The following is a 57,231-nucleotide window of genomic DNA, read 5'->3' as shown; positions in this document are numbered from 1 at the left end:
TTTCTGCATCACTCATTTTAACTAGAGACAAGCTGTCTTTTTGATTAGTTATTGACTGTGTCATTTTAATTAGCTTATAGGCTGACTGTAAGTCACATAAAAGCATATCCATTTTCTTGGCTGCACTTTCATATTCTGACTCAGTTTTTCTTATTTTTAACTCAAGAACTTTACGCTCTGATAAGTCTATTTTTTCTTTTTTTAAATTAGCTACGTACTCTTTACGATCTAATTCATCTAAACTATGCTCAAGAGTAGTTACTTTATTTTGTAACTTTGTACATTGAGATGACTGGGTGTTAGAGTAAAGTAATATTTCATTAGTGATGGATAGCAATCCACCAATAAATGCGGGACCTGTAATAAAGTGACGACAGCGTAGACAGTTTTGCGTCCCTAGATAACCAGATGGAGCCGGTACACGCAATGATGTACCACTACCATTAAGTTCTCCGCCATCTTCACAACGAGTGGCGGCATATGGGCAGATACCATAATCCCTGAAAATGAAGTTTCCTGCAGGAATAGAGTTTGTTAATGAATTTAGTAAATCTTCATTATTTGATACCAGTTCATTTTTTACTTTCTCTATCTTATTTTGTTCTATTAAACTTTGAGTAGCGTCAACCCTCGTTTTTAATGCCTCTTTCTCGCCCTCCTCTAATCGTTTTCTAATGTCACCTTGCGTAATTTTGCAGTAATAAATAGACATTACAATTGACGAGTGCCCAACAACTTTCATAACTATTTCAATAGGCATCCCCATTTCCATTATATAAGCCGTTATAAGACTCACTCGCATAGAGTGAGGAGTATACTTAGACTTATATTGATTTAATGTTGTTTCCTTCCCTGATAGCGTTGCGAGCTCTAAGTTTGATGGTTGAACATTATAAAGTGCGGCCGCTAACCTTGGTGTTAGCGCATTACCAACACTTTGTGGCTCAACATCCTGATAAGCCCTAAATAAAAAACAATTTATTCCTTTAGCCTTAAGTTGCAACTCATTTAAATTTGTTCTTTTACAACTAGACCAGTTTGTAGGACTATCTATAGGATTATATTTTTGCTGCCATTTACGAAGTCTTATCAACCAGTAAATAAGATCTTCAGGTATCCACGGAATTGAATAACCTTGGCCATTATTACTTGTTTTGTTTGTAGTGATAAACATCCCTGCGTTATCGTCAGGCATTCTTTTTATAAAAGCTTGGTTTTTTGTTAACCCTGAAAAAATAGATTTATTTTTTTCCCAAATTATTTTTCCATTTTGATCAACATTAGCTATTACATCATCAGCTTCACCTGAGTCATTATATGCAATCTGACGACCCCGTAATGGAACTTTTGTCAAAGTAAACGTATGCAGCCAATTGATCGGAGACCACATATAAAGCTGCTCTCCAACCTTTTTTATTACGCAATCAGGATCACTTTTATCTACTTCCCACGCTGATACTTTCAGCCAGTCAGCATCAAACTTTTGCAAATGCTTTAGGTCTCTAAAATTTTTTGCTTTCGCAGGGATTATCCACTCTTGGGCCTTTTTAACAAAATAGTACTGTAAGCAAGGTTTAGTTGATTCAGCTCGCTGAGGAGACATCACACTGGATGAATTTGATAGAAGCGATAAAGGGTTTCTAGCATCCATTACTCGAATGATCTCTCCAGTTTCCTCATCCTCACTAGTTAGATCATTGGTAATCACAAAGTCCAAAAACTCATTTACTGCAATTATTAAATTACGCCGCATATTATCGGTATTCAACTTTTCTAATTCTTGCTTTAAAGGTCTGATATTAACTTTTTGCTTAGTAAGAAATGCTTCTGGAGTTAAGCTTTTATCATGTTTTTCTATATAGATTCGAACGAATCGACAAAGCAATGAGTTTTTAGAGCCTCCCCCTAATGCTTGGGTCATAAATTCTTCTATTTTTACCGCCCAAGCTATATATGGTTTTGCAATAAATTTTAAATTGTAAGGTTCTTTTTTACCTAAAAATTTAAACCAATTTTCCCATTCACTTTCCCACACCCCCTGCGGATCATTTGGTATTTGAGGGTCACCTTGTTTTTTAACAAATGCCCTGTATTCCTTTTGTGATTTAAGAGCTAATGGCTTAATAATACTCTTTAACTTGTTATAGGAATAAAAATCAGGGACATCAAATGTATCTTTATAGCTCACCCACTCATCCTTAAAAACCCTCTCTGGATGTGCAATAAGACCTGGTATGCTTTTGTAATTTTCTAAATGTAGCCTTGAGTTAGTGATACCGTTTTTTTTGCATATTGCTTTGTATTCACCCAATGTTTTTATTGATACAGGTATATTTAATGGAAGGCTCGAGTTACCTTTAAGTTTGCTCATTTAATCTCTCTCATCTTATTACGAATATCTTCTGAGGTTGGTTGTATATATATCAAGCAGGATAGAGAGCTCTTATGATGCATTGCTTTTTGAATTTCAACTTGGCTTAAACCAAGTTGTCGTGCGCGATAACCATATGCATGCCTGTGCCCATGCTCTGTAGTTCCAAGCTCTTTTTTAACTTCCAGCCCAATTTTTTTAACAGCTCTTTTATGAATGCGCTGAAAGTTTTTTATCGTTTCAGGCGCTCCTGAGGAGTTGGTAAATGCAAATGGGTGAGAATCTGTTTTTGCAGGCTCTACACGTTGATATTTTAGGTAGTTAACCCAAGATATTAAAAACTCTTTTGCTTTTTCCGGTGGATTAAATATCACTTCAAAATAACCGTCTTTATTTGTAAGTAAAGGTGATTTCCAACCCGCATATAGCCTTTCTGATAATCGGTATGTATTTCTTGGTTTATAAAAAGTGCTTTCGAGTAGGTATTCTCGCCTAGTTGCGAAACTACTGTCAGGTGAGCGGCCTATTTCTGGATGATAGACCCTAACTAGTGCTTCATCTTGATATATTGGATGTAAAGTTATATCTGAAACATAAAGGTGAAATAGCTCACTTTTACGTAATCCACCATAATTTAATAACATGGTCATGGCTTGAGATTTATAGTCTGGTATTGAGCCTTTTACCATTCCAATATAAAGAAGCTTTTCAAAGTGCTCATCGGGGAATTTCATCGCTTTTTCATTATTTATTTTAGGCTCTAATAACCGATCAATGAATCTTACTCTCTTCGCATTAAAGGCAGCGTCATTTTGATTAGATAAATGGTTTAGGAACACATTTGCATGCTTATGATAATATGCGCACCAATTTAATCTTTCTTCATAACTTGTTGCTTTTCTGAAGGGGTTTATCCTTGATGAGTCAAACCCTTCCTGTAAAGCTAAAAAATCAGAGTAATGCGTTATATGAAATAATATATTATTTGCATCTCTAGGCTTTCTTGCCTTCCAATACAATCCAAGTTCATCATCCATTTTATCGTAATCGATTGTTCCTACTAATAGTGCTTTAGTAAAACCTTTTAATAATAAAGTTGAGTTTTCAAAGTTAGGTACGGCATTAATATATGTGAGTAGAAGCTTTAAAGAAAATATAGAGCGCTCTTTCCATGACTCGCTTTTAGAGCTGTACCAAGCAAGATACCTTATATGTGATATCACGACACCTTTCTCTGTATAAAGAGCAGGTAGCTCACAAATACTACCAGTCTCTTTGTCATGATACTTTACGTTTATTTTTTGGATGTATGCCATACTTTTTATTATATATTTGGGTAGGGTTATAATATCAGTATAACAAGCGTCTATTACGCCAAATAGACCGCCGAGTGCGCTATCTACGTAAGCGCATCCCCGATTTAAAAATTGTTGATTACTCACCCGTGCAAGACGGTAAAGTTTTTTTTGGTGCTTGGGTTGAAATAGAAAACGAGGCTGGGGAGTGTAAGAAGTTTAGAATTGTCGGTCCCGATGAAATTTATGATCGCAACGATTACATTTCTATTGACTCACCGATGGCGCGAGCACTATTAAAAAAACAAGTAGACGATGATTTTGAGGTCATGACCCCTCAAGGTGCTAAGCAATGGTATGTAAATAATATTTCCTACCAAAAATAAAACGGCTTATTCTTGATTCAGATCATATTAACTTTTTATTGTTTATATTATCTGAGTACGCTATAACTAAAGTAACTCAAGTTATGATGTATTAATTTGAGAGTAGTTAATTAAGGTCGTCACTATGTCAAACATTACAGCGCGCATATTACAAAATGCCCTATTGTTTACACTCTTTATGAGTGTAAGTTTGACATTGCATGCAACACCCAAAAATACGCAAATTGATGCTGGTTTTACACCTGCAGAATTTATTGTTTGCGATTCTCCTGACCAAGCAAACCTCGACACCGATATAGACTCTCATGTCGGTGTTATTGCGCTTAGAGAAATTCAACCACTTCCTTTAGCGTTTTACTTTCATTATGAAAGCAGCCTTTTAGTCACACCTTACAGCCATGCACACCCGCGAGCGCCACCCGTTATTTAGTTTAATAACTTGCTTTTAAACATTATTAAATTTTATAACTAATTAGGTGGATATTATGTCTAACTTTAAAGAACTCCGTACCCAAGATATTTCTCATGGCACTATTGCGAATACATTTACTAATGAAGCTGTCATTGATTTAACTTCACCTGCTACACAAGTGGTGACTAGTTTTACTGATACAAGCCCGATGCGTGCATCGTTTGATACAACAATTGAACAAGCGTCAAAACAGTTAACGACTCAACGCTCTGATTTTATTTTGGTAACTGATGAGCAGCAAAAGCTAATAGGTATAGTGGCGAGTGCTGATTTACAAAGCTCAAAAATCATGATTTTAGCACAGCGTTTAGGCTTGCCTCGTAGTGAAATTAGCTTGCGCTATTTAATGACACCGCTAAGTAATTTAATGGGTGTAAGTATGAAAAGCTTAAGCTACTCATGCATTGGTGATGCACTGCAAACTATGGAACATCATGGCGCTATGTTTTTATTAGTCACTGCGGCTAATAATGAAATAAGTGGTTTAATTTCAGCACGCGATATAGCACGTAAGCTGCAAATTCCTGTTCATATTAGTCCAATAGCGCACACATTTAGTGAAGTACTCGAAAGTATAGAGCACCCTCACTAAATCAGCTTTTTATTAGTATAGTTCCAACCCCAGTAATGGCATCTTAAAGCAAGTAAAATAGCTTGCTTTAAGAGCTTTTTATTACCTTCCCCTGTGATATTATTCAAGACATTGACGCATCAGTTAACTTCTTAGCTGGTCTTATTTTTTGTATTAAAAGGTTTTTGCATGAGCGATATCTCTGCACGTTTAGCAACTGAGCTAAATGCACAACAGCAACAAGTGGTTGCTGCAACAAAGTTACTTGATGAAGGTGCAACCGTCCCCTTTATTGCCCGTTACAGAAAAGAAGTGACCGGTGGATTAGATGACACCCAACTACGCCTTCTAGAACAACGTTTGTCTTATTTACGTGAACTTGAAGAGCGTCGTGGCTTTATTCTATCGACGATAGAATCTCAAAATAAGCTTACCGGGGAATTAGCAGCTGATATAAAAGCAGCGCAAAGTAAAACCGAGCTTGAAGATTTATACTTGCCTTATAAGGCAAAGCGTCGCACTAAAGGTCAAATCGCTATTGAGGCCGGTTTAGAACCTCTTGCTAATGCGTTATTTAACGACCCAATGCTCGACCCAGAAGCTGAAGCCGCTCACTATATTAATGCCGATAAAGCCATTATTGATACAAAAGCAGCCCTTGATGGTGCCAAATTTATTCTAATGGAGCGTTTTGCTGAAGACGCTAAATTACTCGCTAAGTTTAGAAGCCATATTAGTCAAAATGGAGCAATTGAGAGTAAGTTAATTGATGGGCAAGAACAAGCAGGTGCTAAATACAGAGACTACTTTGAACATCAAGAGCCGTTAAAAAAAGTGCCCTCGCACCGTGCATTAGCCATGCTAAGAGCACGTAATGAAGGCATTTTACAGTTAACGATTAACCCTGAGCCAAGTGCTGAAAATCCAGCCCAGTTATGTGCCCAAATGATCAGTGATCATTACCGCCTAGATATTAAAAACAAACCTGCTAGTGCATGGTTATTAACTGTGGTGCAGTGGGCATGGAAAATTAAGCTTGGGCTACACTTAGAAAATGAGTTTTTAGCCGCAATGCGTGAAAAAGCCGAAACCGGTGCCATTGACGTATTTGCTAAAAATTTAAAAGATTTATTAATGGCAGCGCCTGCAGGCCCTCGCACGACACTTGGTTTAGATCCCGGCTTGCGTACCGGCTGTAAAATTGCGGTAGTCGATAGCACAGGAAAACTGCTCGCTACACAAACAATCTTCCCACATGCACCACAAAATCATTGGGATAAATCACTGCGCACGCTCGAGCAATTATGTCGCCAACATAAAGTTGAGCTTATTGCGATTGGTAACGGCACTGCTTCTCGCGAATCAGATAAACTAGTTGGTGAGCTTATCAAGGCAAATACGGAGCTTAAACTGAATAAAATCATGGTCAGTGAAGCCGGCGCTTCGGTGTATTCTGCGTCTGAATTTGCCGCTAATGAGTTCCCAGATTTAGATGTATCTTTACGCGGTGCAGTATCTATTGCACGTCGCCTACAAGATCCATTAGCTGAACTAGTTAAAATAGAGCCTAAGTCTATCGGTGTAGGCCAATATCAACACGATGTATCACAAAGCCAACTTGGGCAAAGCCTAATTTCTGTAGTAGAAGACTGTGTAAACAGTGTGGGGGTTGATTTAAATATGGCCTCAGTGCCTTTGCTTGCACGTGTTTCTGGCTTAAACAAAACGTTGGCTCAAAACATTGTAAACTACCGTGACACGAATGGGTCATTTACAAAACGTAGTCAGTTGAAAAAAGTAGAACGCTTAGGGCCAAAAGCATTCGAACAAGCGGCTGGGTTTTTACGCATTAATAATGGCAGCGATCCGCTAGATAACTCATCAGTTCACCCTGAAGCATACCCTATCGTTAAGCGTATTTGTGAACATAACCAAGTAGACGTAAATAACTTAATTGGTAACAGTGAATTTTTAAGTAAACTCGCTGCAAACGACTATATTGACGATAAATTTGGCTTACCAACCGTGACTGACATTATTAGCGAGCTTGATAAACCAGGTCGCGATCCACGTCCTGAATTCAAAACCGCGGAGTTTAAAGCCGGTGTTGAAAAAATTAGTGACCTCAAGCCTGGTATGATTTTAGAAGGTGTGGTTTCTAACGTTGCTAATTTTGGTGCATTTGTTGATGTGGGTGTTCATCAAGATGGACTCGTGCATATTTCAGCTATTACTAACAAGTTTATTTCAGACCCACGCGAAGTGGTTAAAGCAGGTGACATTGTTAAAGTAAAAGTGGTTGAAGTCGATGCTGCTCGTAAACGCATTAGTTTTACTATGCGCCTGGATGACGACATAGACACCAGCAATAAAGCGACACCGCAAAAGCCTCGCAGCAATAATACTAACCAAGCACGAGCGCCTAAGCCTAAACGCGATACAGGCAATGCGATGATGGGGAATGCCTTTGCTGACGCCTTTGCTAACGCAAAAGTGAAAAAGTAATTTAAACGATATATTTAAAAATAAAAAACCGCCTAGGCGGTTTTTTTATGCATTTTAAATAAGCTAAATTTGCGCTGAAAATTCGCTCTGGATCGCGGGGGATGTCGCCAGTTGATAAAAGCTAGCAATGCGTCCTGCACGCGCTTCAACTTCAATATCACGTGATTGTTCTTCGCTTTTAGCGGTTTTTACTTCTGAACTTTCACTATTAGAAAACGACGCACTGACTCTGCTTTTATCTTCGCTGCTGTCTTCGTCATCAGCTGAAGCTAACTCAGCTTGTGCGGCAGCCATTTTCTGTGTGGCGTCTGCCGCAATCGCTCTGTCGGCACCTGAGGGTTCTGCTGGTGCTAGTGCAGCAGAACGTACCGTTTGCATTTTATCGATGGTTGCTTGCGGATCGCCATTGATAACCCCAACATCTATCGGTACTTCACCACCTACGGCATAATTAGTGCCATCGGGGCCTCTTTGGTATTCGTAACTGGGTGAACCGGCATATTGTCCACCAACAGCGGCATGCGCTTGCTCGTGGGTTCGCACTTCGGTATCACGAGCTTTGAGCTCTTTAATTTGTTGCTGTTCTTGCTCAAGTTTAAGCTCTTCTTGCTCACTAACTTCTTCGGCAGCTTGCTGTTTTTCTTGCTCGGCATCATCTTGATCACTATCAGCATTGCCTTCGCGTTGTTCAATAGTTTTGTTGTCTGCAATTTTGCCGCTTGCAGTATAAGTTGAACTATCGCTGTTACCAGGTAGTTTGGCTTTTTCTGCATCACTTTGAGCTTTGTTTTCAGTACTACCGGCGGTGTTTGCAGCGGCTGGGGGAATGACTTCACGTAACTGATTGTCACGCCGAGCAGTCTCCGTATAAACATTTGCAGTGTTTATATTGATAGACGGAAACGGCGTGACGATATTCATGAGGAATTACACTTTAATATCAACTAAAGTGCCTAGTACATCATCTGCAGTTTGAATTGATTGCATGTTAGCCTTGGCATTAAACTCTTCAACTTTTAAGTTTACTAATGCATCATCAATTCGTGCAGGTTGAGATACCGGCGCGGTTACGGCTTCTTCAGGGCGAGCAGCCGTTAATTGACGTTGCTGCGCTAATTGAGAATCATCTTGCTGCTCTATGCTGGCACGGTTAATCTCAGCGCTGGCCTTTTCAATACCTTGGCTGGCTCTATTAAACCCTTCAACACCGCTATTAAATACAGATCCAATCGGCATAATAATAAACCTCAACCAAATAAATATTGTTTAATTATCGCTCAAAAATCACGCAAAATAAAGCTTTAAACCGCTGTATTCATGGCTTTGCTTCAAAGCATTGATTTAACGGCAGATAAAAATTCGTTTTTATGAGAAATAAATGGCGCATGGGATGCTTTGTCTATCACTTCGTACTCAAAGCCAGAATTAAGTGCGACCATTTTTTCAATTGCTCGATAAGGAACGAGAGAGTCTAAACGCCCAAAAATTCCACTAATCGCGACGGGACAGTGAGAAAATAATTCACGTAAGTCTTCACTTTGCAGTATATCTAACCCCGCACTTAATGCTTGATTACTCGGCGGCGGTGACTGACTCAATAGTTGTTTTAGCTGTTTTACATCATCTCGCGCCGACTCACTGCCCATCGCTTGAATCGCCAAAAAGCGCTCTATCGTTTTTGAACGCTCTTGCAATAGCTGTTCTTTAAACTGTGTGAGCACTTTAGGTTTAATACCTTCCCAGGGCAATTGCTCTACAAAAAAAGGAGTGGAGGCAACTAAAATAACTTTTGACACTTTTTCTGGCCAATGTTTGGCAATATAAATGGCAAACAAACCGCCTAAAGACCATCCCATCAAAACAGATTGTGGTTTTAATTGCTGACTCACCAGCTGAGCTGCATCATGTAAAGTATACGGATCCAAAGAGACATCATGATCACCGTAACCAGGTAAGTCTAAACAATGTACCTTACCAGAATATAAAAATTCTAATTCTGGTTTTATTAACTGCCACACGCCTTGGTTCATTCCCCAACCATGCAACAACACACATTCATTTTGCATATTTGCCTAACCTTAACCAAACTTAAATCTATGATAGCGTTTTAGGGGGAGTTTGTAATGAGGAGAATCAGCGAATGAAACTTAGCCTAACTGATTGGCTTTTTCCCTCGTATTGCGTGTTGTGCCAGAATCAGATACACAGCTCACTGGGACTATGTCAGTTTTGTTTAGATGACCTGCCTTTGCTAGATTTGGCTGAGTATGACAATTTATTTTACCGCCCAGATATTGTAGAAATGTTTCCTAACTGCAGCTTTGAGAAACTATTTGCCTGCGCTTTTTATCAACCCCCTTTTGATTTATGGCTAAAACAACTCAAATTTAATAATCAAATTCATTACAAAAAAGCACTACAGCAAGTCATCAAAAAACAACTTACTATTTTTACTAATAAACAGCATTTAGCTACTGCTGTATTTATTATTTTACCTTTGCACAAGTCGCGTTTTTTTAGTCGAGGATTTAATCAGGTTACCCAAGTATGGCAGCCTTGTTTGTCATCCTTTAATGTCTTGAATAATGTTTTAATACGCAATAAAAACACCTCGGCACAGTCACAACTGAGCAAAACAAAGCGGATAAAAAATTTACAGCAGGCTTTTTCATGTACTGCCAATTTAGAGGGTAAAACGGTGGTCATTATTGATGATATTATGACCACAGGTGCAACACTCAATGCAGCTACCTTGTCGCTAAAAGAAGCGGGCGCTAAACAAGTCTGGGCATTTACGACCTGTTTAACGCCACTTTAGATTTAGTTACCACTGACACGAAAGGTATGCCCGAAAAATAAAGCGTTACTTAATAATCGGCTGGTGCCATACCAGTAACCTCTAAATACAGGGTTGTCTGTCATCGCAATCACACTACCTCGACCATAAGAGTGAGCCATTAGCGCAGCACCACCGGCCACTTGCTCTACATTAACTGCATCAGTAAAACCAGCAAGTAACGGCTGTTGTGTATAGGTGAGTATATTTACAAACGGCGCTTGCGAGGCTTCAAGTAACCAGGTACTGTTTTTAAATACTGGCAGAGTGTCACGCTTAAATGAAAACGTCAGTGGGTGCGTAGTATCTACATCAGTATTAAATATAGCGCCTGCAATACGCTGGCGACCCGCTAGATGGTCTTTGTCTGCATATTTTAAACCTTGAGTATCAAATGCGCTGGCAACATCTTTACGTGATAAGTAGTTTGCTTTTAATAATTGCTGATCAGCTAAGAACTTTGCCCCACCTTTATGACCCCAAATAACGCCGCCTTTTCTCACCCAGCTTTTAATCGCCACTTTGTCGGTATCAGATAACGTCGAATAATCGCCATGCGCCAAAACAATATGGCTGTAATTACTGAGCTCTAAAGACGCTAAACGATTCATTTCAACAATGGTTGGCGCTACGCCTACAAAGCGATCTAGGTAATACCACACTTCACCTGCTTCATATTGGCTAACCCCTTTACCGCCAACTAATAACACCTTAGGCGCAGAAACAACCGCCATAGAGCGCGAGCCTAAGTCGGCACCTTTACTGGTTAAGCCTGTGGTAATTGGCTTAATTTCAATATCAAATTGGCTTTGTGCTTGGTTTAGCTTTGCCACCCAATCAGTCTCTGTTTGCAGTCCTGCAGGGATAATAATACTGCCAGCATCAAAATTTATCTCATTACTCGTTGATGTTGCGGTTAATGGCTTTAATGCAACACGCGCTTTAATGCCTTGCTGTAATAAACTATTGAGCATTTTTGGGGCAAGCATGTCGTCCCAAGCAAATCCATAGGCGTAGTTTTTAGTTAGCGGCGTTAAAACAGGCTGTTTTGCTTTTTGCCAAGCCGTAGTATCAACCTCTAATCCCCAGCGGCTGTTTACTTTAGCAAATGGTAAATTAAACGCATGCGCTAATGTCCAACCTGATACATCGTAAAAAGTGTTATCGGCAAAGTTTTGCTGTTCACTAAAAATAGCTTTAACTAATCGGTATTGTGGTTGCGCAAGCGGCACAAAATAGCTATTAGCGGTAAAGTTTTTACCTTCAGCTTTTAGTCCCTCTTTAACTGGATAAGCATTAATTTGGTGCTGTTTAAGTATGCTTAAAAAATCGTTAATACGTGTTTTGTCTTCCCCACCTTGAACAATATAACCTTGATAGTCTTCATCTTTGGCAAGCTCAACCGCTTTGTTATAAAAGTTAGCCTGATACTCAAGTAAAGCTTGGCGGTTATCAATCGCCGCTTTAAACGTTGATAAGCTCGTTAAAAGTTGGTTTTTAATCGTAAACGCAAAAGTTAGCGGGCCATTGATCGTTTCTTGAATATGGCCACGAGAACTTGCTTGTTCAAATAAAATACCGACACCACCATTTACATCAGGGTAAGTTGAACCTTTGCCATAATAAAAGTCATCAAAGCTTTCTTCTGTAAAATACAGTGCATTGTTTTCATCTAAAGTTTTTGCATGATAATTTGCAATTGCTTTTGTTAAGCTCACATTTTCTTCAGGGGTAATGGGGTGTTTACGACTTGGGATCCCTGGTTGAAAAAAGTAGCTACTGTTTGGTCCCATTTCATGAAAGTCAGTTAAAATATTAGGTTTCCAATAATGAAACTTGGCTATACGCGCTCGCGACTCAGGGTGCTGCAGTAAAAGCCAATCACGATTTAAATCAAACCAGTAATGATTGGTACGGCTACTTGGCCAGCTCTCTACATGCTCACGCGTTTGCGGATCTGACGATAAGTTCATTCCACGATTACTATTAGCCCAATTAGCAAAACGTGCTAAGCCGTCTGGGTTAAGCGACGGGTCGAGTAAAATCACCGTGTTGTTAAGTAGCTCATTTATTTCATCACCTTGCGCGGCTGCTAAATAATAAGCCACTAGCAAGGCAGCATTACTCCCTGACGATTCGTTACCATGAACACTGTAACCCATCCACACAACACTTGGCTGCTCCGCTGTTTTATTGTTTGAATTATTTAGGCGAGCTAAGTGTGCTTGGCGAGTTTGCTCTATATTTTTTAGTTTGTTCGCTGCGGTAATAGTGAGCATAACTAGTGGGCGCTGCTCGTGGGTACGACCTATTACTTCAAAATTAATTCGATCACTTTTTTGAGCTAAAATTTCCATGTAGCGAACAAGTTGGTCATGCCTTACATGCCATTCACCCACTTGATAACCAAGTACTTTTTCAGGTGTTGGAATGCTGGGATCAAATTCAACCTGTTGCTCAAAAAAATACGACAAGGGCTTTGCCACACTTGAAAAACTGGCTAGTATCACCATTACTGTTAATATAAACTGCATATAAATCACTCTAAAAATGCTTGTTAATTGCACGCTACCATTGCTTAAAATAGATGCCAACTTTTTTCGCTCAACACTAGCCGCAACACGATGAGCGGAGTATGATATGCAGTATCCGAGTAATTTAGTCAAGTATAGACGGTTTTATGATTTCAATTTCCGAAACAGCGCAAGCGCATTTTGCTAAGCTATTAGCAGATCAATCTCAACAAACGAATATTCGTGTGTTTGTTGTTAATCCTGGTACATCACAAGCTGAATGTGGTGTTTCTTATTGTCCAGAAGACGCGGTAGAAGAGAGCGATATTCGCCTAAACTTTAACGGTTTTGACGCTGTTGTTGATGCCGAAAGCGCGCCTTTTTTAGCCGAAGCTGAAATTGATTTTGTTACTGACAAAATGGGCACTCAGCTAACTCTAAAAGCGCCTAACGCTAAAGCACGTAAGCTAGGTGAAGACGCAAGCCTAAATGAACGCGTTCAACACATGCTAGAAACAGAAGTTAACCCACAACTTGCAAATCATGGCGGCCAAGTAAGCTTAGTAGAGATCACCGCTGCAGGTGTTGCTGTGCTTCAATTTGGTGGTGGTTGTAATGGTTGTTCTATGATTGATGTCACACTAAAAGAAGGCATTGAAAAAGAAATGATTGCTAAGTTTGATGAGATCACCGGTGTGGCTGACATAACCGATCACGAAGCTGGCGAGCACTCTTATTACTAAGTATTAACCCACTATGCTAAAGCCACTTATTTACCGCTTAGGGAGTGACCCTAAGTTGAGTTTAAAACGCTTTTTTCGCGGCCTAGCACTGTTTGTGCTGGCCGTGATATTTATCACTTTGGGTTATTACAGCCATTATAGTTTACAAGTCATTGGCTTAGTAATTTTAGCACCGGCATTATTTTTAGCATTCTGGGGCTACGCGGGTATTTTTGCCAATCGTTTTTCGCAAGTATTGAAAAACATCCCCGCCAAAAATAACGACCCCGATCTGTGGAAATAACGGTTTAATCAAGTAATTGATTATTGGCTTTTAGCTGCTGATATTTAATGATAAGTGTTACACCACGCATTAGCATAAAACAGCTCATTGCTAACCATAAGCCATTATTTTGCCACGACTGAAACAACCAAAATACCCCAAAAAACCCTATCGTTGCCGATAACAGCATGCTATTTCGCATTGCTTTTGCACGAGTTAAACCAACGAATATGCCATCAAACAAAAAACAACTCATTGCTAAAATTGGCAGCACAATTACCCACGGTAAGTAATATGTAGCCTTTTCAATAACCTCAGGTACATTAGTCAACAGCTTTATAATAGAGCTGCCAAATAATATAAAAAATACACTATACAAAATGCCAAACAACATGCCCCAAAATACGCTTATTTTTACCCATAGCCTTATCTTTTCAACACTTTGTTGACCTTTCGCTTGGCCTACTTTTGCCTCGCTAGCATAAGCAATCCCATCAAGCGCAAAGCTGACCAACATTAAAAAGTTGAGTAGTACCGCATTGGCGGCCAATGTAGTTTCACCTATACGTGCAGCATAAAAGGTCATAAAGCTAAAACATAACTGCAACACTAAAGAGCGAATAAAAATATCGCGATTTAAACTTAATAACCCTGCCATTTTTTCTATGCTAAACCAATTTGCAACCGCTAAACTTATGCTCTGTTTTTTAGCCAGTTGAACCACTAACAGCAAAGCAAAAATTAAAGCCGTGTAATCCGCTATTAATGATGCCCAAGCCGCCCCTGCAACCGCCCAATCAAGATAAACTACAAAATAAATGTCGAGTACAATATTGGTAATATTAGTGACTAACAATAAATAAAGTGGCCCTCGCCCATAATGAACGCCGAGCATCCAGCCTAATAAAACTAAGTTACATAGTGCTGCTGGGGCGCTAAAAATACGAATACTAAAATACCGATAGGCCTCATTGAGCACATCACTATTGGCAGCAGATAAATACGCAATGGCGTGTTTTATAAGGGGGGATAATAAAATCAGAATTAGAGCTACACTGCTGGCCAATAACAAACTGCGTTTGAGTAAAGCTGCCAGTTGGGTCAAATTATTTTTACCATAAGCTTGTGCCACCAGCCCAGTGGTGCTCATTCTTAAAAAACCAGCAAGCCAAAATAAAATGGAGATCACGGTAGAACCTAAGGCAATTCCCGCTAAATAATGCGCACTCCCCAGGTGACCAATCACTGCCGTATCAACAATTCCTAACAACGGCACAGTAATATTTGATAATATCATTGGACCGGCTAACAACAACAAGCTTTTATGGTGTGCTTTATTATGTATAAGAAATTGTTTCATTTAGTATTATTTTTCCTGATTTGTGGTTCTTTACGTGCGCAAGCAGTTGTTATTCTACAGTATCATCACGTCAGTGAAACCCTTCCCGCGGTGACCAGTGTAAGCGCCAACACTTTTACTAAACACTTAAATTATTTAAAAGAGCATAACTTTAACGTTATTCCACTAAATGAGCTGATTAGCGCATTAAAACAAGGTAAAGCTTTAGACGATAAAACGCTCGCGATTACTTTTGATGATGGATACAACAATAACTACGAACAAGCTGCGCCTATTCTTGAGAAATTTGGCTATCCGTACACTATTTTTGTAAACCCTAAACTCATTGATGAAAAAGCGAGCTACGTTATGGGGTGGGATAAGCTCAGAGAACTGGCAAAAAAAGGCGCCCTTATTGCCAATCATAGTGCCGAGCATAACTATCTGCATAAAAAGCGCGAAAATGAAACGCAAAGCCAATGGCGTGAACGCACTAAAAACGACATTCTTAGTTCACAGCAGCGTATAAAAGAAGAAATAGGCCACGATTATAAATACCTTGCCTATCCCTACGGAGAGTTTAACAATCAGCTACAAGCTATCGTTACTGAACTAGGCTTTATTGGTATTGGTCAGCACTCTGGTGCAGTTAATCAACATTCTAATTTTAGCCGTTTACCACGTTTTCCCGCATCTGGTTTTTATAGCAAATTAGATACGTTAATTACCAAACTCAATTCAACTGCTTTTACTATTAATAAACTAACCTATAAAGATAGTGTAACCACACAAAATCCACCGTCGTTAACTATAAATCTAGAGACTGATGACTTTCATAAAAGCCAATTTGCCTGTTATGTATCAAGCGTTGGGCAAGCTAATTTAAATTGGTTAAACGATAATACGGTTGAGGTGACCTCGCCAAAGCAGCTTAATAAAGGCCGCTCTCGCTTTAACTGCACCGCCCCATCAATAAAAAAAGCAGGCAGTTATTATTGGTTTTCACAGCCTTGGGTGATCAATTAAATTCTATTTTTTAATCACTTGATTTAATAACCGCTGGGTCATTTTATCCAGCGGTACGACCTCATTTGCAGCCCCGATATCAATAGCAACCTTGGGCATTCCCCATACTACAGACGAAAACTCATCTTGTGCCAATGTATAAGCCCCTTGTTGTTTTAACGCCAGTAAACCTTTCGCGCCATCACTTCCCATACCGGTTAATAGTGTGGCAACAATATACTTAGCACCAATCTCAAGCGCTTCAAGCGTAATGGGTGAACCTTTTTGTGTGAGTGTAGAAATCATCACAACCGGCATAGGACGTAAGCGCATCAGGTTTTTTAAAAAACTAATGCCGTCCATTTTTGGCATTTCAACATCCAACGTTAGTACATCCGGATTATATTTTTTGATCATCTATCGAGCTTCGTATGGGTCTTGTGCACCCCCTACCACCACAATATCTTTTGCCTGTTGCAGTATCTCTGTCAGCAATTGTCTGATCGGTGCCGAGTCATCAATTATTAATACTTTAATCATAGCCATCCTTAAAACAGCTCTATATCAGTGGCTTTTGTTTGTTGTTCAAGATTATGTAAGTAACGCACTTCACGTTTTTCAATCGTATTATTGTGTAAGTTACGTAGCTTTTTAACTTGTACTTTTCAATTATGAGGATTAAAAAATATTTTTCGTGGCCAAGGCCCGCCCATATCATGCGCCACTAAATTTAGCGCTCCTTCTACTATATATGCATTGGCAAAACTGGTATTGCCAATACCAATATCTGTCATGGCGCTAATTATTTTGCCTCCCCCAAACAGTTTTACTTTTAAGTTTGCCCGGGATGCACCATTTTTAAGCACTTCATAATTAAATATTCCATAGCCCAATTACCGTAACGACAACTTAAACTATGCGCTTGCTCAATTCGCTCACCTTTTTGAATTGGTAGCCTAAAGTGATTAATCCCGCCTATGCCTAGCTTATCGTCGTAAACACAGGCAGCAATACACGATCCTAGTACGGTGGTGATTAGCTCATCATTTTTAGAAACATAAAACTCACCTGGTAATACCTTAGCGACCACACGATCTCGCGAGGCGTCCCAATAGCGTTTAATATGCTCAAAACCCGCTAATACTGACTTAAATTGCGTGTGCATGGGCTACTTTTTGATACATGGTTTTCCCTAAGTTTTTAAATAAAACATGCTCTTTACCCATGGTTTCTGAATGCCCTAAAAATAAATAACCTTGGTCATTGAGAATATCGGCATAACGGTTAAAAAGCTGTTCCTTTGTCTCTTTATCAAAGTAAATCACTACATTTCGGCACAAAATCAAGTCAAACGGGCCTTTCATTGGCCAGTCTTGTAATAAGTTTAAACGCTTAAATGAAATACATTGCTGTAGCTTAGGTTTAGCCTTATAACTTTGCCCATCTTTACTGGTTAAAAACCAGGGTTTTAGTAAAGCATCATCAAGACCATTTACGTTCGCTGCGGTATAAATACCACTTTGCGCCTTCGCCAGTACATTAGAGTCAAGATCAGTGGCTAACATCTTCACATCCCAATCACTTGGAAAAGCTCTTTGCAGCGTCATTGCTAAACTATAGGGCTCTTCACCGGTAGAGCAGCCTGCAGACCAAATTCGAACGCGCTTAGTCTGTTTATTTTCTTAAACAGGGTTGGTATTAACTTATCTTTTATAAACTCAAAATGATGCATTTCACGAAAAAAAGAGGTTAGATTAGTGGTAATGGCATTGATAAATGTATCAAACTCCTGATCTTTATGATTTTTTAAGTAATCGAGGTAGCTTAAAAAGTTTGTTAATTTTCGCTCACGAATTCGTCTTGCCAAGCGTGAGTAGACCATCTCTCGCTTATGCTCTCCTAGTACAATACCGCAGGCGTTATAAACTAAATGAGCCACTTCCTTAAAATCACTACCCGTTAATAAAAACTCTTTCATTATTTGCTCTCATTTAAAAGTAAAGCGAGATTCACGCATACATTGCAGGTGGACCTAACTAAAGTGAGTTTAAAACTCCTCCCACTCTTCAGCCGAGTCTACAAAATTTTCACCTTTGCTTTTATTACTAACGAAGCTATTTTGTTGCTGATAAGATATTTCAGGTGTGCGAATAACAGGCGATACCACTGTCACATCTTGCTGCCCTAATGAGAAAAAGTGCAGTAAACATAAAACCCCTTTAAAATCGTAAAACCTTTAAAAGCTAGTTTTTGTAGTATTCGGCTATTTCAATAAATTCTGTGGTTAATTTTGTAGTATTAACCAAAGGCACATCACCTTGTTTAAATTCAGGCTTAAAAATAGCTCTTAGTGCGCCACTGCCATCAACAAGGGCAACAGATGCACTATGATCCACCGCATAGTCTGATTCATTACTATCACTAATTGCGTAAATTAATCCAAGCTCGCGGACAAATGGAAATAAGTCTTTATGCTCACCTGACACAGCTAAAAAATCTGGATTAAAGTAATCTATGTACTCTTTACGTTTTTGGGCAATATCACGTTTAGGATCAACAGATATAAACCATACTTGTAGTGGGTACTCAGCCTGCAAATTTTTATAGACATTGTTGAGCTTAGCTAGCGTCATTGGGCAAATATCAGGGCAACTTGTGTAACCTAAAAAGACTAAATTCCATTGACCTAAAAACTGCTGTTTGGTTACTGAATTCCCTTGTTGATCATTCAACGAGAAATCAGATAACGGCTTTGCGGTTTCATAAACTAACGCATCAAGATCTTGTAAATTATTTTTATCACTACAGGCTGATAAAAAGAGTACTGAAAAAACAACTAAACCACACCATAACTGCTTCATATAACTAGCCATTTATCTATAAATAAGATGATAAATAGTATCATCAAATGAATAATCGAAAAACGAAATAAATCCATCGCAGTGTCTTCTTTGGCAGCAAACTTTAAGTTAATTGCTTTGTATATAAATACAATATTGAGAAGACATGCCCCGCTTAGATAAATAAGCCCTGACATGCCAATCAAATAAGGAAACACACATACAATGGCGAGTAATACCGAATATGCAAGCACGCATGTTTTACAAAAATCGATACCATGGGTGACCGGTAACATGGGGATTTTAGCCCGCTCATAATCACTTTTACGCGCGATGGCGAGCGCCCAAAAATGAGGTGGGGTCCAGGTAAATATAATCATCACCAGCAACCAAGGGGCTGCCGCCATTTGATTTGTTTCAGACACCCAACCGAGTAATGGAGGCATTGCACCGGCTAATCCCCCTATAACTATATTTTGTGGTGTGGCACGTTTTAAAAATGACGTATAAATAAACGCATAACCAACAAGTGCAAATAAGGTCAGTATGGCTGTGAGCGTATTTGCCCACAACATCAGCATAATAAACCCAGCAACCCCAATCACAGTGGCAAAGCTCAGTGCATGTAATTTACTTAAACGCCCTTTAGCAACAGGGCGATGGCGGGTGCGTGCCATTTTGCTATCAATTTCACTATCAACAACATGATTAATGACTGCGGCGGCCGCAGAGAGTAATCCAATCCCTAATAAACTGATGAACTGAACCCCAACACCTCTGCCAACATCAGGGGCTAGCGCTAAGCCAACCCATGCTGTTAACACTAGCATAGCCACTACTTTAAATTTACTTATTGCCAAATAATCTTGGATTAAGTGGTAACTTTTAGTCAATAACGATGCGCTGTAAACGGGCTGCATTGCTTTTTTATTAATTGTAAGTGCCATAATCATTCCCCTCTAAGTACTTACTTTTAGGTAATAACATAACCTAACCATAGTTAGTAACAGTATGGCAGCCATTAAGTTATGCGCCAGTGCCACGCCTAACGGAAAATGAAAATGCACCACGGCTAACCCTAAAGCTATCTGGCAAAATAACACCACTAACACACTCACCGTACAGCTTTTAATTTTTTGCGAATAGGCATGACTGTATATACGCCACATCACCAAGGCTAAAACAATGCAAGTCACTAAGGCCCATATTCGATGCAGTAAATGAATAGACATACGCGCCTGTTGCGACAACACACCAAATTCATAATTACTGTGCTCAAGGGGGAGCTGAAAGACACTACTGAATGAAAAAGGCTGAGCGTAACTACACAGCGGTAAGCCATTACAATGTGGAGCCGCATAATTAGCCGCTAACCAACCTCCGAGGGCGATTTGTAAAATCAGTACCGTTAATGCCACGAGGCTTAATTTAAAGTGAGGTTTTGCGCCCGCATCACCACCTGTAATAGGTTGGCTGGTCAGACGCAAATACAATAGCGTTAATAACGCTAAAATACTAAATCCTCCGAGCAAATGCCCCATAACTATAAGCGGCTGTAGGTTCATAGTAACCGTCCACATACCTAATGCGGCCTGAAAAATAACAAGCAGCAGCAATATCATAGGCAACCTTACAGGCGTGGTTGGGTACTGACGCTTTAGAAAAGCTAAAATAAACAACACTAAAATTAATACCCCAAGCGTGCCTGCAAAGTAGCGATGGATCATTTCTTTCCATGCTTTTGCTTTTTCAAATATCATATCGGGATAACTTTGAATCGCTTGTGCAATCTCTGCTTCGTGTTTAGGCACGGTTAAAAAGCCATAACAACCAGGCCAATCGGGACAACCAAGCCCAGCGTCACTTAAACGCGTGTATGCGCCCAGAGCCACCACAATTAATGCGAATAAACTCGTTGCTAATACCAAATTTTTATAGTTTTTATACATAGCATCCTCTACTTAGCTCGAACGAGAGTAATTGAGTAATTTTTTTAGATCTTTTAATAACCCTTTTTGGATCAAACGGTTTTCTTGTGGTTGAGAACTAAATGGATACTCCAGTACAATTAGCCCCATATGATCGATTAAATACAAACTGGCAGGCTTTAACTGCTGTTGCTCATCAATAACATGCCAACGCGTTGTAACTAGCTCAGGCTGTCCCATAATAGCCATATCAACTTTGTGTTGGTTTTTGCCAAGGGCAATATATAAATTGTCTAAAGCGGCTAATTGCTCTGTGCAAGACGCTTTGCATTGTGCTGAATAATTTAAAGCGATGGTCCATTGCTTAGGGTTATGCTGCGCCCAATTGTCTAGCTTAATTTCACGCTCTAAAAATTCACCATGGTTAGTAATTGCTGTAGGTAGCCAATCAAGTTTTAACGCGCTGTAAGCCAGCACTAAGGGAATAGCGCAGCACACAGCAAAGAGTAACAGGGGTTTATTTTTCATTATCTATCCTCTTCCTGCTTGCAAAAATAGCGACCACCACACAGGCAACCGCAATTAAAAACCACTGTACTGAGTAGGCATAATGTTTTTCTGGACTCATAACAACGGCTTCATAATGAGGGGCAGCAATTTCATCAGCTTGACCTTGGCGGTAAGCCATAAAATTCACTAAAGGGCGATTAGATTGGCTACTCAATGCTTGTAAATCAATGATTTGAATTCGTTTGGCTAAATCCGACTGAGTATTGTTATTGGCTAAGGTAAAGCCACTTAAATTATCTTCTTTAATTTGTGCCGTTAACGTAAATTTACCACTGGGTATTGTTACGTTTGGTAGGATTTCTCTTGAACGTTCTGCTTTTACCCAGCCTAAGTTCACTAACAAAAAGCGTGATTCATCAGACAGTTTTAATAATGCCAGTAAGTCGTAACCAACCTGACCATTATAGATTTGGTTATCAAGCAACCAATAATTATTAGTGTCAAAATAACCATTTAACGAAACCAATACACCGGTTTTGTTCCACTCTTTTGGCAGCTGTTGTAACTCTGCCCAGCTCATTACGCCATGTTGTTGTATATTTTCAATGGCACTAAGCTGCTGTTGCTTTTGTTCTGCTCGCTGTAATTGCCAAAACCCTAGTCGCACACAAACCAATACCACAATAACAACCAAGCAAATTGTTATTATTGAGCTAAGCTTTTGTTTGTTAAATACAACTAACTGCATAAGGGTAAAATCCAGTGATTATTAAAATTATTATTGTTCTACTGTTATTATTTATATTATTTAATTTATTTCGTGCTTTATTAATTATGGTGTCAGGGAAAACCAATGGACGCCCTATGTCTCACTTTTTAGGGCGTCGGGTGCTATTTTCTGTTGTGGTATTAATGATGGTGATTGCCGCACTAAAACTTGGTTTTATTACGGCAAATCAGTCCCCCTTAATCACTAAAGCACATACACAAATACAAACAAACACAGCCAAACAACATCAACAAAATGCCAGTACCAAGCTGCAGCTTGAAAGGCAAAGTGCTTATCTTTAGTGAAATGTCCTTTCATAATGCGTAAAAACACCACCAATAAAATAATTGTTCCTAAGGTGACGTGCATGCCGTGAAAGCCGGTTAACAAAAAGAAGGTATTGCCATAAATGCCCGCATCAAGGGTTAAGTTAAGATCGTTATAAGCATATATATACTCTTCTACCTGCAGCCCTAAAAAGCACACTCCGAGTAAAATGGTCGCTCCCAAGCATACTTTGAGTGGGGTACGTTTATTATTTTCCATCGCCACATGGGCAAAATGTAAAGTTACCGACGAGGCAAGCAAAATAAGGGTGTTGATAAGCGGCAACCCTTGCCAGCCCATTGCTTGGGTCGTGGTGCCTCCTGGGGTATTTAGCAATGGCCACATGGCTTCAAACGTCGGCCACAATACTTCATTTGTCATGGCGTTGTTATCCGCACCTCCAAGCCAAGGCACAGAAAACATGCGAGCATAAAAAAGCGCCCCAAAAAATGCCATGAAGAACATCACTTCTGAAAAAATAAACCAGCTCATACCTTGCCTAAAAGAACGGTCCATTTGTGCAGAATAAAGCCCTTGATCAGACTCGTGTATGACATTTTTAAACCAGCTAAACAGCATGTAAAGTAGTACAGCTATACCTACGTATAACAAGTAAACGCCATTACCACCCTCTTTGCCCATATCCATTACGGTTAAGGCTGCGCCTACCGCAATAAAAAATAACGCAACTGCACCTACTATTGGCCATGGACTTTGCTCTGGTACATAATAATGTTCATATTTTTGATTCATTTTATTTGCTCCTAGTTTTTCACTAGTTTTATAAGCTAGTTATTACTGGCTACTAGCCGCTCGCTAATATCAAATACGGTATAAGACAGGGTTAACTCTTCTACATCACTGGGTAATTCAGTATCTACATAAAACAATAATGTAAACTCCAGCTCTTCACCTGCCTTTAACGGTTGCTGATCAAAGCAAAAACACGCTATTTTGTGTAAATACTTGGCCGCTTTTCCTGGTGCTACCGACGGTATAGCCTGCATTACTTTATCTTCATTGCTGTTATTTTTAGCGCTAAACTTAACTTCACGCATGGCCCCAGGCTTTACATCTACACTGTACTCTTTAGATTTAACTTCAAAAGGCGCACCACTTTGCGCATGCGTAGTGAAACTAACGCTGACTTCTCTATTTTCAGTGACCAAGGTACTTTGCTGTGCCTGCTCTAACGAGGGCTTACCATTAAGCCCCGTTATATCGCAAAACACGTCATACAAAGGGACCATGGCAAATGCAAATGCAAACATTGCAATGCAAATCACCACCAGCTTTTTTAATAACGGCAAGTGAGTCATTATTTAATATCCGGCGGCGTTGAGAACGTATGATAAGGCGCAGGTGAATCAACTTCCCATTCAAGCCCGTCAGCTCCATCCCAAACTTTTGCAGGCACTTTGTCGCCCCCTTTTGCACATTTATACACAACCACCACAAATAATAATTGCGATAAACCAAAGGCAAACCCACCTATACTAATAATGGCGTTAAAATCAGCAAACTGTAGCGCATAATCTGGAATACGGCGTGGCATACCGGCTAACCCCACAAAATGCATTGGGAAAAACAGCACATTTACACTTATTAACGACAACCAAAAATGCCATTTTGCTAAGGTAATATTGAACATGTTTCCGGTCCATTTTGGCAGCCAATAATAAGCCCCCGCCATAATAGAAAACACCGCGCCCGTTACGAGTACATAATGAAAGTGTGCAACCACAAAATAGGTATCATGATATTGGAAATCGGCAGGTGTAATCGCTAGCATCAATCCCGAAAAACCACCTAAAGTAAACAACACAATAAATGCGATACTAAACAGCATTGGCACTTCAAAGCTAATAGACCCGCGCCACATAGTCGCTACCCAGTTAAATACTTTTACGCCGGTAGGTACCGATATCAGCATAGTCGCGTACATAAAAAACAACTCACCCGCCACGGGCATACCAGTGGTAAACATATGATGCGCCCACACAATAAAGCTCAACAAGGCAATGGAGGAGGTGGCATACACCATAGAGGCATAACCAAATAGTTTTTTACGTGAAAAGGTGGGAACAATCGTAGAAATAATGCCAAAGGCAGGCAAAATCATAATATAAACTTCAGGGTGACCAAAAAACCAAAAAATATGTTGGAACATCACCGGATCGCCACCACCAGCGGCATCAAAGAAACTGGTCGCGAAGTATTTATCGGTGAGCACCATAGTAACTGCACCAGCAAGTACCGGCATAACTGCAATAAGTAAAAACGCCGTGATCAACCATGTCCACACAAATAACGGCAGCTTCATCCACGTCATACCCGGAGCACGCATATTTACTATGGTGACCACCACATTAATGGCCCCCATAATCGAACTAATACCCATAATATGCACAGCAAATACAAACATTGCTGTGTTGTCGTTACTATAAGTGGTGGAAAGCGGCGCGTAAAAGGTCCAACCAAATGCAGGGCCACCACCAGGCATAAATAATGAAGCTAATAGGATTAAAAACGCAAACGGTAAAATCCAAAAGCTCCAGTTATTCATTCTCGGTAAGGCCATATCTGGCGCACCAATCATTAGCGGGATCATCCAGTTTGCCAAGCCGGTAAAGGCTGGCATAACCGCACCAAACACCATTATTAAACCATGCACTGTGGTCATTTGATTAAAAAAGTGAGGATCAACCAGTTGTAGGCCCGGCTGAAATAACTCAGCTCGAATAACCATCGCCATTGCCCCACCAATTAAAAACATGGTGAGTGAAAAAATTAAATATAAGCTACCTATATCTTTATGGTTGGTTGTAAATAACCAGCGCTTAAAGCCTGTGGCAGGTTGATGGGCATGATGAGCCTCATTGGTATTAGGTTGTTCTGCAATGCTACTCATTATTTAGCCTCCCCATCAGCATCCAGTGCCGCTTGTATCTCGCTCGGTTGAATTACATCACCAGTGTCATTACCCCACGCGTTGCGTTTATAGGTAATAACAGCTGCTATTTGCTTGATTGATAATTGCTTTGCGAAAGACTGCATAGCCGTACCTGGTTTACCATGGAGCAAAATATCTATATGCCCTTTGATATCACCTATGACTATTGGGCTGCCTTTAAGAGCCGGAAAAACACCCGGCAAGCCTAATCCTGTTGGCTGATGGCACGCCGCGCAGCTCGCCATATAAACCTGCTCACCAAGCGCCATCAGCTCTTCTTTTGGTACAACTTGGTCTAATAACGCAGCGTCTGCTTCAGCTGCTTTTTGCTTGGCTTGTTTAGCCTCTGCTAACCACGTTTTGAAGTCTTCTTCTGTTTTAGCTTCTACCACAACAGGCATAAAACCATGATCTTTACCGCAAAGCTCTGCACACTGCCCACGGTAAGTACCAACCTCATTAATATTGGTCCATGTTTCGTTAATAAACCCAGGGTTTGCATCTTTTTTAACGGCAAAGTCAGGCACCCACCATGAGTGAATAACATCATCTGAAGTCATTAAAAAACGTACTTTTTGATTAATTGGTAGTACCAGCGGTTTATCGACCTCGAGTAAATAATTCGGGTTTTTATCAGCAAGGTTGGTTATTTCATTTTGAGGGGTAGCTAGCATGGAATAAAACTCAACGTCCTCCCCCATATACTCGTAATGCCACTTCCACTGTGAGCCTGTAATTTTAATGGTGAGATCAGCTTTGCTGGCATCCTCCATGGCAATTAAGGTTTTAGTCGCAGGAATGGCCATAACAATTAATATGACAAAAGGGATCGCAGTCCACAGTATTTCTACTTTGGTGCTTTCATGGAATTGGGCAGGGACAGCCCCTTTAGATTTGCGATGATGAATGAGTGCCCAAAACATAATGGCAAACACGATCACCCCAATCACACAACATATTAAAAAAATAGTCATGTGCAGTTGGTATACATTATTACTTATATCGGTTACGCCTTTACGCATATTATATTGGCTATTAGCAAGCACATTCTGCGAAAAAACAAACAATATAAGCCACAAGGAAGAACTCAGCTTACCCATGTGACGGCTCCTTTGATGCTATTGCTGACGCAAAGCGAAGAGGCATACGGCTTAAACGCCTATTCGTTATTTTTATTTTTTATAAGGGTGCTGGATTTAGTAAATGTGTGTTCTCAAAACGACTAAGCTGTGAGTTATTTTTATTCCAGCTCTTTAATAACTAGTTAAAAAATAAACAATAAGCAAGGTGAGTATGAAAAATAAACAAGGTGTATTTTTTAAAATGCGCAGCTAAAAAAATAGCAACTAGTCAGGCAATTAATCTAAGAGTCAGGTTTAGTAAGGGATGTATTGAAATTACAGGATAGAAATATAAAAAATTGTTAACTTAAAAAAGCAGAGTAAATTTGTTTATTTATAAAGTATTTAGTGATTTTATTTATGATAGGGGGAGCACTTAACAACATATAGTCATACATTTGATAAGTTAGACATTGTGCTGCTAACAAACCCAGCGCCTAATCACTATTAAGCGCTAAATTATGCTTTAATACTACATCCAGTCAGCGTTACGAATAACACCTACCGCTAAGCCTTCAATATTGAACGACTCATTTTCTAAATCGACCTCAATAGCTGAAAACTCATCATTTTCAGCATGTAAGAGTACTTTTCTGCCCGCTTTTTCTAAACGCTTCACGGTTACATCGTCGTCAACACGGGCAACAATAACTTGTCCATTTTCGGCAACTTGGGTTTTATGCACAGCAAGTAAATCACCATCCATAATACCAATGTCTTTCATACTCATACCGTTAACACGCAATAAAAAATCGGCCGCAGGTTTAAACATTAAAGGGTCAATTTTACAGTGGCTTTCTACATGCTGTTGCGCCAATATTGGCTCACCGGCAGCCACCCTGCCAATTAAAGGTAAGCCTAACTGCTCTGGCTCCTCTTCTTCAACAAGCTGAATTCCGCGACTCGCGCCTGGCTTCATTTTAATAACACCTTTTTTGGCCAATGCTTTTAAGTGTTCTTCTGCAGCATTTGCACTTTTAAAACCCAGTGTTTGTGCAATTTCGGCACGTGTAGGAGGCATACCAGTGTCTTTAATAAACACTTTAATGAGTTCGAGTATTTGCGCTTGGCGTTTCGTTAATGGTCGCATACAACTGGTTTTCCATACAGTACAATTAACTGTGAGTATATACAGTTATTTAAAAATCGCAAATATAAATTAATGTCTTATATGCCGTTATCATCAAACAATAACCTACTTTAAAAGCAGGGTAATAAATGTAATTATTAGCAACGCATTATCATATTAATAAATTTTAATTCTCGATTACTTATCCAAGGAGCTAGCATGAGTATTTGGCATCAACCGATTACATTAGAGTTTTGTAAGCAATTAGATCAAGGTATTACAGGCCAAGGGACACTCATGAAAACCATGGGAATAGAGATCAGTGAAATTGGTGATGACTACTTAGTGGCAACTATGCCGGCAATTCCAGAGCATCATAACCCTATGGGTATCGTTCATGGTGGCGCAAATGTGGTACTTGCTGAAACAGTAGCAAGTTATGCCGCTAACTTTGTGGTTGATTTCAATCGGTTTTATTGTGTTGGCCAAGAGATCAGTGCAAGTCATTTAAAGGCATCACGCAATGGCACATTAACGGCCACAGCGAGAGCTTATCATATCGGCAAGCGCAGCTCGGTTTGGGATATTAAAATAACCAATAGCCGCAATGAGCTTTGCTGCGTATCACGTATGACCGCAGCCGTAGTAAAGCGAAAAGGCTAGTAAGTCAATTAACCAAGGTTGAGGTTAAATTACTTTTCGAGAGGGTAAATAGTAATTTCCACGCCTGCACCAATTGCAGATATACGTAACAAGGTATCTGCATGTAAAGCTTGGTTAAAGCATTTTGGCGAAGTGCCAGACTCAAAACCCATATCGAATGTTCTGCGTGAACAACTCAACCATTGCTTTAATGCATTGCGTGAACACGACTCGATTAACTCGCACAAGTGATTAATCGCTTTATCTGGCGTGGTTATTTCACCTGCAACCTCAATGCGAGCAAGTTGACGGTATTCGTCTTTATCATAATGTAAAATAGTTGCGACCTTTTTTAAATCAGCAACTAATACGCTAATATCTTGCTTTGACTCAAGCTCTAGATCTACATTTAAAAATTGAATTTCCGACATTATCTCGTTTTTACCCTCTATTAATCTCATTGCAAACTTTAACGCAGTTTTACCGTTATACCAAATCAACAACGCAGGAATCACTGCATTAACGCGTTTTTAGCGTTAGCCTCTGAATATTACCCACTATTTACTCCTAAAAAACGCCCTACACAAAATACGCAAATTAAAATTAAAGCATGCCGGCGGCGGTTTACTTTTTTATTCTAGGCCTTAAACTAGCCGCTCCTGTAGTTCACGTATGTGATGGATATGATTCGGTTTATTTTAGCTTTGTTGGCTTGCTGTGCTTGTTTTTCAGCAATGGGCGAACAATTTACGCGGTTTTCGAGTGCCAAAAAGCACTTAATTAATACCCTTCCCGAAAACGCTAAAAGTATTTATTGTGGTTGCGATATAAAAAAACAAGGCAAAAAGTTAGTACCCGATCCTACCCATTGTGGCTACGTGCCTCGCAACACACTAACCCGCTCAGGCAAAGTAAATCAACGTGCATTGCGAATTGAATGGGAACATATTGTCCCTGCATGGGAATTTGGTCACCAGTTACAATGCTGGCAAGATGGTGGGCGTAAAAACTGCCGCAAAGTTAGCGCTAAGTTTCGCTTGATGGAAGCCGATATAAACAATTTAGCCCCTGCAATCGGTGAAATTAATGCCGATCGCTCAAACTACCGCTTTGGTATGTTAGCCCAAAACGCGACGCAATATGGTCGCTGTGAGGTTAAAGTTAATTTTAAACAACGTGTTGTTGAACCGCCTGTTCATGCACGTAAACGCATTGCCGATGCGTACGCTTACATGCAAAAAACGTATGGTTTAAAAATTTCAGCTAAACAACAAAAGCTATTTAATGCTTGGCAACAACAAGCTTATGCTGCTAACACAAATAGTAAAAAGCTGTAAGTTTAAATTAAAAGCGTGTAACACACGCTTTTAATTAACCTATAACGCTTGGTGTGGTCCAAATATTTCGTAGTGAATATTTGAGCTTTGCACACCTAAATCAAGTAGCTGGCCTTTTACGTAAGCCATAAATGATGCTGGTCCACACAAATAAAATGCCCCTTCGCTAATAGGTAATGATGCCTCAAGCACCGTTAAATCCATTAGCCCAGTGAAATCACACTCCTCGCCACCTTGATTAAACCAAGTAAATGTTTTTAGCTGTGGATGCATTGCCGTTTGCTGCGCTAAATACCCTTTAAATGAAAATTCGCGGCTGTTTTCACACGCGTGCAAATAACTAATCGCTTGATTTTTATCACCACTAAGTAGCGTTTGCAGCATTGCCATCATCGGGGTTTGGCCAACACCTGCTGAAATAAGTACCACTGGAGTTGCCTCATTTTTTAAAATAAAATCTCCCGCTGGCGGGTATAACTCTACTCGTGCGCCTTGCTCTAGTGAGTGTAAATAATTAGACACCACGCCAGGCTTTGGTTGGCACTCTTTTTTAACGCTAATACGATAGTTTTTAGCATTGCTCTTTTGCGAAATAGAATACTGGCGGATCTCTTCATATTCTGCGCCCTCAGGCTTAACTTTAATGCCAATGTACTGTCCTGGCTTGTAGGTAATAACTGCTTTACCATCCACAGGTGTCAGCGTAAAACTAGTTACGAATTCAGATTCAACATGTTTATCAGTAATTTCAAACTGGCGCGTGCCTGCCCAGCCACCATGGTTGTTTTTACTGTGCGCATACAATGCCGCCTCTTCGGTAATACAAATATCAGCAAGTACACCGTAGGCCTCGCGCCACGCATATTCAACATCGGCAGTAAACTGCTCAGGAATAAGCTCTTTTAACGTACCGATTAAATGTGCGCCCACAATAGGATAATGCTCGGGTAAAATATTTAAGCTGGTATGCTTATGATTAATTCGCGCTAGCGCCTCTTTTAACACGGCTAAATTATCAATATTTTGCGCGTACGCAGCCAACGCATTAAATAATGCAAATTGCTGACGACCCGTTTCTTGATTAGTCATATTAAAAATATGTTTAAGTTCGGGGTTATGACTAAACATGCGCTTGTAAAAATGATCGGTTACGACCGTACCTGCCTCTGCAAGCAATGGCACCGTGCTTTTAACTATTTGTATGGTTTTATCGGATAACATGTTTATTTCCTATGTAATAACTAACTGCTTGCATTTAGCATTACACAGAGCGTGCCAACTAATTAAATCCATAATATTTAACAGGTTAAATTAACTCACTTTACAAGATGAGTCTTTATGACCTACTATAAAACCTGTAAAAATACACTAACAGGTCATTTTGACATGAACCAACAACTCAACCTGACTCAAGTTGCATTAGAGCTTGCACAAAGCACCTTACATGCCCACAGTTTTGAGCAGCTCTTAGCCACGGTTGAACGTGTTATTCCAAGTGATGCTAGCGCCTTGTTAATTCGCCAAGGCGAGCAATTAAAGCCTTTAGCGATTAAAGGTTTAATGCCTGATAGCTTAGGCAGGCGTTTTAATATTGCAGAGCATCCTCGTCTTGATGCTATTTGTAATCACCGCTTGGCACTGCAATTTGCACATGACTGCCCACTACCTGATCCATATGACGGCTTACTACTAGCTAAAACCGGTGATATTCCAGTGCATGCCTGCTTAGGTTTACCGCTTTATGATAAAGATTCGCTGCTTGGTATTTTGACCTTTGATAGCCTAAACGCTGATGCGTTTGACGGCATTACGGCTGATACACTCAACACTTTACAAACCTTGTGTAGCGCACACTTTAAAACAGCTCTAGAGCTTGCCCATTACAAACAGCATGCTCAGCATTCAAATGAATTAGTACAAGCGTTAAACCGTGAGGCACTCAAACGCGATGGTGGTGAAATTATTGGCCAAAGCCCAGTAATACAAACCCTTAAAAACGAAATAAAGCTGGTTGCAGCCTCTAATTTTAGTGTATTAATTTTAGGTGATACTGGGGTCGGCAAAGAGTTGGTGGCGCGTAATATTCACTTGCATTCAGCACGCAAAGATCAGCCATTGATCCATTTAAATTGTGCATCACTGCCTGAAAACCTCGCAGAAAGTGAATTTTTTGGCCATGCAAAAGGCGCTTTTACCGGCGCCCAAAATGCCCGCCAAGGTAAATTTCAGTTAGCCGATGGCGGCACCTTATTTTTAGATGAAATCGGCGAGCTGCCTCTGGCTATGCAAAGTAAATTATTACGGGTACTGCAAAGTGGCGAAGTACAAACCGTTGGTGAAGATGAGCTCAAATATGTTGATGTTAGAGTGATTGCAGCAACCAATCGCGACCTAAAACACGAAGTAGAACAGGGGCGATTTCGCGCCGACTTATATCATCGCCTAAGTGTGTACCCGTTAAGCGTAGCGCCTTTAAAAGCCCGTGATGAAGATGTTATTTTATTAGCCGGTTATTTTGCAGAAAAAACAGCCCGCAAGCTCGCTATTAAACAGCTAAAACTCAGTATTGAAACGCAACTGCTGCTTAAAAAATATGACTGGCCAGGCAATGTGAGAGAACTGGAGCATGTTATTAACCGGGGTGCATTAAAGGCTAAACAACATCAGTGGCAGCAACCAGTTATTACTATTGAACCTGCGCATTGTGAGCTAAATTTAAGCGCTGTTAACACCTTAGCTCTTGAACACTCAAACCAGCTTGTAATCCCACCTTTAGCAAACAACATTTCGTTAAAGCAAGCCACAGATACCTATACGCAGCAACTTATAATACAGCAACTTAAACAACATAATTATAACTGGGCCAGTACCGCGCGCAGTTTACAGGTCGACCGTGCTAATTTAACACGGCTAGCCAAGCGCCTAGGTATTTCAATAAAAAAATCGTTGTCGCCTAGTTAACTTAACTTTCGCTGCTTAAAATAATTTTTTAATAGCTGACTAAACGCTTGAACCTTTGCTGTTCGGTGCACTAAATGATGCGTAACCAGCCACAAATCGGTTGGCCAACTCAGTTCATTAGGCAGTACAGGGACTAAATCAGAGTATTGCGCTGCAACATCATGCTGTAATCCGCCAATACCGAGCCCTTTAACTATGGCGCGGGTCGCTTCTGAGGTTTCTGACACTCTTAGCTTAACTTGCGACGGGGGAATATTTTCATCAACCCATGCAAAGTAAGGCACTTTGGCGTTATACCCTGCTACACCTGACACAAAGCTATGCAGCGATAGTTGCGCTAATGTTTGTGGCAACCCATAACGGCTAATGTAATGCTTTGATGCATAAAATCCTGACGAGAGCGCCGCTAAATGCTGAGCAATATAATCACCCTCATCCGGTCTGGGTCCAGCTCTTACTGCGATATGTGCTTGGCCATGATCTAAACGTAAGCGTTTTTGATCCATAATCACTTGTAATTGCACTTGCGGATGCAAGGTTTGAAACTGCTCGCACACCTCACTTAATACATCAATAAAGCCACTAACTGTGGTGAGTAACAAGCTACCTTGCAAGGTGCTATCTGCAGCAATAATGTCATTATGTAGGCGCTCTAGTTCACCATTAATCGCTTGTGCTGTGGTAAATAACTTAGCGCCAATTTCTGTGACTTTATAGCCGCGAGCATGGCGATGAAATAGTCGCGCATTTAAGCTTTTTTCTAAGTTATTTATTCGCCTGAGCACCGTACTATGGTGAACATCTAACACTTCGGCCGCGGCAGTTAAAGTACCTAAGCGCGCTACCTCGTAAGCAACCTTCAGGTCTTGCCAATCATTAAATTGAATTGCCATGATAACTACTCTTTAATCTGTGCATATGCGCACACAAGTTTTGCGTTTATTTGGCTTTTCTGCAAGTGATTATTTGTTAAAGTCACATTATACAAACTCATTATCAGGAGCAGCTCATGACAACACCAAAAATTATTGCCCTAGCAGGTAGCTTACGTAAAGATAGCTTTCATCAAAAACTCATTAACGAAGCGGCACGCTTTGCTTTAGAAAGTGGCGCTGAAGTAGAAGTGATTAAACTCGCAGACTTAGCTATTCCTATGTTTGATGAAGATCTCGAGGCACAAGGCACACCAGCCGGTGTACAACAACTTAAAGACAAACTTCGCGCAGCCGATGGCATTTTGCTGGCCAGCCCAGAATATAATGGCTCTATTACCGCGGTGTTAAAAAATGCTATTGATTGGGCATCGCGCACCGAACAAGGCGCAGAGCCTGCATTTGCAAATAAAGTAACCGCGTTATATGCAGCCTCGCCAGGTGGGTTGGGCGGCTTACGTGGCTTAAATCACGTGCGTGATATTTTATCTGGCATTGGCAGTTTAGTATTAGCCAATCAATTAGCTGTACCGGCTATTCATACTTTGTTAGACGAAAACGGCCGTATTAATGACCCTGCTACCGCTGAAAAAGTGGCTGGTCTTGCACAGCAGTTAGTTAGCGTAGCAAGTAAGCTTAAATAAGCAGCAACTATAACTTTGTTGCTGCAAGCTTTGCAGCAATAAAGTCTTCATGGGTAACATACAATAAATTAGCAACACGACGAATAACGTATTCTTCTTGTGGATCAAGTTCACCATCTGAGTATGCTAATCGCCAGAGTAGTTCAACTATTTCAATGCGTTGCTTTGCACTGCATTGATTATTAATTTGCTTTGAAAATTGAAAATAATCAATGGCGTCATCTAAGCTCGAACTTGCTTGTTCGGTTAACTCATCTACTGCTTCATCAGTTAAATCAAAATACTTTTTTAATGTCAGACTTAACGTATGCTGTTCATCTGCCTGTAAATCGTTATCCGCTCGCATTACCTCAATTAATAACGCGGCAACGGCTGTTTTTAAATCATGTTGTTCAATATCATAATCTTGCTGATCAATACTCGAAAAAAGCTGTTTAATTTGCTTGAACATCACATTTCCCCTTTTTGGGTGTTAAACTTATATCATAACGGGTGTAATTGATATGCTGATCACACTACCCAATATCAAGATGGAGTTAAAGGTTTATGAGTATAAAAGCCAATCATTACATACATGGAATTATTAGCTGGGGTTTATTAACAGGGTGTTTGAGTGTGTCGGCAGAGCAAAGTGAAATGCAACGGCTCTACGATTTTGATGAAAAGGTGCATTATAAGCAAACTCAAATAGACACTAACAATTACCACCTAGAAATACAGTCTGATGACTACCCGCACTTTAGAAACCAAAGTGTGTTTTTATTGCGCCACGCAAACCGTTTATGTCGCGATAACCCTTTCATGTTAAAAATAACTGAAGGCGTGCAAGAGTATGAGCGCTTTCCAACTAAACCACGCGCTTATCAGCCACCACTGAGTGTATTTGTGCAGTGTGAAATGCCTGCAGAAAAAACCTCAAAGAAATAACATCTCATTATGTTTCCATAAAACCACTGAGCATTAAAACAGCCAGTGGTTTTAATATAAAAACAGATTAGTTAACACCATATCCCCACGGTGCAGCCGGTGGTGTAATAGGTTTAGTTAAATCAAAATCAACACGGAATTCGCGACCTTGGCGAATAAGTCGATAAGTGAACTGCTCAGGGTAAATATACATTTGCCATGTATTGCCTACCGATTGCGGTATGCCTTGGCTAACAAATAACTCTTTTGAATACTGATCTGCAGGGAATGACTGCATATTAGCAAAACCCGCATTCACAGTATGACCGCCATACATAGTTGATACATCATCAGTACCATCTTTATGGCGGTGATCGTGCTTTAGGCTCAACCCACTGCCTGTTTTAGTAATGATCCACGTACGAGAGGCGTCATCACCGACATGAAACGGCACTTGTAGTTCATGTTCATTACACTTACGCACATGCATAACTAACTTTTTATCGGCAAATGAACTCGGCCCTGTGGCATTATCAACCGTTACTTTACCCTCGAAAGCTTTACCGCAATGGGCAGCAATACTATTGAAAAAGCTATCATGACTTGGAATTGATACCAAAGGCGCTGGACGTGCTATTGCTGCAGTGGATGCCAGCATAAGCGCTGCAGCTGTTAATAATTTCATAATGTGTCCCTAAACATGTAAAAAATCAGCTTAGCGTTTAAGCAAACACAAAGAAAATAATCACGATGAACAGCAATAAGAAGTTAACAGAGCAATAGGATTTTACTGTAATTAATTAGTAAAAAAATATCGCTTGAAAGAAAATGAGAAATTAAATATCGTTGATTGATAAAGGTAGGTAATTAAACACAAAGTCAGTTTTAGCACGGAGCTCATATATAGATGGAGAACTATATCGGCCTAGTAATCATCGTATTACTATTAATTATTCAAAATCGCTACACTTTGCATATATATCAACACCTTGCTGAGCAGCACCCAGAACAATGGAAAAAATTATCACAAAATTCATTAGATGGGACACCCTATGCCAATCTTGCTGAGTCATTTAAAGATGGTTTTTTTTCGACTATCAACGACCCAAAGGTAGTCCGCTACCAGAAATTTAAAACTCTCAATTTATTACTAATGGCAATGGTTACATTAGCAAGCTTATTGCGTGGTTTTTTAATATAAGCGATTAAAAAAGCGCAACCTAAGCTACGCTCCAGTTTCATATGTAAAAGGTTACTGCCACGGTCTCTCTGCGGCTAACTGCTTTTCAAACGCATCAATTTGCGGATTGAGGGTTTCGGTTACACCGATAAAGTCTAAGCCACTTAATAAACGTTCTTTTACGTCTTTGCGAATATCAAAGCGAATTGGCGCAAACTTATTACTGGTAAGCATCTGGTTTTGAAGATCCACATCAATGTGAATATCGTCGTGCTGCTCACTTAACACAAATAACTCTTCCAGCGTTTGCGCTGGCAATGCAATGGCAAGCATTTGGTTGTTGCCACAGTTATTAAAGAAAATATCAGCAAAGCTTTCAGCTAAAATCACTTCAAACCCATATTGCTTTAATGCCCATGGTGCGTGCTCGCGTGATGAGCCACAGCCAAAATTATCGCGGGTTAATAATATTTGCGCGCCTTGGTAACAAGGACGGTTTAAAATAAATTCAGGGTTTGGCTCGCCATTATCTAAATAACGCCAATCGTAAAACAGTGCTGCATCAAAACCATCACGGCTGGTTGAGGTTAAAAACTGCTTAGGAATAATTTGGTCGGTATCGACGTTGTTTTTATCAAGTGGGGCCATTAAGCCGCTAAAATAGATGCTCATTAAGCTTCTCCTCTAATATCAACAAAGTGACCATGTATTGCAGCCGCTGCCGCCATTGCTGGGCTCACTAAGTGTGTACGCCCGCCGCGCCCTTGGCGACCTTCAAAATTACGATTCGAGGTGGAAGCACAGCGTTTACCAGCTCCTAAACGGTCATCGTTCATAGCTAAACACATCGAACAACCCGGCTCGCGCCACTCAAACCCTGCAGCTTTAAAAATATCGGCTAAGCCTTCATCTTCAGCTTGCTGCTTAACTAAGCCTGAGCCTGGAACAATCAGCGCTTCAATACCAGCTAAAACCTGTTTACCTTCAACAATTTTTGCTGCAGCGCGTAAATCTTCAATGCGGCTGTTGGTGCATGAGCCAATAAATACCGTGTCTACTTTGGCGCTTGATAGTTTATCGCCCGCTTTTAAGCCCATGTATTTAAGCGCACTACGAATTGCATCGGCTTTAATTAAATCGGTTTCTTTATCTGGATCTGGAATACATTCATCAACGCCAATCACTTGCTCTGGATTAGTCCCCCAAGTAACTTGTGGTTGAATACTGCCTGCATCTAGCTCTACTTCTAAATCAAAATGAGCACCATCATCCGTTTTTAAAGTTTCCCAGTAGGCAACAGCGGCATCAAAATCAGCACCTTTGGGTGCAAACGGGCGGCCTTTTAAGTACTCATAAGTGATTTTATCTGGGGCAATTAAACCCGCCTTGGCACCCATTTCAATGCTCATGTTACACAATGTCATACGGGCTTCCATTGATAGAGCTTCTATGCCTTCACCACAAAATTCAGCCACATAGCCAGTGCCACCAGCAGTGCCTAGCTTGCCAATAACCGCCATAATTAAATCTTTTGCTGTTACTGTAGGGCGTAATACACCGTTAATTTGAATTTTTAACGACTTCGCCTTTTTTTGCTGTAGCGTTTGCGTAGCTAATACATGCTCAACCTCTGAGGTACCAATACCATGTGCCAAGGCACCAAACGCACCATGCGTTGAAGTATGACTATCGCCGCAGACTATAGTGGTACCTGGTAAAGTAATCCCCTGCTCAGGGCCAATAACATGCACTATGCCTTGGTTTACTGAATTTAAGTCGTATAGCAAAATGCCAAATTCTTTACAGTTTTCATCCAGTGCCATTAATTGATTTTTAGAGACTTCGCTAGCTGCATCCAGTGAACGACTTTTAGTTGAAACATTATGATCCATGGTGGCAATGGTTTTTTCTGGACAACGCACTTTACGATTTTTTTCACGTAAGCCGGCAAATGCTTGTGGTGACGTCACTTCGTGTACTAAATGACGGTCAATATAAAGTAAATCGGTTTGCTCATTAATGCTGGCAACGGTATGTGCTTGCCAAATTTTATTGTATAAGGTTTGGGCCACTTGCTAACTCCCTGATCTGATTGAGCCACAGCCTGACGGTGCTGTGGCTTTAATAATTAAATGCGTGAAACGATGGCCGCTGCTACATCGGTGGTGGTATAGCCGCCCTGCGGATAAATATCCGGCGTTCCCACACCGGCTTCAACCGCCTCTGCGACTGCTTTTTCAATCGTACGAGCCGCTTCGTCTTGGCCTAATGAGTAACGTAGCATTAAGGCGGCACTTAAAATTTGTGCGATTGGGTTTGCCACCCCTTTTCCGGCGATATCAGGCGCTGAACCACCCGCGGGTTCATACAAGCCAAAGCCTGATTGATTTAAGCTAGCGGAGGGTAATAACCCCATTGAACCGGTGATCATCGCGCACTCGTCCGATAAAATGTCGCCAAATAAGTTATCGCACAGTAATACATCAAACTGGCTAGGCTGTTTAACTAGCTGCATCGCTGCATTATCTACATAAATATAATCTAAGCTCACTTCTGGAAAGTCTTTACTCACTTCGGTTACCACTTCGCGCCATAAAACGCTTGATGCTAAAACATTGGCTTTATCGACCGAGGTTACATGATTGCTGCGCAATTTAGCGGCCTCAAAAGCAAAACGTGCAATACGCTCTATCTCTTTACGTGAATAAGTTTGCGTATCAAATGCAGTTTCTTCTGCCCCTTCGCCACTGCGACCTTTTTCACCAAAATAAATACCACCCGTTAGCTCGCGCACACATAAAATATCAAAGCCTTTTTCGCTAATATCAGCACGTAGTGGTGATGCAGCGCTTAATGCGGGTAACAACTGAGCAGGGCGTAAGTTACAAAACAAACCAAAGTGCTTGCGCAGTGGTAACAGTGACGCGCGCTCCGGTTGGTCATTAGGTGGTAAATGTTCCCACTTAGGGCCACCCACGGAGCCAAATAAAATAGCATCGGCGTTTTCACATGCTTTTAAAGTGGTATCAGGAAGGGCTTTGCCAAACTCATCAATCGCAGCGCCGCCAATCGCGTGGTGTTCACGGTTCAGAGTAAAACCAAACTTATCACTTATTGCATCAAGCACTTGCTCTGCAGCTGCCATAACTTCTGGGCCAATACCGTCGCCCGCTAATACGGCAACGCTGTAATGTGTTTTACTCATCCTGCTTTCCTTTGTTGTTTTAAATCAGACACTTTTTGTGCTCGATAAATTAAGTTATAAACCCGAACCATAGCGCGTACTGAGGCTTCGACCACATCGGCCGCAATACCGGCACCGTGATAAGGACGGCCATCATATTTAGCAATAATATTCACTTGTCCTAATGAGCTTGCACCTTGGCCGGTAGCCTCTAAATTGTATTCAATCATTTCAACGCTCATACCAGTTAAGCGCTCAATGGCTGCAAATGAGGCTTCTACCGGGCCGTTACCTGTGGCCGCTTCTTGTTTTGCTTCGCCATCAATCAACAAACCTATCGTTGAGCTGGCTACCGATTGAGAGTTCGACGTAGAGTGAACAAACTCTAATTGATATTTTTCATCTTTGTCGCTGATTTGATTAAAGTAAATCATTGCTTCTAGGTCGTAGTCATATACTGTGCCTTTTTGGTCAGCTAACGCAACGAAACTTTGGTATAAGCTATCCATGTCGTAATCAGATTTTTGATAACCTAACTCTTCTAAGCGATGCTCTATAACATGACGCCCTGAACGCGAGGTCATATTTAATTGATTACTTGGCACACCCACACTTTCAGGTGACATAATTTCATAGGTATTTTGCGCTTTTAAGACACCATCTTGGTGAATACCTGAACTGTGGGCAAACGCATTTTCGCCAACAATCGCTTTATTTGGCTGTACCGGCATATTACAAATTTTGGCTACTTGGCGAGAGGCGCGGTAAATTTCTTCGCTTTTTATATCGGTATATACGTTTAAATGGTCTTTGCGCATTTTCATGATCATCGCCACTTCTTCAAGTGAACAATTACCCGCGCGCTCCCCTATACCATTAATCGTACATTCGATTTGGCGAGCACCTGCTTGAACGGCAGCAACAGAGTTAGCAACGGCTAAGCCTAAGTCGTTATGGCAATGCACACTTAAACGGGCTTTATCAATATTTGGCACGTTATTCATTAAATGACGGATCATTGCTGCGTATTCATCTGGCGTTACAAAACCGACGGTATCTGGCAAGTTAATCGTGGATGCACCGGCATTAATAGCTTGCTCAACTATTTTGCATAAATCCCAATGTGGTGTACGTCCTGCGTCTTCACATGAAAATTCCACATCATCAGTGTAATTACGAGCAAGCTTGATTGATTTAACCGCCATTGCAGTGGCATCATCAAGGCTCATTCGCAACTTGTGTTCAAGATGAAGCGGGCTGGCTGCAATAAAAGTATGAATACGGCTTTGCTGTGCACTGCGAAGCGCCTCGCCACAGGCCTCAATATCTTTGGCAACCGAGCGTGCTAAGCCACAAATAATAGGGCCTTTTACTTCAGTGGCAATTCGCTGCACTGAGCGAAAGTCAGCGGGGCTCGAAACCGGAAAGCCCACTTCCATGACATCCACATTTAAGCGGCTAATGGTATGCGCTAGTTGAATTTTATCATCTTCAGTCAGGCTTGCTTTAAGTGCCTGTTCGCCATCACGTAAGGTGGTATCAAAAATCCATACTTTATCTTGCTCTTGCATAACTGCCCCTCATTCCTGTGTTACCCAAATTTCGATTTATCCCTGCAGCGAGATAAAAAAAACCCCGCAATTGCGGGGTTTTGTTGTTTAGCTCAATGCAAACACACTAATCCCCGCTCACTTGCCACAGCAGTAAGAGGTTTAGTTTTAGTGTAATTAAACGATTAGTTTGCATTTGTTTTCTTGTGTGTGTGTCCAATGAGGCTTATTTTTATCATTGCAGCGCAGTAGGTGCAAGCATAAAAATACCATAAAAATAATTACACAAGACTTTTAAGGGATTTAAAATTCAACAAATAGATAAAAAGGAGATAAAAAATTCAAACTCAGAGGGCGTGGCGTTTAAATTAACAAGCACCGTAAAGTACAGTGCTTATTTTAACTTTTTTTAATATTTACTCTTTCTTTTCTGCGCGTACGTAATTTGACGCACCACGAGTAATATAGCGTAACTGCCAAATAACTCGCTCAATTAATTCATCGCGTTGCTGACCTTCAATATCTAGCGCTTCGGCGCCAGCATTAAATACCAACGTAACCATAGCCTCTGCCTGAATATACGCATGAATCGCATCACAGGGCGTTTCACTTTCTAAATAATGAGCAAGCTCTAAAATAAAGTGTTTCACTTCACGTGCTACTGCCGCTCTAAATGCTTTTGAGGTACCCGAGCGCTCACGCAGCAATAACCTAAATTGATTACTAGAGTTATCAATAAACTCCATAAAAGTAACCACAGACGTATTTATTACACTGCCGCCACTGGCTATTCGCCTACGAGCTTGACGCATCAGCTGACGCAGCGTTAAACCCGCTTCATCAACCATGGTTAAACCTAGCTCGTTCATATCTTTAAAGTGACGATAAAAAGAGGTGGGCGCAATACCGGCTTCGCGCGCTACTTCACGCAAGCTCAAATTTGAAAAGCTATGATCAGCACTAAGCTGATTAAAAGCAGCTTCAATTAATGCTTGTCGTGTTTTTTGTTTCTGTTGTGCTCTAACGCCCGACATCAACAGCTCCCTGAATGAATTTGTAATAAATTTTTAATTAAAAAATAGCTAATAGTACAGTCTAATACTTGACGGCAGCAGATTGAAATATTATTTTAGCGTACAGTTGTACGCTGAGAAATGAGAAAGATGAAAAAACCACCACTTATATGGACCAACGTCCTTTTCTTTAGCCTGACGTTTTTGGCTGCTGTTACACTTGTACCTTGGTATGGGTTTAACTATGGCTTTACAGGCACACAATGGGCTGCTTTTGTAGCTTGCATGTTTTTCGCGGGATTATCGATCACTGCGGGTTACCATCGTTTATGGGCGCACAAAACTTACAATGCACACCCGGTCGTTGAATTTATTTTTGCCTTAGGCGGCGCGTTTGCTTTGCAAAACAGTGCACTGCATTGGAGCAGCGATCATCGTATTCACCACGGTCAAGTTGATGACCCTGTAAAAGACCCTTATGCAGCTACCAACGGCTTTTGGTATAGTCACATAGGCTGGATGCTGCGCGACTACCAAGGCGATAGCTACGGTGATTACAGCAATTGCCGCGACCTACAACGCAATAAAATAGTGATGTGGCAACATAAACATTACTTAAAGCTGGTAGTTGCCATGAATATTGGTTTACCACTGGTATTAGGTTTAATGTTAGGTGATGTGTGGGGCATGTTATTACTAGCGGGACTACTTCGTTTAGTACTGAGCCAGCATTTTACCTTTTTTATTAACTCTGTTGCGCACATTTGGGGTTCTCGCCCTTACACAGAAAAAAATACCGCACGCGATAACGGCTTTTTAGCCTTATTTACTTATGGCGAGGGTTATCATAACTTTCATCATATTTTTGCTAGCGATTACCGCAACGGCATTAAGTGGTTTCATTACGACCCAACTAAATGGATGATCCGCTCGTTAGCAGCTCTTGGTCTAGCAAGTAAATTAAAGCGCACACCGGTTGAGCGCATCGAAAAAGCTAAAGCAGAAACCTTGATGAGCAAAACACAAGGCCGCCTCGCAAAATTGCCTTTAGCGCAAGATAAGCTTACATTATTACAACAAGAGTACGATTTGTTGCTTAAAAAACTGCAAAATTATTGCTCATTACAAAAACAAGTGTTGGAAGCTAAAAAAAATAATATGGCAAAGCAGTGTGAAAAGTCGGCATTAATGGCACAATATCACGAGCTTGAGGCCGCCTGGGAAACACAAAAACAGGCATGGCTAGCACTTAATGCGAGGTTATTAAAAGCCTCTTTTAGTTAAAATAGGAGTGGCTGTGGCCAAACAACCAGAAAAGAAAAAAGTACCCGTGACATACCAATATGATGCAATCATTATTGGCACGGGTCCTGGCGGTGAAGGGACCGCTATGAACCTCTCTAAAAGTAACAAAAAAGTAGCGGTTATTGAACGCCAAACAGCCGTGGGTGGTGGCTGTGTACATTGGGGTACCATTCCTTCAAAGGCACTTCGTCATTCTGTTAGTCGCTATATTGAATACAAAGCAAATCCTTTATTTAACGTAGGCGAGCGTCCGGCAAGACTTACCTTTCCTGATATTTTACGCCATGCCAGTTCGGTAATTTCAAAGCAGTCAAACTTACGCAGCAGTTTTTACGATCGTAACCGCATTCATATGTTTCAAGGCGACGCTAGCTTTGTTGATAAGCACACTATTGAAATTAGGCGTAATGACGGTTCTACTGAGCGCCTTACTGCACAAACGATTGTTATTGCTACCGGCTCACGACCTTATCGCCCACCAGGGGTTGATTTCACCCACTCACGAATTTACGAAAGTGACACTATTTTAGGCCTTGAACATGACCCTCATCGCGTACTTATATACGGCGCGGGTGTAATTGGTTGTGAATATGCGTCTATCTTTAAAGGGATAGGTGCCAAAGTCGACTTAGTGAATACTCGCGATCGCTTATTGGCGTTCATGGATGCTGAAATATCTGATGCATTAAGCTATCACTTTTGGAATAGCGGTATTGTAATTCGTCATAACGAAGAATTTGATCGCATTGAAACCCGTGATGACTGCGTTGTTATGCATTTAAAATCGGGCAAACGTGTTAAAGCTGACTGTATTTTATTTGCCAATGGCCGAACCGGTAACACTGACACCCTTAATTTAGAAGCCATTGGCTTAAAAGCAGATAGCCGCGGACAGATAAAAGTAAACGAAACCTACCAAACAGAAGTAGACAATGTATACGCGGTAGGTGATGTTATTGGCTATCCAAGTCTTGCTAGTGCTGCCTTTGATCAAGGTCGAATTGCCGCAGATGCCATCGCGTGTGGTAATTGTGATGAAAAGCTGATTATTGATATTCCAGCCGGTATTTATACTATTCCTGAAATGAGTTCTGTCGGTAAAACAGAGCAGCAATTAACTGCTGCAAAAGTACCGTATGAAGTGGGACGTGCGCAATTTAAACATTTAGCCCGCGCGCAAATTGCAGGCACCGATGTGGGCAGTTTAAAAATATTATTTCATACAGAAACCAAAGAAGTACTCGGCGTGCACTGCTTTGGTGAGCGTGCCTCTGAAATTGTACATATTGGCCAAGCTATTATGGAACAAAAAAATGGTGGCAACACCATCGACTACTTTGTAAATACCACGTTTAACTACCCAACGATGGCAGAAGCCTACCGAGTTGCGGCGTTAAATGGCTTAAATCGCTTGTTTAAGTAATATTAAGCACTAGGTAACAAAAAGCCCGCTTGAATCAAGCGGGCTTTTTTAATAACTCATCATTATTTAGAAACTATTTAACCTGAACTTTGATTAAGAGACTTACTAACATATTGAATCAAAATTGATATTTATATTTATTTTCTCTAGCCAGAGATTTCCAGTGAAAACAAGGCGAAATTACGCGTCAATAGCTCGCCTATTGCAAGTAAATTCAACGTAGTTAGCGCTGTAAATAGCTGCTTGAGATAGATTTATTATCCAGAGTTCAGGTTATTTATGATATTGCGCACTTAATTCATGCACAGCGTTAATGAATACACCGGCATTTTCTGGGTCAACATCTGGTGTAATGCCGTGGCCTAAATTAAATACATGGCCATTGCCAGTACCAAAGTCTTCTAAAATAGTACCAACCTCTTGGCGAATACGATCAGGCGTACCATGAAGCATTGATGGGTCCATATTACCTTGCAGTGCTACTTTATCGCCAACACGACGTTTAGCATCACCAATGTTAATAGTCCAATCTAAACCTACTGCGTCACAGCCCGTTGCGGCAATCGCTTCAATCCACTGACCACCATTTTTGGTAAATAAAGTAACCGGTACTTTACGGCCATCGTATTCACGAATTAAGCCATCAACAATTTTATGCATGTATTGCAATGAAAACTCATTGTAATCACGCGGGCTTAGTACACCGCCCCATGAGTCAAATACCATTAGCGATTGCGCACCCGCTTTAACTTGCGCGTTTAAGTAATCTATCACCGAATCAGCTAGTTTATCGAGTAATAAATGCAGTGTTTGCGGCTCAGCAAACGCCATTTTTTTGATTTTACCAAATACTTTACTGCTACCACCTTCAACCATGTAAGTTGCAAGTGTCCAAGGCGAACCTGAAAAACCAATTAATGGCACTTCGCCTTTAAGTTCACGACGAATAGTGCTCACTGCGTTCATTACATAGCCAAGCTCATCGGTAGGATCGAGTTTAGGAATTTTTTTAACATCAGCTAGTGACGAAATTGGGCGTTCAAACTTAGGGCCTTCGCCTGTTTCGAAGTACAAGCCTAATCCCATTGCATCGGGAATAGTTAAAATATCACTAAACAAAATAGCTGCATCTAATGGGTAACGGCGCAAAGGCTGTAATGTTACTTCACAGGCTAACTCAGCATTTCTACACAGGCTCATAAAATCGCCCGCTTGTGCACGTGTAGCACGGTATTCAGGTAAATAACGTCCTGCTTGACGCATCATCCATATCGGCGTGACATCAACAGGTTGCTTGGCAAGGGCACGTAAATAACGGTCGTTTTTTAATTCGCTCATAGCGTATAGAGTCCTAGGGCTTTTAGAAATTGTGCAAGATTGTACCACCATATTCACGACCCCTCTATCGCTAAGCGATTAAATCGCTACAGAGTAGCGCTAGATCAAGTAATTTTTAATTTTCATGTTGCTTTGTACATAAAAAAACCAAACAAACGTTAATAATAAAAACTTTTCATTAAACTATTTGCAACACCTAAAAAAGCTTGATATTGTATCTCCCGCGTTAACAAAACAATAACAAAAATTGTTAATATAAAAATAATAAAAATCTCTAATAAAAATAAGAATGCTTGTTTAAACAAGTCTAATAAAGAAATTAAACCACCGTAATAGGTGGTTTTTTCTTGCCTGGAATAAACTACTTACAACTTATGCCCTTAAACAAAATTCCCTCTGGTATTACATCTATTTTACTTGTTGATATACACGCCAATTAAATATATCTTGGATAACATAAGTTTTATTTTTATAAGTTTTATTTTTAATTTAAAAAATCCAACCCAGCTTAGGAGAAGAATTATGCTGAAGCGTGTAGAAAAAGCTCAACAAAAGTGGGGGGGTAGCCATACGGTCATCGATAATTGGTTAAACGAACGCCAAGAGCTGATTGTTCTTTACTGTAAAATTGCAGGCTTTTCACCTTATGAGAAAAAAGATCAGTCTTTGCCTGAACCATCACAAATTCAGGCATTTTGCCAAATTTTAATGGATTATTTATCGGCCGGCCACTTTGAAGTGTACGACGATATTGCTAAAGCCTGTGAAAAGAAAGGCCTAGAAAGCCAGCAACTCGCTAATACGATATACCCTCGTATTTCAGATACCACTGACATCGCTCTGGATTTCAACGATAAGTACGCTGAGGTAGATGCTGAAGATTTACTAGAGGGCTTTGATAACGATCTTTCAGTAATGGGTGAAGCACTCGAAGCGCGCTTTGCACTTGAAGATGAGCTGATTGATAACTTATTTTCTAATCATACTGACTAATTAGTTATTCAACGTAGTAAAAAAGGGACCTAAGGTCCCTTTTTTACTATCTATAACGCTTATTCTGCAGCGGCAGCTTCTGCATCATTTTGAATTTCTAATAATTCAACTTCAAAAATAAGTGTTGAATTAGCAGGAATTTTACCTAAATCACGATCGCCGTAAGCAAGGTCTGAAGGAATAGTAAATTTGTACTTAGACCCTACAGGCATAAGTTGTAAACCTTCAGTCCAACCAGGAATTACACGGTTTAGTGGGAACGTTGTCGGCTCGTTACGTGAGTAAGAGCTATCGAACTCAGTACCGTCTAACAATGTGCCTTTATAATGTACTTTAACCACATCAGTTGCTACTGGTTTTGCGCCTTCGCCTTCGCTCATTACTTCGTACTGTAAACCAGACTCAGTAACCATCACGCCTTCTTTTTTAGCGTTATCAGCTAGGTATTTTTCACCTTCAGCTTTGCTTTTTTCAGACTCTACTTTTGCTTTTTCTTCTTGTTTAGTACGCACTGATTCGTCTAATGCTGTTAGTACTTCACGAATTTTCTCTTCGTCAATTTTTGCATTACCCGCAAGTGCATCTTCAAAGCCTCGCATTAATAAAGCTTGGTCTAATTCAATACCAATTTCTTTTTTATCCGCTAGGTCTTTATTTAAAAAGTTACCTACAGATGCACCAATACCGTACGCTTGTTGCTGTGCTACAGTATCTAGCTTAACGTCTGCTTGCTCTTTTTTTGCTTCTTGATTACAAGCTGTAAGCGCTAAAACTGACGCTGCAATCAATGACAATTTAATCGTCTTTCTCATTTTAAATCTCCGACACACTTTGCAGTTGCCATTTATTGTAATATTACTAGTTAAAGATTAACGGCCTACATGGTAGGCTGCTTGTTTAATAGCTAAACTAAAAACATATCCAGTGATTAGACAAACAACCTAGGCGTTTAACGAGACCTAGTCTAACCTCTCAGTCACGAAGAGTTAAGAGGAAATACCTGTAATATGTCGTTATTTCGTACTTTTTTAGTCGCCACTTGCTGTTTATTAACAATTGCATGTAGTGATGAAAAACAACAAGCAGTGGCCAGTTTTGAGCACACAGCACAGGGCGCCTTTTCATCTGCGTTATCGCACGATGGTCAATACAGCTTAGTATCTTCTATCCATCATGGGGTCGCTCTTTGGGATAATCAACAGCAAGCCCTTAAATACCAATGGTTTCAACAACAAGCGCAAGACAGCCTTGTTTACGCTGTAGCCATTGCTTTTGATAATAGCGTGGCTGTTACCGCCGAAAAAGCCACCTTTGCGGTCTGGGATATTGCCACCGGCAAAAATAAAGGCTTTTATAAAATACAAAAAGCCAGTATCCGCGATATTGCCATTAGTAACCAAGGCCAAAGTGTTGTTTACGGGCGTAGTGATGGCGTTGTAGTATTTATAAACCTTAATACTGGCAGACGCATTGAATTTTTAGGCCACCAAGATAAAGTAAACACCGTAGACCTATCACCTAATGGGCGCTATGCATTGAGCGGTTCAAACGATTATGTGGCCTACTTATGGGATACCCAAAGTGGACAAGTTATCCATCGCTTTAATCACCCAACCCGAGTAACCCAAGTCGCTTTAGATCCTCAAGGTCGTTATGCTTTTACCGCCGACAGTATGGCACAAGCAAATGTATGGGAGCTGACTACAGGTGACCTTGTTAGTAAACTAAAGTATATTGCGCGTCAGAAAATTTTTACCGCAGTGCGCTTTAACGATCAAGGCACTTTATTAGCAACCGGTTCACCCAATAAACGAGTTGATTTATGGCAGCTAACCAGTGGTGAAAAAATTCAAACATGGCAAGTCACTCCGCGAGAAGGCAGTAAGCCCAAATCGGCAGTGGTACTTGATGTGGCATTTACAGATAACGGTAAATCATTGTTAACTGAAAGCTCGAGCGGAATCGCTGAGCGCTTTATTATACGAGAACCAAATGAACACAATTGAACATCGGCTAATGGAACTTGAGGCTAAAGTGGCTTTTCAAGACGAAACAATTGAAATTTTGAATGATGAAATAAAAGTTCACCAGCAACAGTTGGCAAAAATAAAGCGCCAAACCGAGTTGCTGGCTGAAAAACTTAAAGAGTCGCAAGCATCGCAACCTATGATGTCGAATATACCGGAGCCTCCGCCACCGCATTACTAAACTGTTTAGGTTTAGTCGCCTGGATTAAACACGCCAATGATCTGTTCAAATTGGCGTGTTGATGCCTGCACAGCCTGCTCTGGTTGAGTCATTTTATGACCACACTGCATACATTCAACTTTTTCTACGTCATGCTCTTTGTAGAGCATTAACATATCCATGGTTTTACACTCAGGACACGTTGCTCCAGCAATAAATCGTTTTTTATGTTTCACTTCGTTTTTCCTACCATTTTAACTGACGTTATTTTATCGCAATCTTTGCCTACTTGATACGATTGATATAGCTAATAAGATCCGTGTTATAATGGCCGCAATTCAATCAAGGCACAGTAAAGTAACGTATTTATGATCCAAATCTCAGAAATAGAACTGCTTCGCGGTGGCAAAGCTTTATTAAAAAATGCATCGGCTACACTATTCCCAGAGCACAAAGTAGGCCTTGTTGGTGCCAATGGCTGTGGTAAGTCAACGTTATTTAGTTTATTAAAGTCTGAGCTTTCGTTAGATGGCGGTAATTGCAGTATTCCTAAAGATTGGTCACTGGCCTCAGTAAAGCAAGAAACCCCCGCCCTTGAAATAAGCGCTATAGATTACGTACTACAAGGCCACCCTGAATATTATGCACTGCGTATAGCGCTACGTGAAGCCGAGCAAAATAACGATGGCGACACCCAAGCTAAAGTGCATATTCAGCTTGAAAATATTAAAGGCTATAGCATTGAAGCCAAAGCAGGTGAGCTGTTACATGGTTTAGGCTTTGCTAATAATCAAATAGAAAACCCGGTAAGTGCATTTTCGGGTGGTTGGCGCATGCGCTTAAACTTAGCCCAAGCGCTTATTCGCGATGCCGACTTACTATTACTGGATGAGCCAACAAACCACCTAGATTTAGATGCCGTGTATTGGCTCGAGCGTTTTTTACGTGCCTACACCGGCACGCTAGTACTTATTTCTCACGACCGTGAGTTTTTAGATGCTGTGGTTGATCAAATTTGGCATATAGATAAACAACTTATTAATGTGTACAAAGGTAACTACTCGCAGTTTGAACGCCAAAAAGCTGAGCGCCTATTACAGCAGCAAGCCATGTTTGAAAAACAACAAGAACAAATAGCGCATCTTGAGCAGTTCATTACCCGCTTTAAAGCCAAAGCTAGTAAAGCCAAACAGGCACAAAGCCGTGTTAAAGCGCTAGAGCGAATGGAAAAACTTGCCCCAGCACATGTTGACTCGCCATTTGATTTTGAATTTGCCGAGCCAACCGCCCTGCCTAACCCGTTAATGACACTCGACAAAGCCAAAGCCGGTTATGGCGATGTCACCATTTTAAACAGTATTAAGCTGAACTTAGTACCAGGCAGCCGTATTGCACTACTGGGCAGAAATGGCGCAGGTAAATCAACACTAATTAAGCTGCTCTCTGGTGACTTACAACCTCAAGCAGGTGAAGTGTTTCAGCATCAAGGCTTAAACATTGGCTACTTTGCGCAGCATCAACTGGAGTCTCTAGATTTAAAAGCCAGTGCCGTCACTCACCTTCAACGCTTAAACCCTAAAGCCAGCGAACAATCATTGCGTGACTTTTTAGGCGGTTTTGCCTTTGTAGGCGATAAAGCACTCGACCCAGTTGCCCCCTTTTCTGGCGGTGAAAAAGCCCGTTTAGTACTGGCTATGTTGGTTTATCAAAAACCAAATTTATTACTACTCGATGAGCCAACCAACCACCTTGATTTAGAAATGCGCCACGCTTTAGTTATGGCATTACAAGGCTTTGAAGGCGCTATGGTCACGGTATCGCATGACCGTCATATGCTTAAAAATACCGCCGATGAATTTTATTTAGTTGATAATGGCGAGGTCACCCAATTTGGCTACGACCTAGATGCATATTATCAGTGGCTGCTTAATGCTAATAAAGAAGCCGCTAAAAACGACACCGACGAAGAGCCAAAAGCCCATTCACAAGTTAACCGTAAAGAACAAAAGCGCTTAGAGGCCGAGTTTAGAAAAGCGATTCAACCGCTGAAAAAGCAAATTGAAAAGCTTGAAAAACAATTGGATAAATTTGCTGCAGAATTAGCTGACGTTGAAGAGGCGCTAGGCGATAACACACTTTATAACGATGAAAATAAAGCTAAGCTTAAAGAGTTAATTACTAAACAAGCCACACTTACGCCTAAGCTTAACGATGTTGAAGAAGAGCTACTTATGGCCCTTGAAGAAATGGAACAAAAAGAGCAGGCATTCGCCGATGAACTTGCTTAACAGCAACGATTTTTGGCAGTTTGCATGTAACCTTTATAGCAAAGGTGACATGCAAACGCGCCTGTTGGATTATCAAAACCAGCTAGGTAAAAACGTAAACCTGTGCTTATTGCTTTACTACTTAGATTCTCTCAATCTAACAATTAGCCAAGCACAGCTAAATAAGCTTGAACAATCAATTAGTGAGCTTGATAAGCAGGCATTGAAGCCACTTCGAGCCACACGTGCCTATTTAAAAGCCAATAAAACCGAGGTTACAGATTACGCCGCAATTCGAAAAGCGCTTCTAGGTGCCGAGCTAAAATTAGAAAAGCAGCAACAAATAATATTGATTGATGAAGTTAATAGTATGAATTTAACACCTTGTGCAACGCCCAATAACAGCGATAAATATTTGGCATAATTTTTCACTATTAATTTCATCAGATCATAAAGCCATTTATATTATGAATATTAGCTCTTATATACATGGTTACTTTGGTTTACTTTTATACACCAAGCTATATATCTTTAGTTTTGTATTGAAATACCTCTTCTAAAGGTAAGTTAAAAACTAAAGAAATTTTAAAAGCCACCTCTAAAGTGGGTGAATATTTATTTGCCTCAATTGCCATTACCGTTTGCCGCGTTACGCCAATAGCATCTGCTAACTGCTTTTGCGTCATTTCATCGCGTAAAAAGCGTAATGTTCGAATAGAGTTAGTTATTGCATACTCACTCATAGATATCACCCGTTCTGCCTTTATAAAGCTGCGCTATGTAATTGACTATTTCGGCAATCAAAAAAGCGCCTACCATGATATGCATTGGTAAATATGGAATATTATATTCGATAGCTGGGCCCCAGTTATTAGCTTCAATTTGATATTGAAAAATAGCAACACAAATTCCCGCCTGTAAGATTATGGCCTTGTATTTATAACCCACTAAATTTATTTGCTTTTCTCTCACATCAGGTGGCTGATTTAATTCATTATCACTGATAAATGTAAGTAATAAATAGCTCAATACTATAAGTATCACAGAATAAATTAACACCTGTAGCAATAAGCCAGATAACCAAGAAACAGAACTAAGCTGCTGCGTACTCGCATTCATTAGGCTGTTTACATAAAAGTAAGATATGTACACACTTACTAGTAAATCGATACTCAGCGTCAGTTCTCTAAAACTTATGCTTTGTAAAAGCTCTTTAAAGTGCTCTGAACGAGTCATATAAAGCTAACTCCAAGTAAAATATTTTTGACTTTTAAACTATAAGTTCACTTTTTAGCCATGTCAAATATATTTAACATCAGGTTTATTTTATTTAACCTAAAACAAAGCAACGGTTATTCAAAGCTGAACTTTGCTGACCATCTTTATTATAAAAGTGATTAAAAAATCGCAGATAATTTACTAAAAAGTGCAAAATCGACTTAACTTTATTGATCAAAATCAACATCTGCATTGCCCATTTTATAATCTGTAAAATAGCTTGATCTGGATCATATCAAGTACCACTGAGCCAGCCTATGATTACCCCATAGACATCAGGAGGCAATTATGGACGTATTCTTTAGAGATTTTTTTAGCGACCCAGTACTATTTTTATCATTTGGATTTTTAGGCGTCGTTATTAGTTTATGCCTCTTCTTTGTGTATTTTTTCATGAAAAAAGTACACGATGCAGATATTAAAGAACAGCATTAAGCACGACGCACAAAGCGCCTTATTAGTTTACTGATTAGGCGCTTTTTATTTTTAAATATAAAAAATTTGCTACACTAGCGCTTCGTTAATTGCAAAGTGCGTAGTACAGACATGATCCCTAAGTTCAAACCCGCATGGTGGATGACCAACCGACACGTTCAAACCATAATACCGCGTTTTTTCCGCCCTTTTCATCATACTCGCTACGAACTTGCGCAACTTGATACGCCCGACGGAGACTTTATTGAGCTTGCTTGGTCACTCCCGCATAACGAAAAAGCACCACTCGCAGTGGTACTTCATGGACTTGAAGGCAATATCAACAGTTTTTATGCCAAAGGCATGATGAAGGCATTAAAAAAGCAAGGCTTTGCTGTCGTATTGATGCACTTTAGAAACTGCTCAACCGAAGTAAACCGCTTACCAAGAGCCTACCATAGTGGCGACACCGCCGATTTAGCTTTTTTTATAAATCATTTAAAACAACAGTTTCCAAATCGCCCTATTGTAGCGGTGGGTTTTTCATTGGGTGGTAATGTACTGGCTAAGTATTTAGGCGAAGAAAACATTCACTGCCCGCTTAACGCAGCTGCCGTGATATCTGCGCCCTATGATTTATCATCATCTAGTGATGTTATTCGTAAAAGCTTAGGTAAAATTTATCAAAAATATTTGCTCGATCGAATGAAAAAGTCAATGCAACGTAAATTACCGCAAATTAAACAGCAGATACCGATCACCACTGATCAATTAATGAAAATTGACGATTTATTAGAGTTCGATAACCAGCTTACAGCACCGCTACATGGCTTTGAAAATGCGCACGACTACTACGAAAAAGCCAGTGCCATGCCGTATTTAAAAGATATTGCGACACCTACACTAATTATTCATGCCAAAGACGACCCTATGCTGTCGATTAAAGCAGTTCCAAGTAGTCAAGATGTAAGTGAGCATGTTACGCTGCGTATCTCTGAAAAAGGCGGCCACGTAGGTTTTATTAGCGGTAACAACCCATTTAAACCCGTGTATTGGCTAGAGCAAGTAGTGCCTGACTATTTTAAGCAATGTGTATTTAATAACACCGATAATGAGTGACTATGATTATTCCTTTTGAACAACTTGATAAAGACACACTGTACAACCTAATTGAAAGCTATGTACTGCGTGAAGGCACAGATTATGGCGAACAAGAATTCAGTATTGAAAGTAAAGTGGCGCAAGTTAATCAGCAATTAAAAAGCGGCGAAGCTATGGTGTTTTTCTCTGAACTGCACGAATCGGTCACCATAATCTCTAAACGTGAATTCAAAGCACTGCAAAGTGAAGCGCAATTCGACGAGTAAACTTGTCAGACACGACGTAAAAATAGACAATGGTTTTTTTAACTCAAAGAGCCATTATAAATGATAAAACTAAGCTCACTAGTTGCTGCAATGTCGATTGCATTAACCGGCGCAGTCAGCGCTGAAATAACCCCCTCGGATAAAGCAATCAAGCTTGCTCACGATACCATTTTAATCGACACCCACATTGATGTGCCTTACCGCATTCATGATAAATGGGCGGATGTAACTAAAGCCACTGAGGGCGGCGATTTTGATTACCCTCGTGCAGTAAAAGGCGGTTTAAACGCGCCATTTATGTCGATTTATATTCCTGCCCATTTAGAGTTTGAAGGCAAAGGAAAAAGCTTTCAATTAGCGAATCAACTGATTGATGGTATGGAAGCGATTGCACAACGTGCACCTGACAAGTTTGCCATTGCCAGCTCAACAAGCGATATCGAAGCACAATTTAAGCAAGGTAAAATGTCGATTGCTATGGGCATGGAAAACGGCTCACCCATTGAAGGCGATTTAAACAACCTACAGCATTTTTTTGACCGTGGTGTGCGCTATATCACCCTTGCTCACTCGCAAAGCAACCATATATCTGACTCATCATACGATATTCGTCGCAAGTGGAAAGGCCTAAGCCCATTTGGTAAAGAACTAGTAAAAGAGATGAATAACATCGGCATGCTGATTGATGTGTCTCATATTTCGGACGATGCATTTTATCAAGTGATGGAACTATCTAACACCCCTGTGATTGCATCACACTCATCACTACGTAAATACACACCAGGTTTTGAGCGTAATATGAATGACGACATGCTGTTAGCCCTTAAAAAGAACGGTGGTGTGATTCAAATTAACTTTGGTTCAAGTTTTGTTACTTCAAAAGCCGGAAGTTGGTACGATCAATTAAAAAGTAAAAAACAAACAATTACTGAAGAAGGCAAAAAAGTAGCTAAAGATTTTGATGCGATGTACCGCGCTAAAAATCCATTCCCATTTGCTAGCCTTGAGCAAGTTCTTGATCATATTGATCACGTTGTGAAGCTAATTGGTATCGAGCATGTTGGTATTGGCTCTGATTACGACGGTGTAGGTGACTCACTGCCTATCGGCTTAAAGGATGTATCTAGCTACCCTAACCTAGTTCAAGGTTTGATGGACAGAGGTTACAGCGATAGCGATATTAAAAAGATTTTAAGCGGCAATACGCTAAGAGTGTGGAAGCAAGCTGAGCAATACGCAAAATCACATTAAGCTTTACGCGCTAGGCTTAGGTCTAGCGCTTATAGCCAATTTAAACACCGTATTTTGCCACTCACGCCCCGCCTTCTTAATTAACCCGTATATTTCATCCTCGTTTAACACATTTTTTAACAGACTTATATTTCGAAAACAGATTAATTACCCATTTTAGAGGCAGATTATTTTATGACTATAAACAAAGGAACTATTGCGATTACTATAGCAACACTTGCCTTGGTAATTTCATGCTACGGAACATTTTTTAAAAATCAGCCCAGTTCACCTAATAAACCTAAGCAACAGCTAAGCCCCACAGTTTCTATTAGTACTCCTGCAGAATATCAGCAATCTAATGAAGCCTTAATTGACGAACTAAGCAAGAAAGTAAGTTCGCTACAACGCAAAGTAGCAAACTTAACACTGCACGCTAATGGCTCTTATCAACAACAAGATACCGACGAATTTAAGGAACTTGTTCTTGACGTACTAGAGGAAAAACAGCAGCAAGAAGATGAAAAACGACGTAAGCAAAATCCTCTTTATAGCTTTTATGCAGACTTACCAGAAGACTATGATTTAAGGATCAAATCAGAACCTGATTATGCTAAACAAATAAACTCTCAATTAAGAGAGCAAACTTTAGATCCAAGCATCTCTGATTTAAATAGGTTAGCTGCACTGAGCCAACTGCAAATGAATATGTATATTCTAAATAAATCTACTATGCCCGAGTATGACTATGAAGTAGTAGGTAACATTTTAAATTTAGCGAACAACAGTAGTGACGAAAAATTTAAAATTCAAGCTGTTGAGTTAACAACTCAGACACCGGTACTTGATTACCGCCTTGCAGAGCAATTTACAATCTTGTTAGAGCAAGACACGAATGATTATATCCGTCGCTTAGCTGCACAAGGGTTGATGGCGCAATACTACCAAGCTCAAAATAAACAAGATGGCTATACAAAGCAAATGGCGCAACATCTACTTTCAGTTCATGACAATACCTCTGACAATGCAGTCAGGGCAACGCTTGACGAAATGATGGGTAACCAAGATATGCTTGATGAATTACGTAAGAATGCTGGTTACTAACTGATTAAGTTCATGCTCCTACTTTGTTACAGCGATAACATTAATACTTTTACTTCAGACATTAAAAAACCCGAGACTGAGCTCTAACACCACTCGTTTAAGAACGAGTGGTGCTTTTTCGTTTATATCTAACCGGATATTTTTGTGTCTTTGCCAGCACC

General features: G+C 40.3%; 58 protein-coding genes and 4 pseudogenes (1 of these 62 only partly in view). 26 read left to right on the top strand and 36 right to left on the bottom strand.

The features are described 5' to 3' along the window. Both MTN96_RS31200 and gmtY read right to left on the bottom strand, forming a co-directional pair. A protein-coding gene (locus MTN96_RS31200) for a VPA1269 family protein (RefSeq protein ID WP_248534024.1) crosses the window boundary here: on the bottom strand, positions 1-2,371 show its 5' portion. It extends 362 nt beyond the left edge of the window; 2,371 of the gene's 2,733 nt are visible here — the first part of the coding sequence; its start codon is at positions 2,369-2,371; the stop codon falls past the left edge of the window. Beyond that, positions 2,368-3,687 carry a gamma-mobile-trio recombinase GmtY gene (gmtY, locus tag MTN96_RS31195; protein WP_248534022.1) on the bottom strand — a complete coding sequence of 440 codons (1,320 nt, stop codon included), beginning with the start codon at positions 3,685-3,687 and terminating at the stop codon, positions 2,368-2,370. The genes MTN96_RS31200 and gmtY overlap by 4 nt, the downstream gene beginning before the upstream one ends. Before the next feature lie 32 nt (positions 3,688-3,719). Between gmtY and MTN96_RS31190 the strand changes: the two are divergent. From MTN96_RS31190 to MTN96_RS31175, 4 genes and pseudogenes are all read left to right on the top strand, one after another. After that, a pseudogene (locus tag MTN96_RS31190) lies at positions 3,720-4,052 on the top strand (GreA/GreB family elongation factor); the annotation flags it as partial. Between the two features lie 124 nt (positions 4,053-4,176). Next, positions 4,177-4,482, top strand: a complete 306-nt coding sequence (locus MTN96_RS31185) for a hypothetical protein (protein WP_024602195.1) — start codon at positions 4,177-4,179, stop codon at positions 4,480-4,482. Positions 4,483-4,537: 55 nt separating this feature from the next. Then, entirely contained in the window at positions 4,538-5,116 is a 579-nt protein-coding gene (locus tag MTN96_RS31180; protein ID WP_069438581.1) for a CBS domain-containing protein, read from the top strand. Positions 5,117-5,284: 168 nt separating this feature from the next. Next, entirely contained in the window at positions 5,285-7,600 is a 2,316-nt protein-coding gene (locus MTN96_RS31175) for a Tex family protein (RefSeq protein WP_036980503.1), read from the top strand. Between the two features lie 63 nt (positions 7,601-7,663). On the opposite strand, the gene MTN96_RS31170 is transcribed toward MTN96_RS31175, so the two are convergent. From MTN96_RS31170 to bioH, 3 genes are all read right to left on the bottom strand, one after another. Further along, complete coding sequence (locus MTN96_RS31170) at positions 7,664-8,521, bottom strand: putative metalloprotease CJM1_0395 family protein (RefSeq protein ID WP_248534020.1); 858 nt, start codon at positions 8,519-8,521, stop codon at positions 7,664-7,666. Positions 8,522-8,527: 6 nt separating this feature from the next. Further along, on the bottom strand, positions 8,528-8,836 hold the full coding sequence (locus MTN96_RS31165) for a hypothetical protein (protein WP_248534018.1): 309 nt from the start codon (positions 8,834-8,836) through the stop codon (positions 8,528-8,530). A 92-nt stretch (positions 8,837-8,928) separates the two neighbouring features. After that, a complete protein-coding gene (bioH, locus tag MTN96_RS31160) occupies positions 8,929-9,666 on the bottom strand; it encodes a pimeloyl-ACP methyl ester esterase BioH (RefSeq protein ID WP_036980508.1) in 738 nt (245 codons plus the stop codon). Between the two features lie 74 nt (positions 9,667-9,740). On the opposite strand from bioH, the gene MTN96_RS31155 reads away from it, so the two are divergent. Continuing rightward, the gene (locus MTN96_RS31155; protein ID WP_069438578.1) at positions 9,741-10,418 is read left to right on the top strand and encodes a ComF family protein; all 678 of its coding nucleotides are present in this window, start codon (positions 9,741-9,743) and stop codon (positions 10,416-10,418) included. A 2-nt stretch (positions 10,419-10,420) separates the two neighbouring features. Here the strand turns inward: MTN96_RS31155 and MTN96_RS31150 are convergent, their stop codons facing one another. Beyond that, a complete protein-coding gene (locus MTN96_RS31150) occupies positions 10,421-12,970 on the bottom strand; it encodes a M14 metallopeptidase family protein (protein ID WP_171034693.1) in 2,550 nt (849 codons plus the stop codon). Between the two features lie 146 nt (positions 12,971-13,116). On the opposite strand from MTN96_RS31150, the gene nfuA reads away from it, so the two are divergent. Beyond that, the gene (gene nfuA / locus MTN96_RS31145; protein WP_036980513.1) at positions 13,117-13,692 is read left to right on the top strand and encodes a Fe-S biogenesis protein NfuA; all 576 of its coding nucleotides are present in this window, start codon (positions 13,117-13,119) and stop codon (positions 13,690-13,692) included. Positions 13,693-13,705: 13 nt separating this feature from the next. Continuing rightward, positions 13,706-13,975, top strand: coding sequence for a hypothetical protein (locus tag MTN96_RS31140; protein WP_036980514.1), 270 nt, complete (start codon positions 13,706-13,708; stop codon positions 13,973-13,975). 4 nt (positions 13,976-13,979) lie between these two features. Here MTN96_RS31140 and MTN96_RS31135 read toward each other — a convergent pair whose 3' ends face one another. Next, the gene (locus MTN96_RS31135) at positions 13,980-15,251 is read right to left on the bottom strand and encodes an MATE family efflux transporter (RefSeq protein ID WP_138626749.1); all 1,272 of its coding nucleotides are present in this window, start codon (positions 15,249-15,251) and stop codon (positions 13,980-13,982) included. Positions 15,252-15,293: 42 nt separating this feature from the next. Here MTN96_RS31135 and MTN96_RS31130 point away from each other — a divergent pair, with 42 nt between their 5' ends. After that, positions 15,294-16,319 (top strand): polysaccharide deacetylase family protein, encoded by a 1,026-nt coding sequence (locus MTN96_RS31130; protein WP_248534016.1) that lies wholly within the window; start codon positions 15,294-15,296, stop codon positions 16,317-16,319. A gap of 3 nt (positions 16,320-16,322) precedes the next feature. On the opposite strand, the pseudogene MTN96_RS31125 reads toward MTN96_RS31130, so the two are convergent. The 9 genes and pseudogenes from MTN96_RS31125 to MTN96_RS31090 form a co-directional block, all read right to left on the bottom strand. Continuing rightward, positions 16,323-16,838 (bottom strand): annotated as a pseudogene (locus MTN96_RS31125) (chemotaxis protein CheB). Positions 16,839-16,846: 8 nt separating this feature from the next. Beyond that, positions 16,847-17,463: pseudogene (locus MTN96_RS31120) on the bottom strand (chemoreceptor glutamine deamidase CheD). Continuing rightward, positions 17,447-18,276: pseudogene (locus tag MTN96_RS31115) on the bottom strand (protein-glutamate O-methyltransferase CheR). Before MTN96_RS31115 ends, MTN96_RS31120 begins: the two co-directional pseudogenes overlap by 17 nt. Positions 18,277-18,345: 69 nt before the next feature. After that, positions 18,346-18,471: a hypothetical protein gene (locus tag MTN96_RS37085; RefSeq protein ID WP_282452140.1), complete on the bottom strand. Its 126-nt coding sequence runs from the start codon at positions 18,469-18,471 to the stop codon at positions 18,346-18,348. A 70-nt stretch (positions 18,472-18,541) separates the two neighbouring features. Further along, positions 18,542-19,159 (bottom strand): SCO family protein, encoded by a 618-nt coding sequence (locus MTN96_RS31110; protein WP_248534014.1) that lies wholly within the window; start codon positions 19,157-19,159, stop codon positions 18,542-18,544. Beyond that, positions 19,156-20,085 carry a heme o synthase gene (gene cyoE, locus MTN96_RS31105; RefSeq protein WP_024602182.1) on the bottom strand — a complete coding sequence of 310 codons (930 nt, stop codon included), beginning with the start codon at positions 20,083-20,085 and terminating at the stop codon, positions 19,156-19,158. Before cyoE ends, MTN96_RS31110 begins: the two co-directional genes overlap by 4 nt. Positions 20,086-20,097: 12 nt before the next feature. Then, a complete protein-coding gene (locus MTN96_RS31100; protein WP_248534012.1) occupies positions 20,098-21,087 on the bottom strand; it encodes a heme A synthase in 990 nt (329 codons plus the stop codon). 12 nt (positions 21,088-21,099) lie between these two features. Next, positions 21,100-21,594: a transmembrane cytochrome oxidase associated protein gene (locus tag MTN96_RS31095; RefSeq protein WP_069438574.1), complete on the bottom strand. Its 495-nt coding sequence runs from the start codon at positions 21,592-21,594 to the stop codon at positions 21,100-21,102. Further along, complete coding sequence (locus MTN96_RS31090) at positions 21,584-22,324, bottom strand: SURF1 family protein (RefSeq protein ID WP_013466137.1); 741 nt, start codon at positions 22,322-22,324, stop codon at positions 21,584-21,586. Before MTN96_RS31090 ends, MTN96_RS31095 begins: the two co-directional genes overlap by 11 nt. Positions 22,325-22,338: 14 nt before the next feature. On the opposite strand from MTN96_RS31090, the gene MTN96_RS37200 reads away from it, so the two are divergent. After that, positions 22,339-22,647 (top strand): DUF2909 family protein, encoded by a 309-nt coding sequence (locus tag MTN96_RS37200; RefSeq protein ID WP_076922637.1) that lies wholly within the window; start codon positions 22,339-22,341, stop codon positions 22,645-22,647. Here MTN96_RS37200 and MTN96_RS31080 read toward each other — a convergent pair. The 5 genes from MTN96_RS31080 to lexA all read right to left on the bottom strand — a co-directional run bounded on the left by MTN96_RS31080 (position 22,550) and on the right by lexA (position 27,836). Next, the gene (locus MTN96_RS31080) at positions 22,550-23,425 is read right to left on the bottom strand and encodes a cytochrome c oxidase subunit 3 (RefSeq protein WP_013466138.1); all 876 of its coding nucleotides are present in this window, start codon (positions 23,423-23,425) and stop codon (positions 22,550-22,552) included. The genes MTN96_RS37200 and MTN96_RS31080 overlap by 98 nt on opposite strands. A 35-nt stretch (positions 23,426-23,460) precedes the next feature. Next, a complete protein-coding gene (locus MTN96_RS31075) occupies positions 23,461-23,991 on the bottom strand; it encodes a cytochrome c oxidase assembly protein (RefSeq protein WP_013466139.1) in 531 nt (176 codons plus the stop codon). Next, entirely contained in the window at positions 23,991-25,583 is a 1,593-nt protein-coding gene (gene ctaD, locus MTN96_RS31070) for a cytochrome c oxidase subunit I (protein WP_069438571.1), read from the bottom strand. The genes MTN96_RS31075 and ctaD overlap by 1 nt, the downstream gene beginning before the upstream one ends. Further along, entirely contained in the window at positions 25,583-26,725 is a 1,143-nt protein-coding gene (gene coxB / locus MTN96_RS31065) for a cytochrome c oxidase subunit II (protein WP_036980527.1), read from the bottom strand. The genes ctaD and coxB overlap by 1 nt, the downstream gene beginning before the upstream one ends. Before the next feature lie 493 nt (positions 26,726-27,218). Next, on the bottom strand, positions 27,219-27,836 hold the full coding sequence (gene lexA, locus MTN96_RS31060) for a transcriptional repressor LexA (RefSeq protein WP_008114166.1): 618 nt from the start codon (positions 27,834-27,836) through the stop codon (positions 27,219-27,221). Between the two features lie 198 nt (positions 27,837-28,034). Between lexA and MTN96_RS31055 the strand changes: the two genes are divergently transcribed. Next, positions 28,035-28,478, top strand: a complete 444-nt coding sequence (locus MTN96_RS31055; protein ID WP_069438569.1) for a PaaI family thioesterase — start codon at positions 28,035-28,037, stop codon at positions 28,476-28,478. A 29-nt stretch (positions 28,479-28,507) separates the two neighbouring features. Here MTN96_RS31055 and MTN96_RS31050 read toward each other — a convergent pair whose 3' ends face one another. After that, a complete protein-coding gene (locus MTN96_RS31050; RefSeq protein WP_036983336.1) occupies positions 28,508-28,888 on the bottom strand; it encodes a hypothetical protein in 381 nt (126 codons plus the stop codon). A gap of 252 nt (positions 28,889-29,140) precedes the next feature. Between MTN96_RS31050 and MTN96_RS31045 the strand changes: the two genes are divergently transcribed. Then, on the top strand, positions 29,141-29,794 hold the full coding sequence (locus MTN96_RS31045) for an endonuclease (RefSeq protein ID WP_028834827.1): 654 nt from the start codon (positions 29,141-29,143) through the stop codon (positions 29,792-29,794). A 39-nt stretch (positions 29,795-29,833) separates the two neighbouring features. Here the strand turns inward: MTN96_RS31045 and hmpA are convergent, their stop codons facing one another. Next, entirely contained in the window at positions 29,834-31,015 is a 1,182-nt protein-coding gene (gene hmpA, locus MTN96_RS31040) for an NO-inducible flavohemoprotein (RefSeq protein ID WP_064662897.1), read from the bottom strand. A gap of 165 nt (positions 31,016-31,180) precedes the next feature. Here hmpA and norR point away from each other — a divergent pair, with 165 nt between their 5' ends. After that, complete coding sequence (gene norR, locus MTN96_RS31035; protein ID WP_248534030.1) at positions 31,181-32,755, top strand: nitric oxide reductase transcriptional regulator NorR; 1,575 nt, start codon at positions 31,181-31,183, stop codon at positions 32,753-32,755. On the opposite strand, the gene MTN96_RS31030 is transcribed toward norR, so the two are convergent. Further along, positions 32,752-33,648: a LysR family transcriptional regulator gene (locus MTN96_RS31030; RefSeq protein WP_028834824.1), complete on the bottom strand. Its 897-nt coding sequence runs from the start codon at positions 33,646-33,648 to the stop codon at positions 32,752-32,754. The genes norR and MTN96_RS31030 overlap by 4 nt on opposite strands. 116 nt (positions 33,649-33,764) lie before the next feature. Between MTN96_RS31030 and MTN96_RS31025 the strand changes: the two genes are divergently transcribed. Continuing rightward, a complete protein-coding gene (locus tag MTN96_RS31025; RefSeq protein WP_036980537.1) occupies positions 33,765-34,331 on the top strand; it encodes an NADPH-dependent FMN reductase in 567 nt (188 codons plus the stop codon). Positions 34,332-34,338: 7 nt separating this feature from the next. On the opposite strand, the gene MTN96_RS31020 is transcribed toward MTN96_RS31025, so the two are convergent. Next, the gene (locus tag MTN96_RS31020; RefSeq protein ID WP_036980539.1) at positions 34,339-34,782 is read right to left on the bottom strand and encodes a TerB family tellurite resistance protein; all 444 of its coding nucleotides are present in this window, start codon (positions 34,780-34,782) and stop codon (positions 34,339-34,341) included. Between the two features lie 95 nt (positions 34,783-34,877). Between MTN96_RS31020 and MTN96_RS31015 the strand changes: the two genes are divergently transcribed. Further along, positions 34,878-35,258, top strand: a complete 381-nt coding sequence (locus MTN96_RS31015) for a hypothetical protein (protein ID WP_248534010.1) — start codon at positions 34,878-34,880, stop codon at positions 35,256-35,258. A gap of 67 nt (positions 35,259-35,325) precedes the next feature. Here MTN96_RS31015 and MTN96_RS31010 read toward each other — a convergent pair whose 3' ends face one another. Further along, positions 35,326-35,922: a hypothetical protein gene (locus tag MTN96_RS31010; protein ID WP_248534008.1), complete on the bottom strand. Its 597-nt coding sequence runs from the start codon at positions 35,920-35,922 to the stop codon at positions 35,326-35,328. Between the two features lie 222 nt (positions 35,923-36,144). Here MTN96_RS31010 and MTN96_RS31005 point away from each other — a divergent pair, with 222 nt between their 5' ends. After that, positions 36,145-36,438 carry a hypothetical protein gene (locus MTN96_RS31005; RefSeq protein WP_138626745.1) on the top strand — a complete coding sequence of 98 codons (294 nt, stop codon included), beginning with the start codon at positions 36,145-36,147 and terminating at the stop codon, positions 36,436-36,438. A gap of 51 nt (positions 36,439-36,489) precedes the next feature. Here the strand turns inward: MTN96_RS31005 and leuD are convergent, their stop codons facing one another. From leuD to fabR, 5 genes are all read right to left on the bottom strand, one after another. Further along, complete coding sequence (gene leuD / locus MTN96_RS31000) at positions 36,490-37,089, bottom strand: 3-isopropylmalate dehydratase small subunit (RefSeq protein WP_248534006.1); 600 nt, start codon at positions 37,087-37,089, stop codon at positions 36,490-36,492. Further along, positions 37,089-38,489 (bottom strand): 3-isopropylmalate dehydratase large subunit, encoded by a 1,401-nt coding sequence (gene leuC / locus MTN96_RS30995; protein WP_036980551.1) that lies wholly within the window; start codon positions 38,487-38,489, stop codon positions 37,089-37,091. Before leuC ends, leuD begins: the two co-directional genes overlap by 1 nt. Positions 38,490-38,545: 56 nt before the next feature. Then, a complete protein-coding gene (gene leuB, locus MTN96_RS30990) occupies positions 38,546-39,622 on the bottom strand; it encodes a 3-isopropylmalate dehydrogenase (protein WP_248534004.1) in 1,077 nt (358 codons plus the stop codon). After that, positions 39,619-41,172, bottom strand: coding sequence for a 2-isopropylmalate synthase (leuA, locus tag MTN96_RS30985; protein ID WP_248534002.1), 1,554 nt, complete (start codon positions 41,170-41,172; stop codon positions 39,619-39,621). The genes leuB and leuA overlap by 4 nt, the downstream gene beginning before the upstream one ends. Before the next feature lie 395 nt (positions 41,173-41,567). Beyond that, a complete protein-coding gene (fabR, locus tag MTN96_RS30980) occupies positions 41,568-42,185 on the bottom strand; it encodes an HTH-type transcriptional repressor FabR (protein WP_013466159.1) in 618 nt (205 codons plus the stop codon). A 129-nt stretch (positions 42,186-42,314) separates the two neighbouring features. On the opposite strand from fabR, the gene MTN96_RS30975 reads away from it, so the two are divergent. Next, complete coding sequence (locus MTN96_RS30975) at positions 42,315-43,448, top strand: fatty acid desaturase (protein WP_248533999.1); 1,134 nt, start codon at positions 42,315-42,317, stop codon at positions 43,446-43,448. A gap of 13 nt (positions 43,449-43,461) precedes the next feature. Continuing rightward, positions 43,462-44,892, top strand: coding sequence for a Si-specific NAD(P)(+) transhydrogenase (gene sthA / locus MTN96_RS30970; RefSeq protein WP_248533997.1), 1,431 nt, complete (start codon positions 43,462-43,464; stop codon positions 44,890-44,892). A 273-nt stretch (positions 44,893-45,165) separates the two neighbouring features. Here sthA and hemE read toward each other — a convergent pair whose 3' ends face one another. Next, positions 45,166-46,230 carry a uroporphyrinogen decarboxylase gene (gene hemE / locus MTN96_RS30965; protein ID WP_036980553.1) on the bottom strand — a complete coding sequence of 355 codons (1,065 nt, stop codon included), beginning with the start codon at positions 46,228-46,230 and terminating at the stop codon, positions 45,166-45,168. Between the two features lie 522 nt (positions 46,231-46,752). On the opposite strand from hemE, the gene MTN96_RS30960 reads away from it, so the two are divergent. Then, positions 46,753-47,223 (top strand): Rsd/AlgQ family anti-sigma factor, encoded by a 471-nt coding sequence (locus MTN96_RS30960; RefSeq protein ID WP_013466164.1) that lies wholly within the window; start codon positions 46,753-46,755, stop codon positions 47,221-47,223. 59 nt (positions 47,224-47,282) lie between these two features. On the opposite strand, the gene fkpA is transcribed toward MTN96_RS30960, so the two are convergent. Continuing rightward, the gene (gene fkpA, locus MTN96_RS30955; RefSeq protein WP_028834821.1) at positions 47,283-48,035 is read right to left on the bottom strand and encodes an FKBP-type peptidyl-prolyl cis-trans isomerase; all 753 of its coding nucleotides are present in this window, start codon (positions 48,033-48,035) and stop codon (positions 47,283-47,285) included. A gap of 195 nt (positions 48,036-48,230) precedes the next feature. Here fkpA and MTN96_RS30950 point away from each other — a divergent pair, with 195 nt between their 5' ends. Together MTN96_RS30950 and MTN96_RS30945 are read left to right on the top strand one after the other, a co-directional pair. Then, positions 48,231-49,229, top strand: a complete 999-nt coding sequence (locus MTN96_RS30950; protein ID WP_036980559.1) for a WD40 repeat domain-containing protein — start codon at positions 48,231-48,233, stop codon at positions 49,227-49,229. Next, positions 49,216-49,431 carry a SlyX family protein gene (locus MTN96_RS30945; protein ID WP_036980562.1) on the top strand — a complete coding sequence of 72 codons (216 nt, stop codon included), beginning with the start codon at positions 49,216-49,218 and terminating at the stop codon, positions 49,429-49,431. Before MTN96_RS30950 ends, MTN96_RS30945 begins: the two co-directional genes overlap by 14 nt. An 11-nt stretch (positions 49,432-49,442) precedes the next feature. Here the strand turns inward: MTN96_RS30945 and MTN96_RS30940 are convergent, their stop codons facing one another. Further along, on the bottom strand, positions 49,443-49,646 hold the full coding sequence (locus tag MTN96_RS30940) for a YheV family putative zinc ribbon protein (protein WP_248533995.1): 204 nt from the start codon (positions 49,644-49,646) through the stop codon (positions 49,443-49,445). Between the two features lie 132 nt (positions 49,647-49,778). Here MTN96_RS30940 and MTN96_RS30935 point away from each other — a divergent pair, with 132 nt between their 5' ends. Both MTN96_RS30935 and MTN96_RS30930 read left to right on the top strand, forming a co-directional pair. Beyond that, positions 49,779-51,698: an ATP-binding cassette domain-containing protein gene (locus MTN96_RS30935; protein ID WP_138627313.1), complete on the top strand. Its 1,920-nt coding sequence runs from the start codon at positions 49,779-49,781 to the stop codon at positions 51,696-51,698. Then, positions 51,685-52,101, top strand: a complete 417-nt coding sequence (locus MTN96_RS30930) for a TIGR02444 family protein (RefSeq protein WP_036980566.1) — start codon at positions 51,685-51,687, stop codon at positions 52,099-52,101. The genes MTN96_RS30935 and MTN96_RS30930 overlap by 14 nt, the downstream gene beginning before the upstream one ends. Positions 52,102-52,198: 97 nt before the next feature. Here MTN96_RS30930 and MTN96_RS30925 read toward each other — a convergent pair whose 3' ends face one another. Both MTN96_RS30925 and MTN96_RS30920 read right to left on the bottom strand, forming a co-directional pair. Further along, positions 52,199-52,420 carry a helix-turn-helix transcriptional regulator gene (locus MTN96_RS30925; RefSeq protein ID WP_010392331.1) on the bottom strand — a complete coding sequence of 74 codons (222 nt, stop codon included), beginning with the start codon at positions 52,418-52,420 and terminating at the stop codon, positions 52,199-52,201. Further along, positions 52,413-52,913: a hypothetical protein gene (locus MTN96_RS30920; protein ID WP_010392329.1), complete on the bottom strand. Its 501-nt coding sequence runs from the start codon at positions 52,911-52,913 to the stop codon at positions 52,413-52,415. The genes MTN96_RS30925 and MTN96_RS30920 overlap by 8 nt, the downstream gene beginning before the upstream one ends. Before the next feature lie 588 nt (positions 52,914-53,501). On the opposite strand from MTN96_RS30920, the gene MTN96_RS30915 reads away from it, so the two are divergent. The 4 genes from MTN96_RS30915 (at position 53,502) to MTN96_RS30900 (ending at position 57,070) form a co-directional block, all read left to right on the top strand. Then, the gene (locus MTN96_RS30915; RefSeq protein WP_248533993.1) at positions 53,502-54,488 is read left to right on the top strand and encodes a hydrolase; all 987 of its coding nucleotides are present in this window, start codon (positions 53,502-53,504) and stop codon (positions 54,486-54,488) included. A gap of 2 nt (positions 54,489-54,490) precedes the next feature. Further along, a complete protein-coding gene (locus MTN96_RS30910; RefSeq protein ID WP_036980572.1) occupies positions 54,491-54,736 on the top strand; it encodes a YheU family protein in 246 nt (81 codons plus the stop codon). Between the two features lie 60 nt (positions 54,737-54,796). Next, positions 54,797-55,987, top strand: coding sequence for a dipeptidase (locus MTN96_RS30905; RefSeq protein ID WP_248533991.1), 1,191 nt, complete (start codon positions 54,797-54,799; stop codon positions 55,985-55,987). A 174-nt stretch (positions 55,988-56,161) separates the two neighbouring features. Beyond that, positions 56,162-57,070 (top strand): hypothetical protein, encoded by a 909-nt coding sequence (locus MTN96_RS30900; protein WP_248533989.1) that lies wholly within the window; start codon positions 56,162-56,164, stop codon positions 57,068-57,070. The last annotated feature ends 161 nt before the right edge of the window (positions 57,071-57,231 follow it).

Source organism: Pseudoalteromonas sp. 2CM28B, assembly GCF_023161935.1.
The sequence above is the reverse complement of the archived record's forward strand: the minus strand, read 5'-3'. Positions and strand labels throughout refer to the sequence as shown.

Coding starts and splice junctions, on each gene's coding strand:
- MTN96_RS30915 (WP_248533993.1), top strand. CDS start 53,502: ATGATCCCTAAGTTCAAACCCGCATGGTGGATGACCAACCGACACGTT.
- MTN96_RS31080 (WP_013466138.1), bottom strand. CDS start 23,425: ATGAATCAAAAATATGAACATTATTATGTACCAGAGCAAAGTCCATGG.
- MTN96_RS30950 (WP_036980559.1), top strand. CDS start 48,231: ATGTCGTTATTTCGTACTTTTTTAGTCGCCACTTGCTGTTTATTAACA.
- MTN96_RS31045 (WP_028834827.1), top strand. CDS start 29,141: ATGATTCGGTTTATTTTAGCTTTGTTGGCTTGCTGTGCTTGTTTTTCA.
- MTN96_RS31155 (WP_069438578.1), top strand. CDS start 9,741: ATGAAACTTAGCCTAACTGATTGGCTTTTTCCCTCGTATTGCGTGTTG.
- fkpA (WP_028834821.1), bottom strand. CDS start 48,035: ATGAGAAAGACGATTAAATTGTCATTGATTGCAGCGTCAGTTTTAGCG.
- MTN96_RS31015 (WP_248534010.1), top strand. CDS start 34,878: ATGAGTATAAAAGCCAATCATTACATACATGGAATTATTAGCTGGGGT.
- MTN96_RS31130 (WP_248534016.1), top strand. CDS start 15,294: ATGTATAAGAAATTGTTTCATTTAGTATTATTTTTCCTGATTTGTGGT.
- MTN96_RS30960 (WP_013466164.1), top strand. CDS start 46,753: ATGCTGAAGCGTGTAGAAAAAGCTCAACAAAAGTGGGGGGGTAGCCAT.
- MTN96_RS31020 (WP_036980539.1), bottom strand. CDS start 34,782: ATGTTCAAGCAAATTAAACAGCTTTTTTCGAGTATTGATCAGCAAGAT.
- MTN96_RS30905 (WP_248533991.1), top strand. CDS start 54,797: ATGATAAAACTAAGCTCACTAGTTGCTGCAATGTCGATTGCATTAACC.
- MTN96_RS31010 (WP_248534008.1), bottom strand. CDS start 35,922: ATGAAATTATTAACAGCTGCAGCGCTTATGCTGGCATCCACTGCAGCA.
- MTN96_RS30935 (WP_138627313.1), top strand. CDS start 49,779: ATGATCCAAATCTCAGAAATAGAACTGCTTCGCGGTGGCAAAGCTTTA.
- MTN96_RS31170 (WP_248534020.1), bottom strand. CDS start 8,521: ATGAATATCGTCACGCCGTTTCCGTCTATCAATATAAACACTGCAAAT.
- MTN96_RS31055 (WP_069438569.1), top strand. CDS start 28,035: ATGAGTATTTGGCATCAACCGATTACATTAGAGTTTTGTAAGCAATTA.
- norR (WP_248534030.1), top strand. CDS start 31,181: ATGAACCAACAACTCAACCTGACTCAAGTTGCATTAGAGCTTGCACAA.
- MTN96_RS30925 (WP_010392331.1), bottom strand. CDS start 52,420: ATGAGTGAGTATGCAATAACTAACTCTATTCGAACATTACGCTTTTTA.
- leuD (WP_248534006.1), bottom strand. CDS start 37,089: ATGAGCATCTATTTTAGCGGCTTAATGGCCCCACTTGATAAAAACAAC.
- MTN96_RS31150 (WP_171034693.1), bottom strand. CDS start 12,970: ATGCAGTTTATATTAACAGTAATGGTGATACTAGCCAGTTTTTCAAGT.
- leuB (WP_248534004.1), bottom strand. CDS start 39,622: ATGAGTAAAACACATTACAGCGTTGCCGTATTAGCGGGCGACGGTATT.
- MTN96_RS31140 (WP_036980514.1), top strand. CDS start 13,706: ATGCTAAAGCCACTTATTTACCGCTTAGGGAGTGACCCTAAGTTGAGT.
- hmpA (WP_064662897.1), bottom strand. CDS start 31,015: ATGTTATCCGATAAAACCATACAAATAGTTAAAAGCACGGTGCCATTG.
- MTN96_RS31090 (WP_013466137.1), bottom strand. CDS start 22,324: ATGCAGTTAGTTGTATTTAACAAACAAAAGCTTAGCTCAATAATAACA.
- MTN96_RS30900 (WP_248533989.1), top strand. CDS start 56,162: ATGACTATAAACAAAGGAACTATTGCGATTACTATAGCAACACTTGCC.
- MTN96_RS30945 (WP_036980562.1), top strand. CDS start 49,216: ATGAACACAATTGAACATCGGCTAATGGAACTTGAGGCTAAAGTGGCT.
- MTN96_RS31030 (WP_028834824.1), bottom strand. CDS start 33,648: ATGGCAATTCAATTTAATGATTGGCAAGACCTGAAGGTTGCTTACGAG.
- MTN96_RS31185 (WP_024602195.1), top strand. CDS start 4,177: ATGTCAAACATTACAGCGCGCATATTACAAAATGCCCTATTGTTTACA.
- MTN96_RS31075 (WP_013466139.1), bottom strand. CDS start 23,991: ATGACTCACTTGCCGTTATTAAAAAAGCTGGTGGTGATTTGCATTGCA.
- lexA (WP_008114166.1), bottom strand. CDS start 27,836: ATGCGACCATTAACGAAACGCCAAGCGCAAATACTCGAACTCATTAAA.
- MTN96_RS31175 (WP_036980503.1), top strand. CDS start 5,285: ATGAGCGATATCTCTGCACGTTTAGCAACTGAGCTAAATGCACAACAG.
- MTN96_RS31095 (WP_069438574.1), bottom strand. CDS start 21,594: ATGAAAAATAAACCCCTGTTACTCTTTGCTGTGTGCTGCGCTATTCCC.
- nfuA (WP_036980513.1), top strand. CDS start 13,117: ATGATTTCAATTTCCGAAACAGCGCAAGCGCATTTTGCTAAGCTATTA.
- MTN96_RS30910 (WP_036980572.1), top strand. CDS start 54,491: ATGATTATTCCTTTTGAACAACTTGATAAAGACACACTGTACAACCTA.
- bioH (WP_036980508.1), bottom strand. CDS start 9,666: ATGCAAAATGAATGTGTGTTGTTGCATGGTTGGGGAATGAACCAAGGC.
- MTN96_RS31050 (WP_036983336.1), bottom strand. CDS start 28,888: ATGTCGGAAATTCAATTTTTAAATGTAGATCTAGAGCTTGAGTCAAAG.
- MTN96_RS31135 (WP_138626749.1), bottom strand. CDS start 15,251: ATGATATTATCAAATATTACTGTGCCGTTGTTAGGAATTGTTGATACG.
- MTN96_RS30920 (WP_010392329.1), bottom strand. CDS start 52,913: ATGACTCGTTCAGAGCACTTTAAAGAGCTTTTACAAAGCATAAGTTTT.
- gmtY (WP_248534022.1), bottom strand. CDS start 3,687: ATGGCATACATCCAAAAAATAAACGTAAAGTATCATGACAAAGAGACT.
- coxB (WP_036980527.1), bottom strand. CDS start 26,725: ATGGGTAAGCTGAGTTCTTCCTTGTGGCTTATATTGTTTGTTTTTTCG.
- ctaD (WP_069438571.1), bottom strand. CDS start 25,583: ATGAGTAGCATTGCAGAACAACCTAATACCAATGAGGCTCATCATGCC.
- hemE (WP_036980553.1), bottom strand. CDS start 46,230: ATGAGCGAATTAAAAAACGACCGTTATTTACGTGCCCTTGCCAAGCAA.
- MTN96_RS31165 (WP_248534018.1), bottom strand. CDS start 8,836: ATGCCGATTGGATCTGTATTTAATAGCGGTGTTGAAGGGTTTAATAGA.
- MTN96_RS31025 (WP_036980537.1), top strand. CDS start 33,765: ATGACAACACCAAAAATTATTGCCCTAGCAGGTAGCTTACGTAAAGAT.
- fabR (WP_013466159.1), bottom strand. CDS start 42,185: ATGTCGGGCGTTAGAGCACAACAGAAACAAAAAACACGACAAGCATTA.
- MTN96_RS31110 (WP_248534014.1), bottom strand. CDS start 19,159: ATGAAGCAGTTATGGTGTGGTTTAGTTGTTTTTTCAGTACTCTTTTTA.
- MTN96_RS31180 (WP_069438581.1), top strand. CDS start 4,538: ATGTCTAACTTTAAAGAACTCCGTACCCAAGATATTTCTCATGGCACT.
- cyoE (WP_024602182.1), bottom strand. CDS start 20,085: ATGGCACTTACAATTAATAAAAAAGCAATGCAGCCCGTTTACAGCGCA.
- leuA (WP_248534002.1), bottom strand. CDS start 41,172: ATGCAAGAGCAAGATAAAGTATGGATTTTTGATACCACCTTACGTGAT.
- MTN96_RS30930 (WP_036980566.1), top strand. CDS start 51,685: ATGAACTTGCTTAACAGCAACGATTTTTGGCAGTTTGCATGTAACCTT.
- MTN96_RS30975 (WP_248533999.1), top strand. CDS start 42,315: ATGAAAAAACCACCACTTATATGGACCAACGTCCTTTTCTTTAGCCTG.
- MTN96_RS31100 (WP_248534012.1), bottom strand. CDS start 21,087: ATGTATAAAAACTATAAAAATTTGGTATTAGCAACGAGTTTATTCGCA.
- MTN96_RS31005 (WP_138626745.1), top strand. CDS start 36,145: ATGGAGAACTATATCGGCCTAGTAATCATCGTATTACTATTAATTATT.